The following is a 51,033-nucleotide window of genomic DNA, read 5'->3' as shown; positions in this document are numbered from 1 at the left end:
AGGGTGGGGGTCCCCTTCGCCCAAGCCGCGCGCCCCTCAAGTCCAACATTGCCCGCGAACCACGCCATGCAATCCGCTCTATGACACCCCCACCCTTACCCTCCCCACAAGGGGGAGGGAGTCACCCTCGTCGCTCCCTTGCCGTCAATCCCGGCGCTTCGCTGACAGAAATTTCACAACGCCGATGCCCTCCCTCCCCCTTGTGGGGAGGGATAAAGGGTGGGGGTCCCCTTCGCCCAAACGGTGCCGTCACGAAACTCACCCCCGCCGACGCGACACGCTCTGAAAAGAATGCGCTTCACTTCGCCCGAAAGGTGCCGTCATGAAAGCCATCGTCGCCCGTGATTACGGGCCCCTCGACCAGCTCGACTATGCCGACTGGCCGGAGCCCGAAATCGGCCCCAAGACCGTCGTCATCGATGCCGCGATGATCGGCGTCAACTATCCCGACGGCCTTCTCGTCCAGGGCCTCTACCAGATGAAACCCGAGACGCCCTTCGTGCCAGGCATGGAGGTGGCGGGCCGCGTCTCGGCCATCGGCGAAGGCGTGACGCGCTTCAAGGTCGGCGATCGGGTCGGCTCGGTTTCCGCGCTCGGCGCCTATGCCGAGAAGGTGGCAGCCGACGAGAGCGCCGTCATGCCTTTGCCGCACGGCCTCACCGACGAAGACGCATGCGCGCTGATGTGCGGTTTCGGCACCGCGCATCACGCCTTGAAACAACGCGGACAGTTGCAGCCCGGCGAGACGCTCTGCGTCCTCGGCGCGTCGGGCGCGACCGGTGTCGCTGCGGTCCAGATCGGCAAGGCGATGGGCGCCAAGGTCATCGCCGTCGCCTCGACCCCGGAGAAACAGAACGTCGCGAAACAGGCCGGCGCCGACGTCGTGCTCGGCTATGACAATCTCAAGGATGCGCTCAAGCAGGCGACCGGCGGCAAGGGCGTCGACGTCGCCTTCGACCCGGTCGGCGGCGAGGGCTTCGACGTCCTGTCGCGCTCGATGGGATGGGGCGGACGCCTGCTCGTCATCGGCTTCGCCTCGGGCACGATCCCCAAGCTCCCCGTCAATCTGACGCTGGTCAAGGGATACAGCGTCGTCGGCGTCTTCTGGGGCGCGTTCACCGCCAAGGAGCCGAAGGCAAATGCCGACAACATGAAGGAGCTGATCGGCTGGTATCTCGAAAGCAAGATCAAGCCGGTGATCGAAGGCATCTATCCGCTCTCGGAGGCGCCTGCCATCCTGAAGCGCGTGCTCGGTCGCGGTGCGACCGGCAAGATCGTCCTGAAGCCGTGAAGGAGACGAGATGACCCTCCCAAAGACGATGAATGCGCTGCTCCTCAAGAATGACGGCTATGCGCGCGAGCATTCCGGCACCGCGCTCGAAGCGATGGAGCCCTATGTCCAGGCCGGCACGATCGACGTGCCCGAACCCGGTCCGAGCCAGGTTCTCGTCAAGGTTGCGCTCGCCGCCATCAACCCGTCCGACGTCATGTTCCTGAAGGGCCTCTACGGCCAGCCGCGCAAGCAAGGCCGGCCTGCCGGCTTCGAGGGTGTGGGCGAGGTCGTCGCGGCTGGCGCCGAGGCGCAAGGCTTGATCGGCAAGCGCGTCGCCTTCGCCACCGGCCTCTCCAACTGGGGAAGCTGGGCCGAGTACGCGGTCGCCGAAACCGGTGCCGCGATCCCGATCATGGACGGCGTGCGCGACGAGGATGCGGCGGCGATGATCGTCAACCCGCTCACCGCGCTCGCCATGTTCGGCATCGTCAAGGAGGAGGGCGAGAAGGCGTTCGTCGTCACCGCCGGCGCGAGCCAGCTCTGCAAGCTGATGATCGCGGTCGCCAAGGACGAGGGCTACCGCCCCATCGCCATCGTGCGCCGGGACGACCAGATCGAGCCCTTGAAGGCGATCGGCGCGGCGCATGTGCTCAATGCCGAGAGCGCCGATTTCGATGCGAAACTTGCCGAGGTGCTGGGTCAGGAGAAGCCGCGCATCTTCCTCGACGCCGTCACCGGGCCGCTTGCCGCCAAGATATTCCACACGATGGGCAAGCGCGCGCGCTGGATCGTCTATGGCCGTCTCGACCCCGAGACGACGCCCATCATCGAGCCCGGCCAGATGATCTTCATGCACAAGAAGATCGAGGGGTTCTGGCTCACCGAATGGATGCGCTCGGCCGGCAACGACAAGCGCATGGCGGCCGTCATCGAGGCGCAGAAGCGCTTTGCCGACGGACGCTGGAAGACGGACGTGACCGCGATCGTGCCGCTCGCAGATGCAGTCGAGCGGGTGGCGGGCGAACTCGCCCGGCCGAACGGAAAGTTATTCATCAGGCCATGACGAAAAGGTGCGCGGGAGGAGCTTGCGCACCCGTTCTGGCAGCTTAAGGTTGAAGGACATCGCGGCGTCAGATCGCGTGTCATAAAGTGGAGGAGAACGTCCTTGGACGTGTTGCAGCTCATCGTCAGCGGCCTTGCGAATGGCTGCGTGTACGGCCTCATCGCCATGGGGTTCGTGCTGATCTACAAGGCGACCGAAGCGGTGAATTTCGCCCAGGGCGATTTCATGATGCTAGGCGCCTTCATCTGTCTCGGCCTCACCAATCCGCAATTCATGGGCCTGCCCTTCTGGGTGTCGGTGCCGATCGCCATCGCGATCATGGGCGCCTTCGGCTATGCGCTCGATCTGGTGGTGCTGCGGCGCATGTTCGGCCAGTCGCAGATCGCCATCGTCATCCTCACCATCGCGCTCGGCTTCGTCTTGCGCTTTGCCGCCGGCGTCATCTGGGGGCATGAGCCGATCTCGCTCGCCTCGCCCATCGCCGGCCGCGACGTGCGTTTCGGCGGCGTGGTGCTCGGGCTCGACGAGGTGATGGTCATCGCGGTGACAGGCATCCTGACGCTGCTCCTCTACCTCTACTTCAACCGCACCAAGCTCGGCGTCGCCATGCAGGCGTCCTCGCAGAACCAGCTGGCCGCCTACTACATGGGCATCCCGGTCAAGCGCATCCACTCGCTGATCTGGGCGCTGTCTGGCATGACGGCGGCGGTCGCGGGCATCCTATTCGCCTCCAAGGGCTCCATCGATCCGTCGATCGGGCTCCTCGGCATCAAGGCGTTCGCGGCGGCGGTCATCGGCGGGTTCGGCTCGCTGCCGGGCGCGCTTCTGGGCGGTATCATCGTCGGCCTGATCGAGCCCTTCTCGGGTCGCTACATGCCGTCCGGCTACTCGCAGATCATGCCCTATCTCCTGCTCTTCCTCATCCTGATTTTCCGACCGCACGGCATCCTTGCCCAGGTCCACGCGAAGAAGGTGTGAGGACATGAGAACTGTTTTCAAGACGTCCTACGACGCCGACATCAACCTCTTCCGCCACCCCCAGCAGATGGGCTGGTATCTGGCGCTGTTCGCGGTTGCCCTCGCGCTGCCGTTCCTCTTGTCCAACTTCGCGCTCGGCGAGGCGACGAACGTGCTGATCTGGGCCATCGCCTGCATGGGGCTGATGATCCTCGTCGGCCAGTCGGGACAGGCGAGCCTCGGCCACGCCGCGTTCCTCGCCATCGGCTGTTATGCGAACATCCTCCTGCAGACGCGGCTCGGCCTGCCCTTCCTGATCACCTTCCCGCTCGCGGGGCTGATCGCGGGCATCGCCGGCGCGCTGATCGCCATGCCGATGACCAAGCTGCACGGCATTTATCTCGCCATCGGCACCATCGCGGTCGTCATCCTGGTCGAGGATTTCATCGTCATCGCGACGCCGCTGACCAATGGCGTCATCGGCCTCATCGCGCCGCCAATCCAGATCTTCGGCCTCGTCATAGACCGCTATTCGACGCCGAACCTCCTCTATTACCTGACGCTCGCCATCACGCTTCTGGTCGTCCTGTTCTACCGCAATCTCCTGCGCTCGCCGCTCGGCCGCTCCTTCGCAGCGATCCGCGATTCGGAGATTTCGGCGCAGGCGATGGGCGTCAACGTGGCGCGCACCAAGACGGTCGCCTTCGGCATCTCCACCGGCATCACCGGTCTCGCCGGCGCTCTGATGGGCCACTATGCGGGCATCTTCAACAACGAGACCTTCAATCTCATCATCTCGATCCAGCTTCTTCTCGCCATCGTCATCGGCGGGTTGGGCTCGATCCACGGCGCGTTCTTCGGCGCGGCGGTGGTGGCGATGCTGCCGCAGTCCATCGCGGTCGCACGCGATTTCCTGACCCGCATGATCGGCGGCGGCTCGATCGCGATCCCCGGCATGGAAACGGCGATCTTCGGCCTGATCCTGATCCTGTTCATCCTGTTCGAGCCGATGGGCATCTACGGCCGGTGGGTGAAGATCCGAACCTATTTCGAGCTCTTCCCCTTCTACCGAAAGGACATGTTCCGCCGCCAGAAAGCCTATCTCAAGACGGAGCGGATGCGATGAGCTTGCTCGAACTCGACAACGTCACGCTGCGCTTCGGCGGCCTCACCGCCGTCAGCCAGGTTTCCTTCTCGGTGGAGGAGGGCGAGGTCTTCGCGCTGGTCGGCCCCAACGGCGCCGGCAAGTCGACGATCTTCAACCTGATCAGCCGCATCTACGATCCGGCCGAAGGCGACATCCGCTTCGACGGCAAGTCGATCCTCGACCGCAAGCCGCACGAGATCGCGCGGCTCGGCATCGCCCGCACCTTCCAGAACATCGAACTCTTCGATCATGCGACGGTGATGCAGAACCTGCTCGTCGGTCGCCACCGCCATCGCCACAGCCGCATGTGGTCCGAGCTTCTCTTCACGCCGTTCGTGCGGCGCGAGGAGCGCCGCCACCGCGAGGCGATCGAGAAGGTGATCGACTTCCTCGACCTGCAGGCCTATCGCGACAAATACATCGCCGGCCTTCCCTATGGCGTGCGCAAGGTCGTCGAAATGGGCCGCGCGCTCGCCATCGAGCCGCGCCTGCTCCTGCTCGACGAGCCGGCCTCGGGCCTTTCGGTCGAGGAGACGCAGGACGTCGCCTTCTGGGTCGAGGACATCAAGAAGCAGATGGGCGTCACCGTCCTGATGGTCGAGCACGACATGCACCTCGTCGCCTCGGTGTCGGACCGCGTGCTGGCGCTTGCCGACGGCAAGATGCTCGCCATGGGCACGCCGCACGAAGTGCAGAACCATCCCAGGGTGGTCGAGGCCTATATCGGCGTCGCCGACGAACACGAAAAGGTGCTGGCATGACCATGACCGCGCAGCCGACGCCCCCGCCGGCCGTCGAGGCCAAGACCATCCTGTCGATCAAGAACCTCGAAAGCTATTACGGGCCGATCATGGCCATCCGCGGCGCCAGCCTCGACGTGCGCGAGGGCCAGATCGTCACCGTCCTCGGCGCCAACGGGGCCGGCAAGACGACGCTGCTGAAGACCATTTCGGGCGTGATGGACCCCGAAAAGGGCCAGATCTTTTATGCCGGGCAGAACATCGCCGGTGCCAATCCGGACAAGGTGGTGCGCCTTGGCATGGTCCACGTGCCCGAAGGCCGCGAGGTGTTCCCTCTGCTCACCGTCGAGGAAAATCTGCGGATGGGCGCGTTCACGCGCTCGGACACGGACGGCATCGCTCGCGATGAAGAGATGGTCTACGGCTATTTCCCGATCCTCGCCGAGCGTCGACGTCAAGCCGCCGGCACGCTTTCGGGCGGCCAGCAGCAGATGCTGGCGATCGGCCGCGGCCTGATGGCCAAGCCCAAGATCATGCTCCTCGACGAACCCTCGCTCGGCCTGTCGCCGCTCCTGGTCAAGGAAATCTTCCAGATCGTGCGCCGGCTCAACAAGGAGCAGGGCGTCACCATCGTCCTCGTCGAGCAGAACGCCAAGGTCGCGCTCGAAGTCGCCGACTACGGCTACGTGATGGAACTCGGCCGTATCGTCATGGCCGACACCGCCGACCGTCTGTTGGCGTCGAAGGACATCCAGGAATTCTATCTCGGCGTCGTGGAAGAAACCCAGCGCGGCCAGAAGCGCTGGAAGCAGAAGAAGACGTGGCGATGAGGCAAAGGATATTGCATCGCGAGCGCCCCGCGCCCCCTCCGTCCCTTCGGGCCACCTCCCCCGTAAACGGGGGAGGATCGACCGCAGCGGCCGTCCGCGCCCTCGGATACTCCCCTGCGAAGCGGGGGAGGGGGACCACCGAAGGTGGTGGAGGGGGCGCAAGCAGCGCGCTTGCTTCTCCGCGTCGGCACCTATTCCGTGACCCAGCCAATGGGAGGAAACTGACATGACCATCGCAGAAAAACTGCCGCCCATGCAGACAGTGCGCGGCCATTCCTTCAATCAGGACCTTCAGCGCGCGCCCTTCTATTTCGATGGCTGCGACACGCTGGTGAAGCTCTTCCGCCAGCGCTGCCAGGAGCTTGGTCCGAAGATCGCGCATCGCGAGAAGGATTTCGGCATCTGGCTCGCCTATAGCTGGACCGATTTCTACGAGCATGCCCGCCTGATCGGCCTCGGCCTGATCGCGCTCGGGCTGAAGCGCGGCGAGGTCGTTTCCATCCTGTCGGAAGACAACAAGGAGTGGATCTACTCCGATCTCGGCATCCAGTCCGTCGGCGGCATCGCGTCGGGCGTCTACACGACCGATTCGGCCAAGCAGCTTCAATATCTCGTCACCGATTCCGACAGCCGCTTCCTGTTCGTCGAAAATGACGAGCAGCTCGACAAGTTCCTGTCCGTGCGCGACCAGATGCCGGGCCTGTCGAAGGTCGTCGTCTTCGACCGCGACGGGCTGCATGAATTCGCCGACGACCAGGTCATCTTCCTCGAAGACCTCTACCGGATCGGCCGCGAATTCCTGAAGGAGAACCCCAACCGGTTCGACGAGGAGATCGCCAAGTCGCAGCCGCAGGACACCGCGATCCTGGTGTACACTTCCGGCACGACCGGCCCGCCCAAGGGCGCGATGATCTCGCATTCCAACATCATCGCATCGGTCATCGGCTCGGCGCTGACGCTGCCCGTCACGCCCGACGACGACCAGGTCTGCTTCCTGCCGCTCTGCCACATCCTCGAGCGCCTGATAACCGTCTTCACGCCGATCGGGCTGAAGTCGACGGTCAATTTCGCCGAAAGCCCCGAAACGGTCTTCGACAATGTCCGCGAAGTCTCGCCGCACGTCTTCACCGGCGTCCCGCGCGTGTGGGAAAAAATCTACAGCCGCATCTCCATCATGGCGAACGATTCCACGCCGATCGGCCGCTGGGCCTATCGCCAGGCCGTCAAGACCGGCATGAAGCGCGCCGCCGCGCTGGAAGCGGGCGATCCGGTTCCGGCCGGAACCAAGCTCGCCTATGCGTTCTGGGACTTCATGGTGCTCGGCAATCTGCGCCGGATGCTCGGCTTCGACCGCCTGCGGCGTGGCACGACGGGCGCGGCACCGATCTCGCCGGATCTCTTGAAATGGTACAAGGCCGTCGGCATCACCGTCCTCGAAGGCTACGGCATGACCGAAAGCTCGGGCGTCATCTCGATCAACCTTCTGGAGGATTCGAAGAATGGCAGCGTCGGCAAGGTCGTGCCGGGGTCGCAGGTGCGGATCTCCCCGGAAGGCGAGATCCAGTACAAGGGCGCCAATGTCTTCAAGGGCTATTGGAACAAGCCCGACAAGACCGCCGAGACGATCAGCGAGGATGGCTGGCTGAAGACCGGCGATGTCGGGCGCATCGACAATCAAGGCTTCCTCTTCGTCACCGGCCGCGTCAAGGACATCATCATCACCGCCGGCGGCAAGAACATCACGCCGGCCGAGATCGAGAACCGGCTGAAGTTCTCGCCCTACATCTCGGATGCCGTCGTCATCGGCGACAAGCGCAAGTTCCTGTCCTGCCTGATCATGATCGACCAGGAAAACGTCGAAAAGTTCGCGCAGGATCGCAAGGTGCCGTTCAACAATTTCAAGTCACTATGCGCGGCACAGGAGGTGCGCGACCTGATCGGCTCCGTCGTCGACGAGACCAACCGCGAATTCGCCCGCGTGGAGCAGATCAAGGATTTCAGGCTCATCGACGTTCTCCTCACCGCCGAGGATGAGGAACTCACGGCGACGATGAAGCTGAAGAGAAGTTTCGTCGAGCAGAAGCACAAGCCTCTGATCGACGAGATGTACGGTTGAGGAGAACCGTGCAGCAACAATGCGGAACAACCCCAGGAGGAGTTTGAAAATGAGACTGTTGTTCGGAAAATCCATTCTCGCGCTCGGGCTTGCCGCCGGCATGTCCACCGCGGCTTTCGCCACGCAGGGCGTCACCGACACGGAAGTCGTGATCGGCTCGAACGGCGATTTGTCGGGCATCTTCGCCGCCTTCAATGTCGGCGCCATCAAGGCCGCGCAGAACCTCTTCGACGAGATCAACGCGGAAGGCGGCATCCACGGACGCCAGATCCGCTTCGTCGTCGAGGATCACGGCTACCAGGTGCCGCGCGCGGTCCAGAACTTCAACAAGCTGGTCAATTCCGACCAGGTCTTCGCGATGATCCTGAACCTCGGCACCCCGCACAACATCGCCGGCTTCCAGATCATGGAGCCCAAGCAGGTCGCCAATATCGGCCCGCTCACCTCGGCGCGTCAGATGCTCGAAGGCGACATCACCTACAAGTATTCGGGCTTTGCCGCGTACTATGACGGCCTGCGCGCCGGCATCAAGATGCTGGCCGAAGAGGGCGGCGACGAGGTCGCGAACATCTGCTCGATGTACCTGCCGTCCGATTTCGGCCTCGAAGTCCATGAAGCCGCCGTCGACGAGGCCGAGGCGCTCGGCCTGACCTTCGCCGGCGAGACGACCCACCGTCCCGACGAGCAGGATTTCGTCGGCGCCGTCACGCGCCTTCGCGAACTCAACTGCGACATCATCGCGACCGGCGTCGGCGTGCGCCAGACGATCATCGCGCTCGGCACCGCCAAGCGCCTCGGCTGGAACGACGTCAAGTTCATCGGCTCGTCGGCCGGCTTCAACACCGCCATCGCCAAGGTCGAAGGCGGCGTGACGGAAGGCTACTACGCCGCCGCCGGCTGGGCCGACCATGAGGACCGGATGGACAATCCGGAAGTGAAGGCCTGGGCCGACGGCTATGCCGAGAAGAACGGCGAGCCGGCCGGCACCGCCGCGATCCTCGGCCACGGCGCCGCAACCACGCTGGTCAAGGCGCTCGAGGCTGCAGGTCCCGACCTTACGGCCGAAAGCTTCAAGGACGCGATGGAAAGCCTCGAATACACCGACGTCATCTCCGGCGACATTCCGGTCAAGTACACGCCCGAAGACCACCAGGGCGGCGCGACGATCGTGATCTCGAAGATCGAGGGCGGCAAGTGGATCGAGGTCGGCCGCATCGACCCGACCGAGGAAGCCGCGATGGACGCCGCACCGGCCGCAACCGATGCAGCCCCGGCCGCGGCCGAGGAAGAGACCGACGCCGCCGACTAAGCTCGACTGCGATTGCCAAACGAAAAACGCCGCCCGGTCATCCGGGCGGCGTTTTTCTTGATCGTGATGCGGCTTTATTCGGCCGGCGCGAGCCGCGCTTCGGCAGCAGTCGCCTGCGCGAGTTCTCGTTCGAGCCGCGCCTCCTCCTCGACCTTGGGCGTCACCCAGCGGCCGAGAAGCAGATAGGCGACGGGCGTCAGATAGAGCGTGAAGAGCGTGGACAGACCGAGCCCGCCGACGATCACCCAGCCGAGCGCGATGCGCGCCTCCGCACCTGCGCCCGACGCCAGGATCAACGGCAGGCCGCCGACGATGGTGCACAGCATGGTCATCATCACCGGCCGCAGGCGCACGTTCGACGCCTCCTCGATCGCGTCGCGCACATTGCGGCCGCGGTCGCGGAGCTGGTTGGCGAATTCGACGATCAGGATGCCGTTCTTGGCCATGATGCCGACGAGCAGCACGAGGCCGATCTGCGAATAGACGTTGAGCGTCGTGCCGGTCATCAGCATCGCGAAGATCGCGCAGGCGAGCCCCAGCGGAACCGTGGCCATGATGATGACCGCGCTGGTGAAGCTCTCGAACTGCGCGGCCAGCACCAGAAGCACGATGACGAGCGCGAAGCCCATGATCGTGAACATGGCGCTCGAGGTCTCGCCCAGCGTCGCGGCTTCGGCGAGCGGCAGCACGCGCGCGCCGTCGGGCATATGGCGTTGCGCGATCTCGCTTGCCACCGTCAGTGCCTGGCCGAGCGGGAAGCCGTCGCTCAGCGCCGATGTGATCGCGACGGAGCGCAGCTGGTCCTCGCGGCGCAATTCCGGCGGCACGGCGATTTCCGCGATCGTGGCGATGGTCGCGACGGGCACGAAGCGGCCGTCGCCGGCGCGCAGGTAGATGTTTTCCAGATCGGTCGGGTCGTTGATCGGGTTGGTCGTCGAGACGAGCTTCACCATGAAGGCGCGATCCTCGATGAAGACCTCGCCGATCTCGCGCCCGTCCAGCAGCGATTGCAGCGCCTGGGCGAGGCCAGCAATCTCGATGCCGAGGTCGGATGCGCGCTCGCGGTCGATCGAGATCGCAAGCTGCGGCTGCGTCGATTCCGTCGACAGGCGCGCCTGCTGGAAGCGAGGGTCGTCCTGCATTTCGGTGACGATCGCCTGCGCGGACGCCTGCAGGTCGGCATAGTTGTTGCCGAGGATCGCGAACTGGAGGCCCGAGCCCGCGCCGCGAATGCCGAGGCTGTTGGGCTGCGAGGCGAAGGCGCGGATGCCGGGTACGTCCTCGACCAGCCTGTTGACCTCGTCCAGAATTTCCTGCTGCGAGCGCTCACGCTCGCTCCAGGGCGCAAGCGTCAGCGCGATGAAGCCCGAATTGGTCGATCCGCCCTGGCCGGCGAGCGAGAAGGTGCTCTCGATCTCGCCGGATTCGCGCAAGGGCAGAAGCAGGTTCTCGACCTGCGCCATCTGTTGCGCGAGATACTCGATCGACACGCCCTGCGGCGCGGAAATGCGCATGAAGGCCGACGAGCGATCCTCGGGCGGCGTCAGTTCGGATTCGAGCGCGCCGAAGATCGCCGCCGCACCGCCCGCGAAGATCAGCGACACCATCACCACGACGACCGGCGCGTTGAGGCAGGCGGCGAGCGTGCGCCGGTAGGCCTCGGCCAGAAACCCGCCGACATGATCCATCATTGTCTTGCGGCGGTCCGGATCGTCGTGCCCATGCGCTTCCTTCAGCAGCCGCGAGGCGACCATCGGGCACAGCGACAGCGAGACGATCGACGACAGGAACACGGAAATCGCCATGACGAAGCCGAATTCGCGGAACAGTCCGCCGGCCTGTCCGGGCAGGAAGGAGAGCGGCACGAAGACGGCGACGAGCGTCGCGGTCGTCGCCAGAATGGCGAAGAACACTTCGCGCGTGCCGAGGACGGCCGCCGCGCGCGGGCCCATACCCTGGTTGCGCCGCCGCACGATGTTTTCGAGCACGACGATCGCGTCGTCGACGACGAGGCCCGTCGCCAGCACCAGCGCCAGAAGCGTCAGGATGTTGAGCGAAAAGCCGAGCAGGTAGATCGCGGCGACCGTGCCGATCAGCGAGATCGGCATGGCCAGCGCGGGAATGATCGTTGCGCGCCAGTCGCGCAGGAACGCGAATATGATGAAGAGGACGGCGGTGACCGAAATGCCGAGCGCCAGCTCCACCTCGTGGATGGCGCCGTCGATGAAGGTCGCGTCGTCGCTGCGCACCGAAACGACCATGTCGTCGGGCAGGGTGCCCGCGACGTTCGCCACCGCAGCGCGCACGCCTTCGGAAATGTCGAGCGTGTTCGATTGCGCCTGCCGGATGATGCCGAGGCCGATGCCGGGAATGCCGTCGGAGCGCAGGATGGAATTGCCGATGTCGGGTCCGAGCGTGACGTTGGCGACGTCGCGCAGGCGCGCGCCTTGGCCGATCACGAGGTTCTCGAAGGCTTCGGGCGTGGTCACGGCCGCCGTTGCCCGCACCACCAAATCCTGCGTGTTCGACGACAGGCTGCCGGCGGGCGAATCGAAGGCAATGGTGGCCATGGCGGACTGGATGTCGGCCACAGTCAGGCCGAGGCTCGCCAGCCGGTCCTGATCGATGTCGACGCGGAAGATCTTTTCGCGGCCACCATAGACCTGAACGTCGGCGACGCCCGGGACCGAGGCGAACTGGTCGACGAGCTGGTCTTCGACGAACAGCGTCATGTCCTCGATGTTCATCGAGCCCGACGTCACCGAGAGCCGCATGATCGCCTGCGCATTGTCGTCCGCCTTGACGATCAGCGGCGCCTCGGCATTGTCCGGCAGGTTGTTCTGCACGCGGCTCACGGCATCGCGCATGTCGGAGGCGGCGGTGTCGAGATTGACGTCGTCGTTGAACTCGACCGTGACGCGCGACTGGCCGAAGGAGGACGAGGATGAGATCGAGTTGACGCCGGGAACGCGCGAGACGGCGCCTTCGAGGATCGACGTCAGTTCGCGGTCGATGGTTTCCGCCGCCGCGCCGATATATTCGGTGCGGATGGTGATGACGGGGCGGTCGACATCGGGCAGTTCGCGCACCTCGACGCCGAAGAAGGCGGCAAGGCCGGCCACCGCGATCAGGACGTTGACGACGAAGGCGAGCACGGCGCGGCGCACGAACAGCGCCGTCATGTCGTTCACGTTCTGGGTGGATTCGGCGCTGGTCGACATCCGGCGGCCCCCTTACGAGCCGCGGGCTTCGACGGCGGGCAGGCCTTCCGCCCCCTGGCCGCGACGCTGGGCGATCCGCACGTCGCCGCCTTCGCGCACGAGATGGATGCCTTCGGAGACGACCTGCATGCCCGGCTCGACCTCGGCCGCGATCAGGATGGAATCGGTGTTGCGCTGGACGACGCGGACGGGCGTGCGCCGGGCGACGCCGTCCTCCACGGTCCAGATGAACGCGCCGTCCGTGCCCCATTGCACGGTCAGCGGGTCGACCGCCGGATAGGTTTCGCCGGGAAAGGTCATGCGGACCTGAAAGGACATTCCGGCGCGCAGAGCGTCGCTCGGATTGTCGATCGTCGCCTCGACGCGCAGCGTGCGGCTTTGCGCATCCACGCGGTTGTCGATGGCGCTCACCTCGCCGCGAAACACTTCGTTCGGCCGCGCGATCAGCGAGGCCTCGATCTTGGCGCCGACTTCGATGGCGCCCGCGTAGCGCTCCGGTGCCCAGAAATCGATGAGGATCGACGTGCGGTCGTCGATCGACGCGATCTCGGTCGAACTCGTCACATAGTTGCCGACCGACACGGGAAGGATGCCGACGATGCCGGAAATCGGCGCCTCGATCTGGCGGCGGTCGAGCGCCAGTTCGGCGTCCGCGAGTTCGAGCCGCGCATTCTCGACGCCGAGCTGGGCTTCGGTCACCTGCACCTGCGAGGCCGTGTTCGAGGAGCGAAGCTGGTTGACGCGTTCCAGCCGGGCCTGCGCGTCGTCGAGCGCAAAGCGGGCGCGCTCCGCGCCGATCGTTTCCGCCTGCGAATCGAGCCGCGCGATGATGTCGCCGGCTTCCACCGTCGAACCGGAGCGCACCAGAATTTCCGTCAGCCGTCCCGAGGCGAAGGGCGTCACCGCAACCGTTTCGGCCGCGCGGCCGGTGCCGATCGCCTGAAGCCGGTCGTTGATCGTCGCGGTCGTGACCGGCGTGGTGATCACGCCGCCTCCGCCTCCGGCACCCGCTCCGCCGCGTCCCTGTCCGCCGCGTGCCGCCGGGGCGGCGGTCTCCGTAGCGGCCGGTGCCGAGCCGATGCCGAAGCTTGCCAGCGTCTCGCGCGATCCGGGCACGAAGAAAACCCACGCTGCGGCGCCGATGGCGAGCAAGGCGATGCAGACGATGAGCTGTTTCCAGATCGGCATGGGTGACTCCGGTTCAAATTCCGGCCGCAGCGCGCGAAGTCTCGAAGCCTCGGAGCGGATGCAGCAACATGCGAAGGTTACGGGCAAGGCGCACCGCTGGACGATTTATGCCAGCAGCCGGCGGTTCATGCACCAGTTTTGTTGTTAAATATCCGTAAGGAACGGCACATTGGATCATGCTTTGGCCCTTGAGGGCCGCACGAATGCGTGATCCAAATGACCGCTCGGGGCCGCTGGCGTCCCTGCTCGAACAACAAGGCACGCCACCTGGCGGCGCCGCACAGAGGGCCGCATGACCGGATCGCTTTCCTTCGACGCCTTGAAGAAAATGGTCGCAGCCGGCGACATCGATACCATCCTCGTCGCCGCCGCCGACATGCAGGGCCGCCTGATCGGCAAGCGCTTCACGGCGCGGCACTTCCTCGCCGGCGCCTATGAAGAAACCCATGGCTGCAACTACCTGCTCGCCAACGACATCGATATGGAGCCGGTCCCCGGCTACAAGGCGGCAAGCTGGCAGAAGGGTTACGGCGATTTCGTCATCAAGCCGGACCTGTCGACCATCCGCCTGACGCCGTGGCTGGAAAAGACCGCGCTCGTCCTCTCCGACCTTCTCGACCACCACAGCCACGAAGACCTCGCCCACTCGCCGCGCGCCATCCTCAAGCGCCAGGTCGACCGGCTGAAGGAGCGCGGCTATCTCGCCTATTTCGCTTCCGAACTCGAATTCTACCTGTTCGAGGAAAGCTACGAGAGCGCTCGCGGGCAAGGCTGGAAAGACCTGCGCACGGCTTCACCGCATATCGGCGACTACCTGATCCAGATCACGTCGAAGGAAGAGGAATACATGCGGGCGCTCCGCAACGGCCTCGAGGAGGCCGGCATTCCCGTCGAGAATTCCAAGGGCGAATGGGGACCGGGGCAGGAGGAGATCAACGTCTATTATTCCGACGCGCTCGAAATGGCCGACCGCCACGTCTTCCTGAAGAACGCCGCCAAGGAGATCGCGCATCTGCAGGGCAAGGCCGTCACCTTCATGGCCAAATACGACTATGCGCTCGCCGGAAATTCGAGCCACATCCACAATTCCATCTGGTCGGCCAACGGCAAGACACCGCTCTTCTTCGACAAGAAGGGCGAATACACGATGACCCCGCTGATGCGCTCATGGGTCGCCGGCCAGCTCAAATATGCCGCCGACTACACCTGGTTCCTTGCGCCTTACGTCAATTCCTACAAGCGCTTCCAGGCAGGCACCTTCGCGCCGACCAAGATGATCTGGAGCCGCGACAACCGCACGGCCGGCTTCCGGCTCTGCGGGGAGGGGACCAAGGGCATCCGCACCGAATGCCGCATCGGCGGCGCGGATCTGAACCCCTATCTCGCCTTCGCCGCGCTCATCGCCGCCGGCCTTGCCGGCATCGACGAAAAGCTCGACCTGCCCGCCCCGTTTGAGGGCGACGCCTACCAGGGCGCCGAATTGCCCGAAATCCCCAAGACCCTCCGCGCCGCCATCGCGACGCTGGAGCGCTCCGACATGCTGCGCAACGCGCTCGGCCACGACGTCGTCGAACACTATCTCCACACCGCGCGCTGGGAGCAGATGGAATACGACCGCCGCGTCACCGACTGGGAATTGCATCGCGGCTTCGAGCGGTATTGACATTTTCTCAACGTTGTCAGAGAATTTCGCAACACCATGCGAGGCAGTGTGATTGCGATGAATGTGGATCGGCGCTGGTTTGATGAACGCATGGCAGCGCAGGGCATTTCGTTGAGCGAGGTTGCGCGCCGCATGGAGATCGACAAGAGCGCCCTGTCGCGTGCTCTGTCGGGTAAGCGCGGCATGAAGGTGGCGGAGATTGCTAAAATCTCCACGATATTGAAGGCGTCCGAAATGGAAGTGTTCGCGCATCTGAAAGGCAAGGCCACGGCCGCCGCGACGAAACATGGCGCTGCCGAGCGGCCGGTCGGAGGCACCCATGATCATCCGGGCTTTGGCTTCATGAAAGGGCAGATCAAGATTGCGGAAGGCTTCGACATCACAAAACCTTTTGACGACGAACCGTGGGACGAAGGTTACCTCGGTTCGGAAGATGGGAAATGAGCGAAGGCACTTCGGCGCTTCTGCTTGATACCTGTGCCCTGATCTTCATCGCCAATGGGGATCGCATCGAGCCCGTGGCACGGCAAAGGATTTCCGAAGCGGCAGCCGACAACAGGCTTTATGTCTCTCCCATGTCCGCATGGGAAATCGGTGTCGGTGTCGCCAAAGGAAGGCTCAGCCTGCCGATTGCGCCGCTTGATTTTTTCCAGCGATTTCTGGAACGCATGGAAGCGCAACTGAGCGAGGTGTCGCCGTCGATACTCATCAACTCAGCAAATTTGCCCGGCCGTCCTCACAAGGACCCGATGGATCGCATATTGATGGCAAGCGCGCGCGTTCTCGACATGGTACTGGTGACGCGTGATGGCCCGATCCTGTCCTATGGTTCTGAAGGTCACGTCCGAACCCTTGCGTGTTGAGAAACTCATGGAAACCCTCAAACTCATCTCGCCGGTAGACGGCTCGGTCTGTGCCGAACGTCCCGTCGCGAGCGATGCCGAAATCAACGCGATCACCGAGCGCGCGAAGACCGCGCAGATCGCATGGGCCGAGACGCCGCTCGCCGAGCGCGGCCGTTATCTCCTCGCCTTCCTCGAAGCGCTCCTCGCCATGAACGAGGAGATCGTGCCCGAACTGGCCTGGCAGATGGGTCGGCCGGTCCGCTATGGCGGCGAGAAGGGCGGGGTCGAGGAGCGCACGCGCTACATGGTCGACCTTGCGGCCGCCGCGCTCGCCGACGTCATTCCGCATGACGCCAGGCCCGGTTTCCACCGTTACCTCCGCCGCGTGCCGCTCGGCACCGTGCTCGTCATCGCGCCGTGGAACTATCCCTATCTGACGGCCATCAACACCATCGTCCCGGCGCTGATGTCGGGCAATGCGGTGATCCTCAAGCACGCCGCGCAGACGCTGCTCGTCGGCGAGCGTTTCGCGAAAGCGTTCGAGGCCGCGGGCCTGCCGAAGGGCGTCTTCCAGAACATCGTCCTCGACCACGCCCAGACCGAAAAGCTGCTCGGCTCGGGCCGGATCGACCATTGCAACTTCACCGGTTCGGTCGCGGGCGGGCGCGCCATCGAGAAGGCGGCGGCCGGCACCTTCATGACGCTCGGCCTCGAACTCGGCGGCAAGGACCCGGCCTATGTCCTGCCCGACGTAAAGCTCGACCACGCGGTCGCCAACCTCGTCGACGGCGCGTTCTACAATTCGGGCCAGTGCTGCTGCGGCATCGAGCGCGTCTATGTGCATGAAGCGGTCTATGACGATTTCGTCGAGGGCTTCATCGCCGAGACGAAGAATTACGTCGTCGGCAATCCGCTCGACGAGGCGACCACGATGGGACCGATGGCGCAGCCGCGCTTTGCCGATTTCGTGCGCGAGCAGAAGGCCGAGGCGCTGCGCAAGGGCGCGGTCGCCCATGTCGGCATGAAGGTCGACAACGACCGCGAAGGCTCGCCCTATATCGCGCCGGAAGTGCTGACCAACGTCAACCACCAGATGAGCGTCATGCGCGAGGAATCGTTCGGCCCCATCGTCGGCATCATGAAGGTGCGCGACGACGACGAAGCGATCCAGCTCATGAACGACAGCCCCTACGGCCTCACCGCCTCGCTGTGGACCACCGATGCCGACCGCGCCGCCAGCCTCGGCGACCGGATCGAGACAGGCACGGTCTTCATGAACCGCTGCGACTATGTCGACCCCGGCCTCGTCTGGACCGGCGTCAAGGACACCGGCAAGGGCGGCGCCATGGGCCGCACCGGCTACGACAACCTCACCCGCCCCAAGGGCTATCATCTGCGCGAAGTCTGATGCGCATCGCTCGAACGCCCCCTCCGGCGCTTCGCGCCACCTCCCCCGTAAACAGGGGAGGATCAACCGTCGAGATCGGCCGCGACCTCAGTTCCTCCCCTGCGAAGCGGTGGGGTCCGAAGGACGGGCGAGACCCGCGGCTCGCCCCGACCATGCGCAGCATGGTGGAGGGGGCGCCTTCACATACCGAAAGCCAATGACATGACCCTCACCTCCAAGTGGAACTTCCCCACCACCGTCCTCTTCGGCCCCGGCCGGGTCAGTGAACTGCCCGCCGTGCTCAAATCCGCCGGCATCGCGCGCCCGCTCTTCGTCACCGATCCGGGCCTTGCGAAACTCCCCGTCGTCGCCGACACGCTCGCGATCCTCGACAAGGCCGGCGTCGAATACGGCGTCTTTTCCGACGTCCGGCCCAACCCCGTCGAATCCAACCTCGCCGCCGGCATTGCCGCCTTCAAGTCCGGCAACCATGATGGTGTCATCGCGTTCGGCGGCGGGTCGGCGCTCGACCTCGGCAAGCTCATCGCCTTCCAGGCCGGCCAGTCGCGCCCGATCTGGGATTTCGAGGATGTCGGCGACTGGTGGACCCGCGCCGACGCGTCCGCCATCGCCCCCGTCATCGCCGTGCCGACCACAGCCGGCACCGGCTCCGAAGTCGGCCGCGCGGGCGTTCTCACCAACGAGGCGACGCACACGAAGAAGGTCATCTTCCACCCGAAGATGCTGCCGGTCACGGTCATCGCCGATCCCGAGCTCACGGTCGGCATGCCCAAAATGATCACCGCCGGCACCGGCATGGATGCGCTCGCGCACTGCCTCGAAGCCTACTCGGCCCCCGGCTACCACCCGATGGCCGACGGCATCGCGCTCGAAGGCGTGCGCCTCGTCCTTGAAAACCTGCCGAAGGCCTATGACGACGGCACCGATATCGAGGCCCGCGCGCATATGATGTCGGCCGCCGCCATGGGCGCCACCGCGTTCCAGAAGGGCCTCGGCGCGATCCATTCGCTGTCGCACCCGATCGGCGCGCTCTACGACACCCATCACGGCATGACCAACGCGCTCTTCATGCCCTACGTCCTCGACTTCAACCGCCCCGCGATCGAGGCGCGCATCGAGCGCCTCGCCGCCTATTGCGGCATTTCCGGCGGTTTCGACGGCTTCCGCCGAAAGATCATGGACCTTCGCACCGAACTGTCTGTACCCTCCACCCTGCGCGACCTCATTCCGGGGCTCCGGATGGACGACGCGCGCCGCGACCTCATCGCCGAGATGGCGATCGTCGACCCGACGGCCGGCGGGAACCCGGTCGAACTGACCAAAGAAGCCGCGCTGGCGCTTCTTGAAAAGTCGATGTGAGGAAATTCGCGTGCGAAGAGGGGGTGACTAGGTCAGCAATCCTGTCCTAAATTGCCCCAAAGGGAGGAAGTTGAATGGTCGAGACTCGCAAAGGCGGACTGTTCGTGCCGGAGCCGGAGGTACGCCCTGGCGGCCAACCGGATTTCTCCAAGGTCAAGATCCCGCGCGCCGGCTCCGTCGAGCGCCCGCCCGTCGATGCCGATCCGGCGACGATCCGCGACATGGCCTTCTCGATCATCCGCGTCCTCAATCGCGACGGCGAGGCGGTCGGCCCCTGGGCCGGCACGCTCACCGACGAGGAACTTCTCGAAGGCCTCAAGCACATGATGACGCTGCGCGCCTTCGATGCGCGCATGCAGATGGCGCAGCGCCAGGGCAAGACGTCCTTCTACATGCAGCATATGGGCGAGGAGGCCGTCTCCTGCGCGTTTCGCCGGGCCATGGAGCCCGGCGACATGAACTTCCCGACCTATCGGCAGGCTGGCCTCCTCATCGCGGGCGACTATCCGATGGTCGAGATGATGAACCAGATCTATTCCAACGAGGCCGACCCGCTGAAGGGCCGGCAATTGCCGATCATGTATTCGGCCAAGGACCACGGCTTCTTCTCGATCTCGGGCAATCTCGGCACCCAGTTCATCCAGGCCGTCGGCTGGGCGATGGCCTCGGCGATCAAGAATGATACCCGCATCGCCGCCGGTTGGATCGGCGACGGTTCGACCGCCGAAAGCGATTTCCACGCCGCGCTCGTCTTCGCCTCCACGTACCGCGCGCCGGTCGTCCTCAACATCGTCAACAACCAGTGGGCGATCTCGACCTTCCAGGGCATCGCCCGCGGCGGCGCCGGCACCTTCGCCGCACGCGGCCTCGGCTTCGGGTTGCCCGCGCTGCGCGTCGACGGCAACGACTATCTCGCCGTCCACGCCGTCGCCAAATGGGCCGTCGAGCGCGCCCGCATGGGCCTCGGCGCAACGCTCGTCGAATACGTCACCTACCGCGTCGGCGCCCACTCCACCTCGGACGACCCGTCCGCCTACCGCCCCAAGACCGAGTCCGACAACTGGCCGCTCGGCGATCCGGTCATCCGCCTGAAGAACCATCTGATCCGCCGCGGCGTTTGGACCGACGACCGCCACAAGCAGGCCGAGGCCGAAGTGCTCGACATGGTCATCACCGCGCAGAAGGAAGCCGAAAAGCACGGCACCCTTCATGCGGGCGGGCGGCCGTCGGCGCGCGACATGTTCGAAGGCGTCTACGCCGAAATGCCGCCGCATCTGCGGCGGCAACGGCAACAGGCGGGGGTTTGACGATGATCGGCATGCGCCACGCGCCCCCTCCGTCGCTTCGCGCCACCTCCCCCGCTGCGCAGGGGAGGATCCACCGTCGAGGCCGTCCGCAAGCGCGGATCCTCCCCCGTTTACGGGGGAGGGGGACCATGCGCAGCATGGTGGAGGGGGCGTTTCGGTCGACGCTTTTCCAGCCTGGGTTCCTCGCCCCCTCTAAGGGGGAGAGGTGGTTTGCGCAGCAAACCGGAGAGGGGGTCTTCACCTCGCTGACCAGCATCACGGAGTCCACCCCATGCCCCGCATGACCATGATCGAGGCGATCCGCGACGCCATGGACGTCTCCATGGGCCGCGACGAAAACGTCGTCGTGTTCGGCGAGGATGTCGGCTATTTCGGCGGCGTCTTCCGCTGCACCGCCGGCCTCCAGCAGAAATACGGCTCGTCGCGCTGCTTCGACACGCCGATCTCCGAACTCGGTATCGTCGGCGTCGCGGTCGGCATGGCGGCCTACGGTCTTCGCCCCTGCGTCGAGATCCAGTTCGCCGACTACGTCTATCCGGCCTACGACCAGATCGTCTCGGAAGCCGCGCGCATCCGCTACCGCTCGGCCGGCCAGTTCACCTGCCCGATCGTCATCCGCATGCCGACCGGCGGCGGCATCTTCGGCGGCCAGACGCACAGCCAGAGCCCGGAAGCGCTGTTCACCCACGTTTCCGGCCTCAAGGTCGTCGTGCCGTCCAACCCGCAGGACGCCAAGGGTCTCCTGATCTCCGCCATCGAGGACCCGGACCCGGTCATCTTCCTCGAACCCAAGCGCCTCTATAACGGACCCTTCGACGGCCACCACGACCGGCCCGTCACGCCGTGGTCTAAGCACGACCTCGGCGACGTCGCGGCCGATCACGTCACCGTCCCGCTCGGCAAAGCCGTCACCCGGCGCGAAGGTTCGGCCGTCACCATTCTCGCCTACGGCACCATGGTCCATGTCGCGCTCGCCGCGGCCGAGGACGCCGGCGTCGACGCCGAGGTCATCGACCTGAGAACCCTCCTCCCGCTCGACCTCGACGCCATCACGGCCTCGGTCAAGAAGACCGGCCGCTGTGTCGTCGTCCACGAGGCGACCATGACCTCCGGCTTCGGTGCCGAACTCGTCGCGTTGGTGCAGGAACATTGCTTCTACCACCTCGAAGCTCCTGTTGCCCGCGTCGCCGGCTGGGACACGCCCTATCCGCACGCCCAGGAATGGGACTATTTTCCGGGCCCCGCCCGCGTCAGCGAAGCGCTCCGCGCCGTGATGGAGGCGTGAGATGAATCCGATTTTCGTCGCCGCACCCCCACCCTCTATCCCTCCCCACAAGGGGGAGGGAGGGCATCCACGCCGCGCCATTTCCGTCAAGCGCAACGCTGATCGCTTGTCCGCAACGCTCATGTCTCCCTCCCCCTTGTGGGGAGGGGTGAGGGGTGGGGGTATGCCTGCCTCGATGATGAAGAAAGGGCTCTGATCATGGCTGAACACACGATCAAGATGCCCGATGTCGGCGAAGGCGTGGCCGAGGCGGAACTCGTCGAATGGCACGTCAAGATCGGCGATCCGGTCCGCGAGGACATGGTGCTCGCCGCCGTGATGACCGACAAGGCGACGGTCGAAATCCCGTCGCCCGTCGAGGGCGAGATTTCGTGGCTCGGCGCCGAGATCGGCGACGTCGTCGCGGTCGGCGCGCCGCTGATCCGGATTAAAACGGCGGGCGAGGGGGATGCTTCGGGGGAAGAGTCTTCCGAAAAAGTGACCCCCACCCCTAACCCCTCCCCACAAGGGGGAGGGGAATCGGAGACGGCATCGCCAAAGCCAGCGAAGCCATCCACGGTCGATCCTGCTTCCCCGCAGCAGGAAAGCGCGAAAACGTCGGCGCCTCCCTCCCCCCTGTGGGGAGGGATAAAGGGTGGGGGTCGCTCCCTCTCCACCGGCGCCCCCCGCCCGGAAGGCGAAAAACCTCTGGCCTCCCCAGCCGTCCGCCTCCGTGCCAAGGAGGCCGGCATCGACCTGCGCCAGGTCGCCGGCTCCGGCCCCGCAGGCCGCATCGGCCACGAAGACCTCGACGCCTTCCTCTCCGCCGGCCGCTCGACCAGCGCACAGCGCGGCATGTCCCGCAACACCGAGATCACCGAGATCAAGATCGTCGGCCTTCGCCGCAAGATCGCGGAGAAGATGGCGCTCGCCAAGCGCTCGATCCCGCACATCACCTATGTCGAGGAGATCGACGTCACCGCGCTCGAAGAATTGCGCGGGGCGATGAACGCGGGGAAGAAGCCCGATCAGCCCAAGCTCACCATCCTGCCCTTCCTGATGCGCGCCATGGCGAAGGCGATCGGCGAGCAGCCGCAGATCAACGCGATCTTCGACGACGAGGCCGGCATCATCCGCCAGCATGGCGGCATCCATATCGGCATCGCCGCGCAGACGCCGACCGGGCTCGTCGTGCCCGTCGCGCGCCATGTCGAGGCGCGCGACATCTGGGATTGCGGAGCGGAAGTCGGCCGCCTCGCCGAAGCGGCGAAGTCCGGCACCGCCAGCCGCGAGGAACTTTCCGGTTCCACCATCACCATCACCTCGCTCGGCGCGATGGGCGGCATCGTCACCACCCCCGTCATCAACCACCCCGAAGTTGCCATCGTCGGGGTCAACAAGATGATGATGCGCCCGGTCTGGGACGGCACGCAGTTCATTCCGAGGAAGATGATGAATTTGTCGTCGTCCTTCGATCATCGCGTCATCGACGGCTGGGACGCGGCGCGGTTCATCCAGCGGGTGAAGGTGTTGCTTGAGACGCCGGCGCTGATTTTCGTCGATTGATATGATGGCTCACTTCAATTCACCCCCCTCTGTCCTGCCGGACATCTCCCCCTCAAGGGGGGAGATCANCCGACATTGAGGCAGGTGCCGCCGGGGCGCTTTTCCTCGACGATGACGGTGTCGATGCCAAGCTGCCCGGCGCGGATCGCGCAGACATAGCCGCCCGGCCCCGCACCGATGACGAGGAGCTTGCAGGAGATGTCCGGCAGGACAGAGGGGGGTGTTCAAGCTCAGGCGGCTACCGGGAGACCAAATCCATGAAAGACATCTCCTGCAAGCTCCTCGTCATCGGTGCGGGGCCGGGCGGCTATGTCTGCGCGATCCGCGCCGGGCAGCTTGGCATCGACACCGTCATCGTCGAGGAAAAGCGCCCCGGCGGCACCTGCCTCAATGTCGGCTGCATTCCCTCCAAGGCCATCATCCACGCGGCGGACGAGTTCCACATCGCCGCCGAGGCCTCCAGGAGCGCATCGCCCGTCGGCATCTCGCTGTCTGCTCCCGCGATCGACCTGAAGAAGACCATCGCCTGGAAGGACAACATCGTCGGCCGCCTGACGACCGGCGTATCCGGTCTTCTCAAGAAGGCGAAGGTCAAAAGCGTCGAGGGCCGGGCGCGGTTCCGGGATGGCAAGACGGTCGAGGTCGAGACGTCGACCGGCACGCAGATCATCCGCGCGGAGAACATCGTCATCGCGACCGGATCGCAACCGGTCGAACTGCCGAACCTGCCCTTCGGCGGCAAGGTCATGTCTTCCACCGAAGCGCTGGCGCTGACGAAGCTGCCGGAGAAGATCGCCGTCATCGGCGCCGGCTATATCGGGCTCGAACTCGGCACCGCCTTCGCCAAGCTCGGTGCCAAGGTCACCGTCGTCGAGGCGCTGGACCGCATCCTGCCGCTCTACGACGCCGAACTGGTGCGCCCGGTCGCCAAGCGGCTTGGCGAACTCGGCATCGACTTGTTGCTGTCCGCCAAGGCCAAGGGCCTGTCCGGCACCGGCGCGCTTCTGGTCGAAACCGCTGACGGCGCGGAGCAGAAGATCGAGGCCGACGCGATCCTCGTCACGGTCGGGCGCGAGCCGGCGACCGAGAACTGGGGGCGCGAGGAACTGGTGCTCGACATGGACGGCCGCTTCGTGCGCATCGATGACGAGTGCCGCACTTCCATGCGCGGCATCTTCGCCATCGGCGACGTGACCGGCGAGCCGATGCTGGCGCACCGCGCGATGGCGCAGGGCGAGATGGTCGCGGAGATCGTCGCGGGCCATAAACGGAGCTGGGACAAGGTCGCGATCGCGGCCGTCTGCTTCACCGATCCGGAGATCGTTTCGGTCGGATTGTCACCTGATCAGGCAAAGGCGGCAGGGCGCGAGATCAAGACGGCGCAATTCCCGTTTTCCGCCAATGGCCGCGCCATGTCGATGGCTGACGAGGCGGGGTTCGTCAGGGTCGTGGCGCGGGCGGACAACCATCTGGTGCTCGGCATCCAGGCGGTCGGACGGGGCGTGTCGGAACTGTCGGCGGCGTTCGGCCTCGCACTTGAAATGGGTGCTCGTCTGGAGGACATCGCCGGCACGATCCACGCCCATCCGACGCAGGGCGAAGCCTTGCAGGAAGCGGCTTTGCGCACGCTCGGCCACGCCTTGCACATCTAGGAAATCAGGGCTGGAGATTGCCCGCTTCCCGCGCGGCCATCTCCAGCGCCATGCGACCTTCGGAGAGCGAGCGGTGGCCGTCGCGGACCTTGAGGCAGATGTCCAGTGCCTCGTCGTGGCGCGGCCCGCGCTCCGGCCAGCCGGTGTCGGAGAGGGCGGCGATGGCGTCGTCGAGCGAGGCGAGGCTGCGGCCGTCGGTGAGCAGGACGGGGGTGTCGAAATGCTTGGTCATGGCGAGGGCTCCTTCGCCTTCCAGAACTCGCTCGGTGTGGACAGGTTTCCTGCGGACTTATCCACGCGTTGAAGATTTCGCCGCAAAGGCGTAACGAACGAGCTCAAAACCGGCCGGAACGGGCCGGAATTCTTTCAAACGGGGCCATCATGAACACAAAAGACATCGTCTTCATCGCGCTTTTCGCCGCTCTGACGGCAGCGCTCGGAGTTTTCCCCCCGTTCACGCTGCCGATCGTCGGCGTGCCGATCACGGCGCAGTCGATGGGCGCGATGCTGGCCGGTTCAGTCCTCGGCGCCAAGCGCGGTTCGCTCGCGCTCGCGCTCTTCCTCGTCCTCGTCGCAGCGGGCCTTCCGCTTCTGGCAGGCGGTCGCGGCGGCTTCGCGGTCTTCGCGGGACCGGGCGGCGGCTTCCTCGTTTCGTGGATTCTGGTGGCCTTCGTGGTCGGCCTCTTGTGCGAGCGTTTCTGGCGCAATCTCGGCTTCTTCCAGGCGCTCGGGATCAACATCCTCGGCGGCATCCTGGTGCTCTATCCGATCGGCATCGCCTGGATCAGCCTGACCACCGGGCTCTCCTATGTCGAAGCTGCGGCTGGTTCGCTGGGCTTCATTCCGGGCGATTTGATCAAGGCCGCGATCGCCGCGACGGTGGCGGTGACGGTGCGCAAATCCTATCCGCTGATCGAGGCGCCCCGCCGCGCATGATCCGCTTTTCCGGCGTCAGCCACCGCTTCGGCGAGCGAGAGGTCTTGAAGCCTTTCAGCCTCGAACTCGCCGAGCGGCGCATTGCCGTGATCGGCGCCAACGGCTCGGGAAAGAGCACGTTCGTGCGCCTGATCAACGGCTTGCTGGTGCCGACGTCGGGGAGCGTTTTCGTCGATGGGCTGGATACGAAATCGGACGGCAAGGGGGTCAGGGGGAAGGTCGGTTTCGTCTTCCAGAACCCGGACAACCAGATCGTTTATCCCGTCGTCGAGGAAGACCTCGCCTTCGGCCTGAAGAACCGCAAACTGTCGAAGGACGAGATTGCGCGCAGGGTCGAAACGGGGCTGGCGCGGTTCGGGCTTTCCCACCTCGCCAAGGAGCAGACGCACCGTCTTTCGGGGGGCGAGAAGCAGATGGTGGCGATTGCCGGCGTGACAATTCTGGAGCCTGAGATCATCATCTTCGACGAGCCGACGACGCTGCTCGACCTGCGCAACAAAAGGCGCGTCGCGCGAACGATTTCGGAACTCGAAGAAATGGCGATCGTGGTGACGCACGACCTCGATCTCGTCGCCGAGTTCGACCGCGCGCTGGTGTTCGACGAGGGCGGGCTCGTCTTCGACGGCAAGCCTTTCGATGCGATCCGCCACTATGAAGGCCTGATGGGATGATCTCCGCCTACCGGCCCGGAACGAGCCCGATCCACCGCCTTGCGGCTGGGCCGAAGATGGCCGCGCTCGCCCTTGCCGGAACCGGGCTCTTCTTCGTGACCGGACTGGCCGGGACGGCGCTCGCGCTCGCCGTCGCAATTGCACTGTATTTCGTGGCCGGGCTGACGCTTCGCGACATCTGGCAGGTGTTGCGGCCGCTGCTGATCGTCATGCTTCTCCTCGTGCTTGCGCATGCCTGGCTGAATGGCTGGGAAGCGGCGTTCGCGATGGGAATGCGGCTTGCCGCGCTCGTGCTCCTCGCCGGGCTGGTGACGCTGACGACCCCGTCATCGGCGATCATGGCCGCGATCGAAACGGGTTTGCAGCCGCTCGCAAAGCTCGGCGTCGATGTCGAGAAGATCAGCCTCGCACTGTCGCTGGCGCTCCGCTTCATTCCGCTGATCGCGTCCGTCGGCGCAGAGGTGCGCGAGGCGCAGCGGGCGCGGGGGCTGGATGGAAGCCTCGTCGCGCTTGCCGTGCCGCTGCTGGTCCGCACGCTCAAGATGGGCGAGGACATCGCCGACGCGATCGACGCGCGGGGTTTCGGCAGCACACGCAAATGAACTTTCGCAGCTTTGCGCTCTTCCGCGACGATTTTTCCGGGCGTGAACTTCTATTCGCCGAGCCGGATCGGCTGATCGTGGCGTGGGACGAACAAGAGTTCTTTCCGGCTTTGGGAGAAGCGCAGGCGGCGCGGGAAGCGGGCAAGTGGCTGGCCGGCTATGTCTCCTATGAAGCCGGCTATCTTCTGGAGCCGAAACTGCGGCCACTGCTGCCCGAAAACCGCCGCGCGCCGCTCATCTGCTTCGGCGTCTTCGACGGCCCGTTCGACGGCGATGCCATCCAGATTTTCCGGCCGCCTTCCAATGCCGAGCCGGCGATCCTCGATGCGCGGGCGACATGGTCCGCGGCGACCTACGCGGGGCGGTTCGCCAAGCTGCACGGCCATCTGCGGGCTGGCGACTGCTATCAGGGGAATTTGACCTTTCCGGTCCATGCGCGGTGGGAGGGCGATCCGCTGGCGATCTTCCGGCAGCTTGCCGCGCGCCAGCCGGTGCGCCACTCGGCGCTGGTCGAACTCGACGGGCCGGTCGTCGTCTCGCGCTCGCCGGAACTCTTCTTCGACGTTTCGCGCGACGGCTGGATCGAAACGCTGCCGATGAAAGGCACCGCGCCGCGCGGGGCGACGCCGCAGGACGATGCGCGCCAGCGCGATTTTCTTGCCGGCGATCCGAAGAACCAGGCCGAGAACCGGATGATCGTCGATCTTTTGCGCAACGACATTTCGCTGATCAGCGAGGTCGGGACGCTCGACGTGCCGGACCTCTTCAAGGTCGAGACCTATGCGACGGTGCACCAGATGGTGAGCCGGCTGCGTGCGAAGCTGCGACCCGGCCTCGCTATCGCCGACATATTCGCCGCGCTCTTTCCCTGCGGATCGATCACCGGTGCGCCGAAGATCCGTGCGATGGAGATCCTGCGCGAACTGGAGGATGGTCCGCGCGACGTCTATTGCGGTGCGGTCGGCTGGATCGCGCCCGGCCACCGGATGCGGTTCAACGTTGCGATCCGCACCCTCTCGCTCTATCCGTCGGGCGAGGCCGTCTACAATGTCGGCGGCGGTGTCGTCTTCGATTCCACGGCGGAAGGGGAATATGCCGAATGCCTCCTGAAAGCGCGCTTCGCGACGGGCAGCCCGCCAGCTACGCCCTGATCGAAACCATGCGCCGCGAGGCGGACGGCACGATCCTGCGCCGCGCACGGCATCTCGATCGCATGGCGCATTCGGCCGCCGCGCTGGGCTTTGCGTTTGACCGGCAGGATGCGGAAGACCTGCTCGATGGGATCGCAGGCCAAGGGGCGTTGCGGGTTCGGCTGGAGCTTTCCACGAATGGCCGGATCGGGCTGACGACGACACCGTTTGCGGCTCTGTCCCAAGGCACGGTCTGGCGGCTTGCCATCGCTGCGACGCGGCTCGATGCCGCCGATCCACTGCGCCGGCACAAGACCGACAGCCGCGCAATCTATGCACAGGCGCGGGGTGAGTTTCTGGCCGACGCGATCGACGAGGTGCTGCTTCTGAACGGCGAGGGCGCGCTTGCCGAGGGGACGATCACCAATCTGTTCCTCGACCTTGGCGACGGCGTTCTCGCGACGCCTCCAATGGAGGCAGGTGCGCTGCCGGGGGTGCTGCGGGCGGAGCTTCTGGACCAAGGCAAGGCGGTTGAAGCGCGGCTCGTGCCAAGCGACATTGGTCGGGCGCGGGCGGTCTTCGTCGGCAACTCGCTGCGCGGCTTGATCGCGGCGCGACTGGAGAGTGAGTGAATGCGATATACGCCCTTCGACGGGTCGTCCAAGCCCTTCACGATCGGCCTGAAGCCGATGGACCTCGCCACATGGCTGGAGGTCGACGACGCGCTGGAGCCGTATCTGGCTGAGAAGGACCGGCTTTATGCCGAACTGCCTGACAAGGTGTTCGTGGAGCGCGGCGACACGCGCGATGCGCAGCAGGAAGTGCTCGATCTGATCGTCGAGAACCTTGCCGAACGGCATGGCGCGACGCATGGCGTCGAGGGTTCGGATGTGCGTATCGGGGGGCGCATCGTGTCGCTTTCGGCTGACGTGCCGCCGCTGAAGATCGCGTCGCATCTGGTGCAGGAAGACCTCGTCCTGATGCGCAAGGATGTCGATGGCTGGCGGCTCGTCGCCGCTTCGCTGTGCTTTCCCTCGTCCTGGTCGCTGACCGAAAAATACGATCGGGCGCTGGAGGACATTCACCAGCCGGTGCCGCAATTCGGGCGCGGGACGCGGATGGCCGAACTGATCGCGCGCATGTTCGACAAGCTGCAGCCGGGCAATCCGGTCGAGCGGATGAACTGGTCGATGCAGGGCAATCCAGACCTCTACCACCCGCTGTCGCATGCGAGCCGGATCGACCGCGCGGGAGAGGGCATCCGCGAACTTTCCGCGCAGGAGGTGGCTGCGCGCGCGTTCATCCGCGTCGAGCGGCAGACGCTGCGCAAGCTGCCGCGGACGGGCGACATCCTCTTCACCATCCGCATCTACCTGAACCCGCTGGCGCGGATCGCGGCGCATGATGATCATATCCGGGTCGCCGACGGGTTCGCCGAACAGCTCTCGTCGATGGATCGCGACCAGCTTGCCTATAAGGGCCTGTTGCAGGATCGCGACAGGCTGGTTTCTGCGCTTCGCGCCATTTCACGCAACTGACATGGCGCTGCCGCATTGATGGCTATCGGCATAGCGCGATCTGTGGTTTAGCAAGTCATCATTCAACTGAAGAAGGAGACGTCCGGAAATGGCAGAACGCAATTGGCCCGTCCATGGTGAAATCACCGGACCGATCGTGCTGGTCGGGTTCGGCTCTATCGGACGCGGCGTGCTGCCGCTCATCGAACGTCACTTCAAATACGACAAGTCGCGCTTCGTGGTGATCGACCCGCGTGACGAAGACAAGGCGCTGCTCGACGAGCGCGGCATTCCCTTCATCCAGGAGCATGTGACGCGCGAGAATTATCGCGACCTCCTGACACCCTATCTGACCAAGGGCGACGGGCAGGGCTTCTGCATCAATTTGTCGGTCGACACCGGCTCGCTCGACATGATGAAGATGTGCCGCGAACTCGGCGTGCTCTACATCGACACCGTGGTCGAGCCCTGGCTCGGCTTCTATTTCGACATGAGCGCGTCCAATGCCGAGCGTACGAACTACGCGCTGCGCGAGAGCGTGCGGCGCGAGAAAGCGGCCAATCCGGGCGGCACGACGGCGGTTTCCTGCTGCGGGGCCAATCCGGGCATGGTGTCGTGGTTCGTCAAGAAGGCGTTGGTCGACCTCGCTTCGGAGATGAAGCTCGACTTCACCGAGCCTTCGGTCGAAGACCGCGAGGGCTGGGCGAAGCTGATGCAGCGCGTCGGCGTCAAGGGCATCCACATCGCCGAGCGCGACACGCAGCGCACCAAGAAGCCGAAGCCGATGGACGTGTTCTGGAACACGTGGTCGGTCGAAGGCTTCATCTCGGAAGGCCTGCAGCCGGCCGAACTCGGCTGGGGTACGCACGAGAAATGGAAGCCCGTTAATCTCAAGGAGCACGACCATGGCTGCAAGGCCGGTGTCTTCCTCGAGCAGCCCGGCGCAAACACGCGCGTGCGTTCCTGGTGCCCGACGCCCGGACCGCAATACGGCTTTCTCGTCACGCATAACGAGGCGATCTCGATCGCCGATTTCTTCACCGTGAAGGGCGCGGACGGGACGGCTGAGTTCCGGCCGACCTGCCACTATGCCTATCACCCGTGCAACGACGCGGTGCTTTCGATGCACGAGATGTTCGGCGCGGCGGGCAAGGCGCAGACGGTTCAGCACGTGCTCGACGAGGACGAATTGACCGACGGCATCGACGAGCTCGGCGTGCTGCTCTACGGGCACCGCAAGAACGCCTACTGGTATGGCTCGCAGCTTTCGCTCGACGAAACGCGCGAACTTGCGCCCTACCAGAACGCGACGGGCTTGCAGGTGACCTCGGCGGTGCTAGCCGGCATGGTCTGGGCGCTGGAAAATCCGCAGGCCGGTATCGTCGAGACCGACGAGATCGACTATCGCCGCTGCCTCGAGATCCAGATGCCCTATCTCGGCCCGGTGAAGGGCTACTACACCGACTGGACACCGCTCGACCGGCGGCCGGGGCTCTTTCCCGAGGACATCGACGAAAACGATCCCTGGCAGTTTCGCAACATTTTGGTCCACTGAGCATTAAAGGGGCGGGGGCGGCACGGCGACACGCCGTGCGACGCCTTGCTTTTGCCGCCGAAAGCGGTGACTTTAGGCTCGGGGACGAGGAGAATTTCCAAGATGACCAAGACACGAATTTGGGGTGCGGCCGGAACCGCGGCTCTCATGCTGGCGCTCGCCGGCTGCCAGGGAATGGGGCCCGGACCCGGCCAGATGGCCTCGCGGCCGATGATCCAGGCGCCGCAGATGGCCGCTTCGCAGGTCGACGGCGAATGGGCGAGCACGGACGGCGTCGCCATCTCGCGCTTCTCGAACGGCCAGTTCGAGACGGTCGCGACCGATACGGGCAACCGGCTCGCGGAGGGCAGCTATGTCGATCGCGGCCAGGGCTCGGTCGAGATCACGCTGACCTCGCTGATCCGCCAGACGACCTCGCGCGTCAACTGCCAGATGGCAGGCGCGGGTCAGCTCAACTGCACCGGCGAGGCGGGCAACCAGTTCTCGCTGATCCGCAGCCAAGGCGTGTCGTAGGCCACCGTCACCGGCTGGAAGATCGACGAGGGCCGTCCCGCGGGGCGGCCCTTTTTCGTGGCCGTTAACCACGGGCGCGCCGAAGGGGCCAAACTGTCCCGGCGTCAGGGACGAAAGCGCTTGCGCGGGCGGAATTGAGGTGTGAACATGTTCACCAACGATGCCGTAGCACGATCGTCATGGTCGTGTGTCAGGTGTCGATGGGTTCACTCCGGGAGCGTCAAACAAGATGAAGAAACTCACCCTCGTCGCGGCCATGTCGGTGTCGACGCTGGCCCTTTCGGCCAGCCAGTCCTTTGCCGACTACACATTGTCCATCCTCCACATCAACGACCTGCATTCGCGCATCCAGTCGATCAACTCCTCGGATGCGACGTGCTCCGACGAGGACGAGACGGCGGGCGAGTGCTTCGGCGGGATCGCGCGCGTGGCGACCAAGATCAACGAACGCCGCGACGCGCTGACGGGCGAGGATCGCAATGTGATCGTGCTCGACGCGGGCGACCAGTTCCAGGGCTCGCTGTTCTACACGACCTACAAGGGCGAGGACACGGTCGAGTTCATGAACATGATCGGCTTCGACGCGATGGCCGTCGGCAATCATGAATTCGACGACGGTCCGCAGGTGCTGGCCGACTTCATCGACGCGGCCGAATTCCCGGTGATCTCGGGCAATACGGTCGTCGCGGACGCCGAGACGAGCCTTGCCGGCAAGATCGAGGAATGGACGGTCGTCGAAAAGGGCGGCGAGCGCATCGGCATCCTCTCGGTGCTGGCGACCGACACGGACGTCACCTCGGCCGGCGGTCCGAACGTGACCTTCGACGACGAGATCGAATATCTCAACGACGCCGTGACGCGCATGGAAGGCGAGGGCATCAACAAGATCGTGCTCGTCAGCCATGTCGGCTTCGCGCGCGACCAGGAGATCGCGGCGGCGGTCGACGGCATCGACGTGATCGTCGGCGGGCACAGCCACACGCGCTTCTCGAACACCGAAGAGGGCGCCGAAGCCTATCCGACGATGGTCGCCAACCCGTCGGGCCGCGACGTTCCGATCGTCCACGCCTATGCCAACTCGAAATATGTCGGCGAACTCGAAGTGACCTTCGACGACGAGGGCAACGTCACGGCGGCTGCCGGCGACACGATCCTGCTCGACGCGTCGGTGGAGCCGAACGCCGAGATCGCTGCGCGGGTGGAAGAACTCGCCGCGCCGATCGAGGAACTGATGTTGCAGCCGGTCTCCGAGACGACGGCGGCGATCGACGGCAGCCGCGAGACCTGCCGCGCGCAGGAATGCACGATGGGCAACCTCGTCTCCGATGCGATGCTCGACCGCACGTCGGAACAGGGCGTTCGCATCGTCATCCAGAATGGCGGCGGCCTGCGCTCGTCCATCGATGCGGGCGAAATCACGATGGGCGAAGTGCTTGCCGTGCTGCCGTTCCAGAACACGCTGGCGACGTTCGAACTGTCGGGCGCGGACATCATCGCCTCGCTCGAACACGGCGTCTCCGGCATCGAAGAGGGCGCCGGACGCTTCCCGCAGGTCGCGGGCATCCGCTATTCCTTCGACCCGAGCCAGCCGGCCAATGGCGGGCGCATCCAGTCGGTCGAGATCGAGGAAAACGGCGAATGGGTCGCGCTCGACGAGGCGGCGACCTATGGCGTTGCCACCAACAACTTCATGCGCGGCGGCGGCGACGGCTACGCGCTGTTCGGCTCCAACGCGCAGAACGCCTATGATTTCGGTCCCGGCCTCGAAATGGTCGTCGCCGACTATCTGCGCGACAACGGCCCCTACGAGCCGATGCTCGACGGCCGCATCACCAATGTCGCCCAGGCCGAGCCGACCGAACCGGTCGTGGACGAGGCGGCGCCGAGTGATGCTTCGGAAGAACCGGCGCCTTCGGCCGAGGAACTGACGACGCCGCAGCCCGAGGCCGCTCCGGCCGAGGAAGCTGCGCCTGCCGAGGACGAAGCCGCTCCGATCGAGGCGGCACCGGCCGAGGAAGCTGCGCCGGCATCGCCGGAAGCCGCGCCGGCCGAAGAAGCTGCACCGGCCGAAGAAGCCGCACCGATGACCGAAGAAGCCGCTCCGATGGAGGACGAGGCCGATCCGATCGAGGCGGCGCCGGCCGAGGAAGCTGCGCCGGCAGCGCCGGAAGCCGTTCCTGCTGAGGACGCGGCACCGGCCGAGGAAGCCGCACCGACGACCGAGGAAGCCGCTCCGATCGAGGAGGAGGCCGATCCGATCGAAGCGGCACCGGCCATGGATGGCGGCGCGCGGACCCATACGGTCGTCGCGGGCGACAATCTGTGGGAACTCGCCGAGCAGTATCTGGGCGATGGCGAGCGCTACATGGAGATCGCCGAGGCGAACCCCGAACTGCGCAATCCCAACCGGCTGCATGTCGGCATGGAACTCGTCATTCCGGCCAACTGATCGGCTGCCGGACCCAATCTGCGGGCCGCCTTCGGGCGGCCCGTTTCGTTTGACGGGCGAGGACAGTGTGTCTGCGGCCACGCGCCATATTGATCGACGCGCGCGAACGCCTAACTTCCGGCCACGAAATCCGAACAGGCGGGCAGGCGACGCGCGAGCGGCGCCGCGCGAAGGAGACGGCGATGACGCTGCAAACGAAGATCGACGGTGAGGCTGCGCGGGCGATCGGTCCGCTGCCCGAGGGACATCCGCGGGTTGCCGCGAAGAAGGTCGGCGTTCTTCTGGCCAATCTGGGCACGCCCGACGGCACCGACTATTCCTCGATGCGGCGCTACCTGAAGGAATTCCTGTCCGATCCGCGCGTCATCGAGCTCAACAAGGCGATCTGGTATCCGATCCTCTATGGCGCGGTGCTGACGACAAGGCCGTCGAAATCGGGCGCGAATTACCGCAAGATCTGGAACACGGAAAGGGACGAGTCGCCGCTGCGCACCATCACCCGCGCGCAGGCCGAAAAGCTCGCCGCCGCGCTCTCCGTCGACGATCGCATCGTCGTCGACTGGGGAATGCGCTACGGTCAGCCCTCGATCGCCAGCGCGGTCGACAATCTGATGAAGGCGGGCTGCGATCGCATCGTGATGTTCCCGCTCTATCCGCAGTTTTCCGCGACGACGACGGCGACGGCGAACGACCAGCTCTACCGCGCGCTGATGAAGATCCGGCATATGCCGACCGTCCGCTCGGTGCCGCCCTATCATGACGAGCCCGTCTATATCGAGGCGCTGGCACGCTCGCTGGAAAAGCATCTGGCCGCGCTCGATTTCGAGCCGGAAATCGTGCTCGCCTCCTATCACGGCATCCCGAAGGCCTATTTCGAGCGCGGCGACCCCTATCACTGCCACTGCCAGAAGACGACGCGCCTTCTGCGCGAGCGACTGGGGTGGGAGAAGGACCGGCTGATGACGACCTTCCAGTCCCGCTTCGGCGCGCAGGAATGGCTGCAGCCCTATACGGACAAGACCGTCGAGAAGCTCGCCAAGGACGGCGTGAAGCGGATCGCCATCGTCAATCCGGGGTTCTCCGCCGACTGCATCGAGACGCTGGAGGAAATCGACGGAGAGGTGCGGGAGATTTTCGAGCATGCCGGCGGGGAGAAGTTCGCGCACATCCCGTGTTTGAACGATTCGGAGGAGGGGATGGCGGTGATCGAGACGATCGTGCGGCGGGAAATGCAGGGGTGGGTGTAGAGGGCACGGCTGCGGTTTAAGCGGGGGCTTTGCCGAGTCGGGCGAGGGGGACCCCCACCCTTTATCCCTCCCCACAAGGGGGAGGGAGGCGTCGGCGTCCTGCCATCCCTTCGAGTCGGGTGATGCAATGAAGGGCATGTGCGAGGCGGACGAACTCCCTCCCCCTTGTGGGAGGGATACAGGGTGGGGGTCAATTCAGGAAAAACCTGGCTGAGCCTTCTGTGTCCGAACGCGCTTCCTACGGGGAGGGAAGGCTGCCGTCGAACAATCAACGTCGATACCCAGATTGAGGTGGAACGGCGGCGACAAGGGGATTGGCGAGAACCGCTATTGGCGCGGATGGTGCCGGGAGTCGGGCGAAGGGGACCCCCACCCTTTATCCCTCCCCACAAGGGGGAGGGAGGGCGTTGGCGTCCTGCCATCCCTTCGAGCCGGGTGATGCATTGAAGGGCATGTGCGAGGCGGATGAACTCCCTCCCCCTTGTGGGGAGGGATACAGGGTGGGGGTCAATTCAGGAAAAACACCTGAACTTTCGCCGCGTTACCTTTGCGCCCGAAGCCCCACGAACACGCTCGTCGTGTCGCTTTCGCGGCCGGGATCGCTGCTGGTTACGGTTTCGTAGCGGGCGCGGCCGGTCAGGCCGAGGTAGCGGTTGAGCCACCAGGTGAGGGCGAGCTGGCCGGTCCAGGTCATGTCGTAGGCGGACGAGTTGGCGTAGTCGCGGTAGTCGAGGCCTATTCCGGCCGTGCCGGTGAGGTTTGCGCGCAGTTCGCGGGTGACCGAGAGGTTGCCGGCGTAGAGGAGCGAGCCGCTCTGGCCGGGGGAGGTGGTGCCTTCGACTGTCGTCAGCGCGTTGAGGTCGACGATCGTGCCGCGCAGGGGCGACCAGGCGAGGTTGCCGCCGATCTCGAGACCCGAGACCGAATCGAGTGCGTCGTCGTCGGGGTCTTCCGAAAGCCAGCCGGCATAGGCCTCGCCGCGCCATTTCTCGGCGATGTCGATGCCGATGCCGGCGCGCAGCGCCAGCCGGTCGGCCGAGCGCGCGAAGCCGGCGGAATCGATTTCGTTGTCGTAGATGCGCCGGCCGATCTCGACCTCGGCGAAGGGTATGAGGGCGGGTGAAATCTCGTAGCCTGTGCGCAGGCGGAGACTCGCCAGCGTGGAGTTCCGGTCCTCCTGGCTGAGCACCGTCCCGTCGGGAAGCCATGCGTCGGAGAACATGTCGCGCGTGACGTTGCCGGTGAGGCCAAGCCGCAGCCGCGCCACCTCGCGCCCGATGCCGAGTTCGCCGGCGAGCGTGTCGCGGTCGGGCCGGGAGGCGCCGGTCGTCAGTTCGACCGGCGAGGAGGCGGTTTCGGGCCGGTGCAGATAGTTGAAGGCGGCGCGACCCTCGTAGCCGCCGGCAAGGTCGAGCAGCAGTTCGCCGTCGAGGGCAGCTTCCGTGTCGCGGATTTCGGCGCCCGAAAGCTCGCGCCGCAGGACGCCGAACCCGTTCAGCCGCGCCTCGTGGCGCGACCAGTCGGAGCGCAGTTCGAACCGCGCGGTGGTTTCCGAAAAGACCGCGCTTTGCGCATCGGCGCTGCCGTTTGCGTTGGTCGTCGCGCCGATGCCCTGTTCGATCGAAGGGAAGAGCTCGAAGGTGCCGACGCGCAGGCCGATCGGCGCGTAGGGATTGTCGTCCGGCAGGCGCCGCGTCGTCTCGATCGAATTGACCCGCGACGCGTCGGAGCCGATCCGCAAATTGCGTTCGAGATCGAGCGAATCGACGGCGGCGAGCGGGACCGTTGCCGTCACCGTGTCATCGACCTGGCCTTCGGCGAGCGCACGCGCCGCGCCGCGGTCCGGTTCGTTCTCGCGGCCCTCGCGAAGCTGCGGCCGGGCGAGATCGATCGCGGGCTGGCCGGCGAAGGGGTCGATGACCGCATCGGTTTCGGGCGCATCGGTGCGCCGGCGCACGCCCGCAAGCGGCTCGCCTTGCGAGAGCGCACCGTCGCTGAAGGGGCGATACGCCTCCTGCGCGCGCGTCGCCTCTTCTTCGAGCACGCTGCGCTCAGCGAGCGAGGGACGGGTGAGGAGATTTCGCGCGGGGTCGTCGCGCAGATCGCCGCGCAGCGGCAGTTGCGGCTGCTGCGCGAGCACCTGATGGCCGGCGAAAAGGGCCGCCGCCGCGCACGCGACACCGAGCGCGGCGGCAAGCCTGCGAAGCCGGAAACTCGTGTCTGCCATCGGGCCCGCGCCGCTTTCAGGTGAGGAAAATCATGCTTACGAAACCGTAAAGCGGCTTGGTTAACCAAGTGTTGAAATCGCGCCTGCCCGCCGCGGTGAATGGACATGGGCGCGAAGGAGCGCTAAGCGCATCCCATGCTGCGCCAGAAAACGAACAAAGCTCCTGATCGCGACCAGATCGTCCAGTCGGCCGCCCGCACGCTGGCGACGGAGGCCGCGGGGCTCGCACGCCTCGCCGAATCCTTCGAAAACGGACTTGCCGCGCCCTTTGCCGACGCCGTCGAGGCGCTGGAGGGGATCACCGGCCGGGTGATCGTGACGGGCGTCGGCAAGAGCGGGCATATCGGCTCCAAGATCGCCGCGACGCTCGCCTCGACCGGCACGCCGGCCTTCTTCGTCCATCCGGCCGAAGCCAATCACGGCGATCTCGGCATGATTGCTGAGGACGACGCGATCCTCGCCATCTCCTGGTCCGGCGAGACGAGCGAACTGACCGGGATCATCGCCTATGCGCGGCGCTTTTCGATCCCCCTCATCGCCATCACCTCGGGCACGCAGTCCGCGCTGGCGCGCGAGGCGAGCGTGGTGCTCGCGCTGCCCAAGGTGGCAGAGGCCTGCCCGCACGGGCTGGCGCCGACGACGTCGACGCTGATGCAACTCGTCATGGGCGACGCGCTGGCCGTTGCGCTGCTCGAGGCGCGGGGCTTCACGCCCGATCATTTCAAGACCTTCCACCCCGGCGGCAAGCTGGGGGCGAGCCTGACGCATGTGCGCGACCTGATGCATTCGGGCGACGAGGTGCCGCTGGTGCCGCTCGGCACGGCGATGACCGACGCGGTTCACGTCCTGTCGAAGAAGCGCTTCGGCTGCGTGTGCGTGGTCGACGATCAGGGCCGGCTCGCGGGCATCGTCACCGATGGCGACCTGGCGCGAAACCTCCACCGCAACCTGGCGGCGCTCTCCGTCGACGAGGTGATGACGCGCACGCCGAAGACGGTCGCACCCGACATGCTGGCCGCCACCGCCACCGGCATCATCAACGAAAAGGGCATCTCCGCCCTCGTCGTCTGCGAGGACGAGCGGCCGGTGGGCATCGTCCATTTCCACGATCTGTTGCGGGTCGGGGCGGCTTAACTATCGCCGCAGCGCTCCCGTAATCCCTGCGTCGAACGGCTCGGGTGCCGGGCGTTCGCGCATGAAATTGTCGGCGCGGCCGGTGGGGGTACCCTCGGGCTCATCCTCCGTCTCGACCCTTGGGGCGGGCGTTGCGCTGCGCGCCGGGCGCACGATGTTGCGGCCGAGCAATTCGCCGCCGGCGCCGGGAGTTGCGAACAGCGCGACGGGCTGGGTGCGGTCGATGCGGGGCGCTTCGCGCGGGCCGGCGACGAAGCCCGGGGGCAGGTCGGGGCCGAAGAAGACGAGTTCGGGCGCGGGCGCGGCGCCGAGCGCCTGCTGCAGCGGCTTTTCGACGAAGAAGGCGATCTTGCGCTTGCCGGCGCGGGTCACGTTGATGCCGTCATCGGCGCGAAGCTGGGTCGGCTGGCCGTTCATGTCGGGGCCGCTGGCGACGAAGGCGCCGTTCTCGTCGACGAAGCCGTCCCAGACGTCGACGAACTGGCCGCCGGCCGCTTCGGCGACCTTGCGGTAGATGTCGTTGAAGGCGAGCATGTCGGCCGACATGGTGGAGGGGCGGAAGGGGATCATGCCGACCCAGACGAGCGGGATGTCCTTTGCCGTCACCGCCTCGGCCATGAGGCTCGCGCGGCGCTCGTATTCCTTCAGCCAGGCGTCGCTGCGCGCCGCCTCCGACGTGCCGGCGACCGACATGGCCTGCCGGTCGTTCGAGCCGAGCATGACGATTACGATGGCGGGGTCGAGTTCGTCGAGCATGGTGGCGAGGTTGCCGGGCCAGTCGTAATAATCGTCGCGCACGAGGCCAGAGGACCCGTTCGCACGGGCGACGATCTCGACCGAGGCGTCCGCCTCCACGGCGGCTTCGAGGCCCTCGGCCAATCCGCCGGCGACGAAGTCACCGACCACGAGCACCTTGCGCGCGTCGTCCGCCTTGGCGACGGCGACGGCTGCTGCGGGCGCGGCGGCCTGTCCCGGCGATGACGAGCGCTGGCGGCGCTGCGCCTGTCCGCCGGCGCCTTGCTGCTGCCGGCGGGGCTGAGCGCGCTGGCGTTGCGGCTGGCGCTGGGGGGCTTCATAGACCTGTGGCGCCGGCTGGTTGCGCTGGAAGAGAAAGCGCAGAAGACCGCCGCCCTGTTGCTGCTGTTGCTGCGCGGCGGCGGGCGAAACGGCGAAAGGCGCGCCTTGCGGCACGCCTCCGAAAGCCAGGATCATCGCCAGACAGAAGAATGCCGCTTTGCGCAGACCTCGCGATGCCAAATCGTGCTCCGTTCCTACTGCCCCCGGATGCGGGACAGAACTTCCTTCGAGGGGTGGCCGTCGGCGCTCATTCCCATGCGCGACTGGAAGGCCTTGATCGCATCGCGCGAGGCGGGTCCGATCTTGCCGTCGATATTGCCGTCATAATAGCCGCGCGTCAAAAGATGCTGTTGCAACTCCTGCGTCTCGTCGAACGACAGGCGCGTGAAGGGACGGTTCCAATCGCGCGCAAGCTGCGGCTGGCCGGCGATCTGGTCGGCGAGAAGGCCGACGGCGATCGCGTAGCGGTCGGCATTGTTGTAGCGCTTGAGCATGTTGAAATTGTGCAGGACGAGGAAGGCCGGGCCTTCGCGGCCGTCCGGCACCTTCAGTTCGGCGCTGTCGCCGGGACGCGGATAGGCCTGGCCGTTGGCGCGCACGACGCCGATCGACTGCCACTGCTGGAGCGACATCGTGCCGCCGGGGAACTTGCGGCCCGCCGGCAGTTTCACCTCGTAGCCCCAGGCATGGCCGGCCCGCCAGCCATTGCTGGACAAAAGGTTTGCGGCCGTGGCGAGCGCGTCGGGCACCGAATTCCAGATGTCGCGGCGGCCATTGCCGTCGAAATCGACCGCATAGGCCTTGTAGCTCGTCGGGATGAACTGGGTGTGGCCCATCGCGCCGGCCCATGAGCCGGTCAGGTGGTGGACGTCGATGTCGCCGCGCTGGAGGATTTCGAGCGCCGCGATCAATTGCTGGCGCGCGAAGCGCTGGCGGCGCTCGTCGGCATAGGCGAGCGTGGAGAGCGAGCGGATGACGTTGCGCATCACCCGGTCGTTGGTGAGAATCGCGCCATAGTTCGATTCCATCGACCAGATGGCGAGGAGGATGTTGCGATCGACGCCGAACCGGCTCTCGATCTGGCCGAGCAGGCGATTGTATTCATTGGCCTTCTGGCGGCCGATGCCGATCGAGTTCTCGTTGATCCGGTTGTCGAAATAGTCCCAGACCGGCGCGACGAATTCGGGCTGGTAGCGGGCTTTTTCGAGCACTTCGGGGTCGGGCGCGGTCACGCCCTGGAACGCGCGGTCGAATGTGGCGTTGGATATGCCGCTCTGCGCCGCCGTCGCGCGGAACTGCGCGACCCACCTTTGGAACCCGGCATCGGCCTGCGCCGGCTGGGAGATGACAGAAAGGCCGATCGTCATGCCCGTCACGGCCAGAACCGCGCCCAGCGACCGCGCACCGGCGACGAGCGATCCCACGAATGTCTTCAAGCTCATGAATTCCTCCTTGATTCAGGATTTGAAGCGATTCTGCACCGATCGGGTTAGGAAAGCGTTTACCATGCCGTCCGGAGCCGCCCCTGGCTCAACCTTTCCGTGCGGCAAATCAGCCATTTTCGTTCAAGACAGATCAACATTGACATGAAAATGTCCGCGACGGAACGTACGCGGCCGCGCCGATCACGAAGTCGCGATCATCGATGAAACTCAGAATGGACCGTCAGATGAAGAAAGTCAGAAAGGCCGTTTTCCCCGTCGCAGGACTTGGAACCCGCTTCCTGCCCGCCACGAAGACGGTGCCCAAGGAAATGCTGACCGTCGTCGACCGTCCGGTGATTCAGTATGTCGTCGACGAGGCGCGCGAGGCGGGGATCGAGCATTTCATCTTCGTCACGGGCCGCAACAAGGGCAATATCGAGGACTATTTCGACCTTCAGTTCGAACTGAACGAGACGCTCTCGCGCCGCGGCAAGACGGTGCAGATCGAGCTCTTGCAGTCGATGCAGCCGGCCGCCGGCACGACGAGCTTCACGCGCCAGCAGGAACCGCTCGGGCTTGGCCATGCGGTCTGGTGCGCGCGCGACCTCGTCGGCGACGAGCCCTTCGCGCTGCTTTTGCCCGACATGATCATGCGCTCGGACAAGAGCTGCATGCGCGGCATGGTCGAGCTCTACGGGGAAACGGGCTCGAACGTCATCGCGGTTGCCGAATGCGACCCGGCCGAAACGCATAAATACGGTATCGTCGGCGCAGGTGCGAAGGCCGGCGCGGGCTTCGAGATCACCGGCATGGTGGAAAAGCCGAAGCCGGCGGACGCCCCGTCCAACCTCTACATCAACGGCCGCTACATCCTGCAGCCGGAGATCTTCGATCTTCTCGCCACGCAGGAGCGCGGCGCCGGAAACGAGATCCAGCTCACCGACGCCATGCTGCGCCTCGGCGACAGCCAGAAGCTCTACGGCTACCACTATCGCGGCGAAACCTATGATTGCGGCTCGCCGGAAGGCTTCGTCGAGGCGAACCTCGCCTTCGCGCTCGGCCGCGCGGATCTGCGCCCGCAGATCGAGGCGATCGTAAAGCGTCTGGCCGGCTGAGGAACCTAGTGGTCCGAGCCCCGTTGGAGAGCGCAATCCAACGGGGCGACGATCTTCATGCGTAAACTCGATCTGCGAACCGGCACGCCGGTCTGGATGGCCTATCGCGCGCCCTCGGTGCCGACGCAGACGCTGACCCGCGACATCAAATGCGAAGTCCTCGTCGTCGGCATGGGAATTTCCGGCGCGATGATGGCTGAGGCGCTGACCGGCGCCGGCCACGAGGTCGTCATGATCGACCGACGGGGGCCGCTGCTCGGTTCGACGCCGGCGACGACGGCACTCGTCCAGTACGAGATCGATACGCCGCTTTCCAAACTCAAGCTCAAGATCGGCCGCACCGATGCCGAGCGCGCGTGGCGCCGCTCGCGCCTCGCTGTCATGAACCTGAAAGCGCATATCGAGGCGCTGGGAATCCCCTGCGATCTTGCCACGCGGCCCACGCTCTATCTCGCCGGCAACGAATTGACGGGCCGCGCGCTGGAAGAGGAGGCCGAAACGCGGACCGATGCCGGGCTCCTGTCGCGCTACCTGACCGCCAAGCCGTTGAAGGACGAATTCGGCCTCGATCGCGACGGTGCGATCCTTTCCCACGACAATCTGGCGCTCGACCCGCGCAAGCTGACGGCCGGCCTTCTCAACACCGCACGCTCGCGCGGCGCGCGGTTCTACAAGAATGTCGAGGCGACGGCGTTTGAGCACGCGAAGGACAGCGTCGAGGTCGCGACCGCTGACGGCCCTGTCATCTCCGCTTCCCATGTCGTCCTTTGCACCGGCTACGAACTGATGCCCTTCGTGCCGGCCGACAACCATCAGGTGATCTCCACCTGGGCCATCGCCACGCGGCCGCAAAAGCAGAATCTGTGGCCGCAGGAAGCCTTCATCTGGGAGGCGTCGGACCCTTATCTCTACATGCGCGCGACCAAGGACGGGCGCGTCGTCTGCGGCGGCGAGGACGAGGAATTCCAGGACGAGGAGCGGCGCGACGCGCTGATCCCCGCAAAGACCGCCGCCATCGTCGCCAAGCTCAAGAAACTGATGCCGAAGCTCGACACGAGCCCGCAATTCGTGTGGGCCGGCGCCTTCGGTTCGACCTCGACGGGACTGCCAATCATCGGCGCCGTGCCGAAAAAGCCGCGCATCCACGCCGTGATGGGCTATGGCGGCAACGGCATCACCTATTCGCGGATCGCGAGCGAGATCGTGTCGGCGGCGATCGCAGGGCGCTCGGACAGCGAGGCGGACCTCTTCGCCTTCGGCTGATTTGCCTCGCGCGGCTTGTCTCCCTAAGTTCGCTGCATAGGCAACGCATTTTGGGAGTTACCATGTTCTTGTCCGGTTTCGAGATCGCGATCCTCGTTTTCGCGGTTCTTGTGCTCCTCGTCATTTTCGCCGGCGTGAAGACCGTGCCGCAGGGCAGCAACTATACGGTCGAGCGCTTTGGGCGGTATACGCGTTCGCTGTCGCCGGGCCTCAATCTGATCGTACCCTTCGTCGAGCGGATCGGCGCGCGCATGAACATGATGGAACAGGTGCTCGATGTTCCCACGCAGGAGGTCATCACGCGCGACAACGCGATCGTCGCCGTCGACGGCGTCGCCTTCTACCAGGTGCTGAACGCGGCGCAGGCCGCCTATCAGGTTTCCGGCCTGCAGAACGCGATCCTCAATCTGACGATGACCAACATCCGCTCCGTCATGGGCTCGATGGATCTCGACGAGCTTTTGTCGAACCGCGACCAGATCAACGATCGGCTGCTCCACATCGTCGACAATGCCACCAGCCCCTGGGGCATCAAGATGACGCGCGTCGAGATCAAGGACATCAACCCGCCGGCCAATATGGTGGATTCGATGGCCCGCCAGATGATGGCCGAGCGCAACAAGCGCGCGCAGATTCTGGAGGCGGAGGGCCTGAAGCAGGCGCAGGTGTTGGAAGCCGAGGGCCGGCGCGAGGCCGCCTTCCGCGACGCGGAGGCGCGCGAGCGTTCGGCCGAGGCCGAGGCACGGGCAACGCAGGTCGTCTCCGAGGCGATCGCGGCCGGCGACATCCAGGCGGTGAACTATTTCGTCGCGCAGAAATACACCGAGGCGATGGCGAAGATCGGCTCGGCGCCGAACTCCAAGGTCGTGCTGATGCCGATGGAAGCGTCCGCGCTGGTCGGCTCGCTCGGCGGGATCGGCCAGATCGCCAGGGAAGTGTTCGGCGACGAGAGCCGGCAGCAGCAACCGCCGCGTCGCGGCGCGCGCCTGCCATCGGTGCCGGCGCATAGCGTCGCGACGACAAGCACCGACGCCGACACGCAGGACGCGCGATGAGCGAATTCCTCTCCGGTCTCGGTGCATGGAACTGGATCGTCCTCGGGGCGGTCCTGCTCGGCCTCGAAGTCTTCGCGCCGGGCGTCTACCTCCTGTGGATCGGCATCGCCGCGCTTTTGACCGGCGCGCTCTCGTTCCAGATCGGCGATGCCGCCTGGTGGGGCTGGCCTGCGCAGGTCATCGTCTTCCTGGTGCTGAGCCTTGCCAGCGTCATCGTCGGCCGCTTCGCGTTCGGTTCGGACAAGGGCGAGAGCGACCAGCCGCTTTTGAACCAGCGCGAGCGGCAGTTGATCGGGCAGATCTCGACGCTGGAAGAGGATTTGCGCGACGGGCATGGGCGTATTCGGCTCGGGGATACGCTGTGGCTTGCGACGGGGCCGGATATGGCGGCAGGGACGCGCGTGCGCGTGGTCGGGGCGGAGGGTACGACGCTGAGGGTGGAGGCGGTTTAAGGGGCTTCGGCGTTGCCAGAGTTGGGCGAAGGGGACCCCCACCCTTTATCCCTCCCCACAAGGGGGAGGGAATTCGTCAGCGTCGTGTTTTTCCCGTCAATGCAAGTGCCAAGTTGAAGGTGAAGCGCAGCGTGGATGCCCTCCCTCCCCCTTGTGGGGAGGGATAGAGGGTGGGGGTTAAATCGTGGAACACCCGCCGTCAGGCGGACCGATCCAGCGCTTCCAACTCGTCGATCAGGCCTTCGATGACCGACAGGCCCGTTTTCCAGAAATCGGGATCGGTCGCGTCCAGCCCGAACGGGGCCAGAAGTTCGGCGTGGTGCTTGGTGCCGCCGGCCTTCAGCAGCGCGAAATATTTCTCCTGGAAGCCGGGCGCGGCGGACTGGTAGACGCCATAGAGCGAGTTCACCAGGCAGTCGCCGAACGCGTAGGCGTAGACGTAGAAGGGCGAGTGGATGAAGTGGGGGACGTAGGCCCAGAAGGTCTCGTAGCCCTCGCGGATGCGGATTGCGGGGCCGAGGCTTTCGGCCTGCACTTCGAGCCAGAACTGGCCGAGCTGGTCGGGCGTCAGTTCGCCGTTCCGGCGCTCGGTATGCACCTTGCGTTCGAACTCGTAGAAGGCGATCTGGCGGACGACCGTGTTGATCATGTCCTCGACCTTCTGCGCCAGCATCGCCTTGCGCTCGGCCTTGTCGGTGGTGCGGTCGAGGAGGGAGCGGAAGGTCAGCATCTCGCCGAAGACGGAGGCGGTTTCGGCCAGCGTCAGCGGGGTCGAGGCCATCAGCGCGCCCTGGTCGGCGGCGAGCACCTGATGGACGCCGTGGCCGAGTTCGTGGGCGAGCGTCATCACGTCGCGCGGCTTGCCCATGTAGTTCATCATCACATAGGGGTGCACCGACGGCACGGTCGGGTGCGCGAAGGCGCCGGGGGACTTGCCGGGGCGCACGGCCGCGTCGATCCAGTTGCGATCGAAGAAGCGGCCGGCGATCTCGGCCATCTGGGGGTCGAAGCCCTCGTATGCGGAGAGGATCGTGCGGCGCGCGTCCTCCCACGAGATGATCGCCTTCGGCGTCTCGGGCAGCGGGGCGTTGCGGTCCCAGTGGTTCATCTGGTCCATGCCGAGCCACTTCGCCTTCATCGCGTAGTAGCGGTGCGACAGGCGCGGATAGGCCTCGCGCACGGCGGAGGCGAGCGCGTCGACGACCTCGCGCTCGACGCGGTTCGCCAGATGGCGCGAGTCCGCGATGTCCTCGAAGCCGCGCCAGCGGTCGGAGATTTCCTTATCCTTGGCAAGCGTGTTGGTGATCAGCGTGAAGGTGCGCAGATTGTCCTTGAACACCTTCGCCAGCGCATGGGCCACTTCCTCGCGGGCAGCGGGGTCGGCGTCCTGCAGCTTGTTCAGCGTCGGTTCGAGCGGCAGCGTCTCGCCGCTTACCTCGAAGCGCAGCGACGTCATCGTCTCGTCGAATAGGCGGTTCCAGGCGCCGCGGCCGGTGACGGACTTTTCGTGGAAGAGCTGCTCGATGCGGTCTTCGAGCTGGTAGGGCTTGTCGAGGCGCAGATCGACGATCCAGGGGCGGTAGCGGCCGAAGGACGGATCGGCGGCGAGTGCGGCGTCGATGATGGCGTCGTCGAGGCGGTTGAGTTCAAGCGTGAAGAAGAGAAGGTGCGAGGAGGCGTCGGTGAGCTTTTCCTGCACGTCGCCATAGAGCTTGGCGCGCTTCGGGTCCTGCGTGTCGCCGGTGTAGAGGAGGGCGGCGTAGGAGGCGATCTTGCCGATCAGCTCTTCGAGCGCTTCGTATTCGGCCATGGCGCGGCCAAGGCCCCCGGCCGCGCTCTTTTCGGCCTCATCCTTCAGCTTGCCTTTCCATTTGGCCTCGAAGGCTTCCGCGTCGGTGCGGGCGCGGGCGAGGTCGGCCTTGAGCTCGGCTGAGTCCATCGAGGCGTAGAGGTCGGCGAGGTTCCACTCGGGCAGGTTGCCGAACTCGCTCTCGGCGCGGGCGGCGGAGGCCGGGGCGCGGACGGGCGCGAGCGGCGATGTCGAAGATGTCATTGAATTTCCTCGTGGAGCGAGCTGGTTTTCGGCGCGGCCGGTAAGGGTTCGTTCACCGGTCTTCTTGAGCGCCTGTTCATGGAGTTGTGCCAGTGTGGAGCAACTAAAGCGGGATAGGCAACGCAAAAATCGCGTGGGCGGCATGGCAGGCAGCATTCTCATCATCGACGACGATCCGGTCCAGCGCCGGCTGGTGGAAGCCGTCGTCACGCGCCTTGGCCATTCGGCGCTGACGGCGGAGAACGGGCGGATCGGGCTCGACAGGCTGCAGGCAGCGCGCCCCGGCGAGATCGAGGCCGTCGTGCTCGACCTCGCCATGCCCGAAATGACCGGCCTCGAAGTCCTCGAGGCGATGGGCCGGGCGGGGATTTCGACGCCCGTCATCGTCCAGACCGGGCAGGGCACGATCGACACCGCTGTCTCGGCGATGCGGCTCGGCGCGTTCGACTTCGTGGTCAAGCCGGTGGCACCGGAACGGCTCAAGGCGGCGCTGGAGGGCGCGCTGAAATTCGGCGCGCTTGCCGGCAAGGCAAAGGCGCGCAGGGCGGCCCGCGGCGCCGAGGGGCAGATCGGGCTCGGCGATCTCGGTGCTTCACCGGCGATGGCGCGCACCGCCGCGCTCGCCCGCAAGGCCGCGGCGACCGACATGCCGATCCTGATCGATGGCGAAACCGGCGTCGGCAAGGAAATCGTCGCACGGGCGATCCGGGCGGGGGGGCCGCGAGCCGGCAAGCCGTTCGTCACCGTCAATTGCGGCGCGATCCCGGAAAACCTCGTCGAGAGCATCCTCTTCGGCCACGAGAAAGGCGCCTTCACCGGCGCGACCGAGAAGCATCTCGGCAAGTTCCTCGAAGCCGATGGCGGCACCCTCTTTCTCGACGAGGTCGGGGAACTGCCGCCCGAGGCGCAGGTGAAGCTTCTGCGCGCGATCCAGGAGGGCGAGGTCGACCCGGTCGGCGCGCGCCACACGATCAAGGTCGACGTGCGGCTGATCTCGGCGACCAATCGCGATCTTTCGAAGCGAATGGCCGAGGGGCTGTTTCGCGAGGATCTTTATTACCGGCTGAACGTGCTCGCCATTCCGGTGCCGCCGCTGCGCGAGCGGGCCAGTGAAATCGCGGCTCTGGCAGGACTTTTCCTCGACCAGGCAAGATCAGCCGCACCGATCAGCGTGGCGGGATTGTCAAAAGACGTAGTAAACCTGCTCTCAGCCTATGATTGGCCTGGAAATATCAGGCAGTTGCAAAATGTGATCTTCCGCGCGGCGGTGCTGGCCGAGGGCGAGCGGCTGGAAGTGCATGATTTTGCGCAGATTGCCTCTGAAATCGGCACGATCCGTCCGGTTGAGACGCGCCGGGCCGACATGCCGTCTCCAGTAGCCGAAAAATCTCCGCAAGATCTTGAAACAACTGACGAAATGACGCTTCCGCTGCTCGATTCACGTGGCGAGATGCGCTCGCTGGCCGAACTGGAGCGGCAGACGATCCAGGCGGCGATCGACCATTATGACGGCCGGCTTTCCGAAGTCGCGCGCCGGCTCGGCATCGGTCGCTCGACGCTCTACCGCAAGCTCAAAGAGATGGGGATCGACGCCGACGAGGGACGCCTCGGCCGGCTCGCGTCTTGACGGTGCCCCAGGGTTAGCGATAGCCATTTTGCCAGCAGTCGACCACAGTTTCGCCATCCGCGTCGCCTCCAGTCGCGACGCCCGCCAAATGTGAACGACTGCACTAAGTGCTGATTAACCATTAGCGCTGATATTTGGACGACAATTGCCGTCCGGAATCGGTCCGGGGACACTCAACAAGCCGACAAGGCGAGATGTTTTGATCAGTATCGCTGGAATGCCCAACACTTGGCAGATCATGAGCGGCGGGCTTGCCCGCCGGGCCGTCACGGCCCTGATGGTCGCCTTCGCCTTTTCCTTCTGCGCCATGGCGAATGCTGATGCGCAGACGCGCACGCTGAAGCTCTACAACATCCACACCAAGGAACGCGCGGACATCACGTTCAAGCGTGGCAACCGGTTCGACCAGAACGGGCTGACGCAGGTGAACCGGTTCCTGCGCGACTGGCGCCAGAACGAGCCGACCAAGATGGACCCGCAGGTGATCGACCTGTTGTGGGAAGTCTATCAGCAGGTGGGCGGGCGCGAGCCGATCCACGTCGTCTCGGCCTATCGCTCGCCGAAGACCAACGGCATGCTGCGTTCGCGCTCCTCCGGCGTTGCGGAGAAGAGCCAGCACACGCTCGGCAAGGCGATCGATTTCTACATTCCGGGCGTCAAACTTTCCTCGCTGCGCGCGGCCGGCCTGAAGATGGAAGGCGGCGGCGTCGGCTATTATCCGACATCCGGCGCACCCTTCGTCCATCTCGACGTCGGCAATGTGCGCCATTGGCCGCGCATGCGCCGCAACGATCTGATGGCGGTATTCCCCGACGGCAAGACCATTCACGTGCCGACCGACGGCAAGCCGCTGCCCGGCTACAAGCAGGCACTGGCTTCCTATGAATCGCGCAAGCGCTCCGGCGGCTTTGCAGTTGCAAGCGCCGGCGGCAGCGGCGGCGGCTCCGGCAGGGGCCTGCTCGCGACGCTGTTTGGCGGTGGCGGCGGTGCGGATGACGAGGAAGACGTCGCGGTTGCCGCCGCGCCGGCTCAGGCCGCGCCGCAGCAGCGCCAGGCACCTGTTCCGGCCGCCCCGGTCGCGCAGTCGCCCGAAACCATCATCGCGGCGCTTCCGGCCCGCGCCATCCCGGTGCCGCTCGCCGCGCCGCGCCCGCAGGTCGAAGTCGCCGCCGCACCGGCTGCNCGCCGCCGCGATGGCCGACGGGTTCGACGCCGCCGCAGGCGCCCCGGTAGAGGCCGAGGCCACGGCGACCGAAGTCGCGCTCAACATTCCGCTGCCCACGCGCCGTCCGGACTACAAGCCCGCGCCCGCGGAAGCGGCCGACGCGCTGGTCGCCTCCATCAAGACGCCTGAGACGGGCGTGCCGGTTGCCGCACTCCTGGCCGAACGGCCGAGCCGCGGCGGATCGGATGCGATCACCCAGCTCCTGACGGACGCGCCGAAGCCGGCCAGCGGCGGAACGCAGGTCGTTTCGGCCGAACCGGCAGTCGGCGACGGGCGGACGGCAGGCGAAATCTTCGCACTCGCGGCGCTTCCCGATGCCGTGACTGCCAAGCCGTTCGACCTCGATGCCTCGCGCAGCGCCAACGGCATCAATGCCGAGGAAGCCGCGCAGGCGATCAAGCAGCAGCAGGTCGCGGCGCTCGAATCCTCGCCGCGCGCAGCACTGATCGCCCGCACCGAAGGCACATCGCCCATGCATGCGATCGAATCGGGCGTGCGCACGACGGCCAAGCTCGGCAAGCCGACGGCGACCGACGCACGCCAGCAGCGCCGCGCGCGCGCTGTCGACGCCACGCCCGAAATGGCGCGCTGGGCGCTCGAGCCGGGCCGCGTCGAACAGGTCCAGACAGGCACGACCGCGCCGTCCTTCGCCTACAACATCGTTCGCACGCCCCCGGCGCTGATCTACACGGCCGGCTTCCAGCGCAGCGACGCCCAGCCGGATGCCAGCCGGTTCTCGGGCAAGGCGGTGGAGTTCATGTCGGTGGCGCGGTTCAATTAAGCCAGCCGCGTTTACGTTGCTTCAATATGGAAACGGCAGCCCGGTGGCTGCCGTTTTTGTTTTTGCATGAAG

The 51,033-nt window shown here is 65.6% G+C and carries 41 protein-coding genes and 2 pseudogenes; 35 read left to right on the top strand and 8 right to left on the bottom strand.

The window, feature by feature from the left end; all coding sequences use genetic code 11:
• The first annotated feature begins 322 nt into the window (after nt 1–322).
• From ALII_RS0113220 to ALII_RS0113185, 8 genes are all read left to right on the top strand, one after another.
• Nucleotides 323–1,291 carry an NADPH:quinone oxidoreductase family protein gene (locus ALII_RS0113220; protein ID WP_024587784.1) on the top strand — a complete coding sequence of 323 codons (969 nt, stop codon included), beginning with the start codon at nt 323–325 and terminating at the stop codon, nt 1,289–1,291.
• Nucleotides 1,292–1,301: 10 nt separating this feature from the next.
• Complete coding sequence (locus ALII_RS0113215) at nt 1,302–2,336, top strand: zinc-binding dehydrogenase (protein WP_024587783.1); 1,035 nt, start codon at nt 1,302–1,304, stop codon at nt 2,334–2,336.
• A 108-nt stretch (nt 2,337–2,444) separates the two neighbouring features.
• The gene (locus ALII_RS0113210) at nt 2,445–3,314 is read left to right on the top strand and encodes a branched-chain amino acid ABC transporter permease (protein WP_244437434.1); all 870 of its coding nucleotides are present in this window, start codon (nt 2,445–2,447) and stop codon (nt 3,312–3,314) included.
• Nucleotides 3,315–3,318: 4 nt separating this feature from the next.
• Complete coding sequence (locus ALII_RS0113205; protein WP_024587781.1) at nt 3,319–4,419, top strand: branched-chain amino acid ABC transporter permease; 1,101 nt, start codon at nt 3,319–3,321, stop codon at nt 4,417–4,419.
• Nucleotides 4,416–5,201, top strand: a complete 786-nt coding sequence (locus ALII_RS0113200) for an ABC transporter ATP-binding protein (protein ID WP_024587780.1) — start codon at nt 4,416–4,418, stop codon at nt 5,199–5,201. The genes ALII_RS0113205 and ALII_RS0113200 overlap by 4 nt, the downstream gene beginning before the upstream one ends.
• Nucleotides 5,198–6,010 carry an ABC transporter ATP-binding protein gene (locus ALII_RS0113195; protein WP_024587779.1) on the top strand — a complete coding sequence of 271 codons (813 nt, stop codon included), beginning with the start codon at nt 5,198–5,200 and terminating at the stop codon, nt 6,008–6,010. Before ALII_RS0113200 ends, ALII_RS0113195 begins: the two co-directional genes overlap by 4 nt.
• A 226-nt stretch (nt 6,011–6,236) precedes the next feature.
• Nucleotides 6,237–8,126, top strand: coding sequence for a long-chain fatty acid--CoA ligase (locus ALII_RS0113190; protein ID WP_051375883.1), 1,890 nt, complete (start codon nt 6,237–6,239; stop codon nt 8,124–8,126).
• Between the two features lie 49 nt (nt 8,127–8,175).
• Complete coding sequence (locus tag ALII_RS0113185) at nt 8,176–9,435, top strand: ABC transporter substrate-binding protein (protein ID WP_024587777.1); 1,260 nt, start codon at nt 8,176–8,178, stop codon at nt 9,433–9,435.
• 74 nt (nt 9,436–9,509) lie between these two features.
• Here ALII_RS0113185 and ALII_RS0113180 read toward each other — a convergent pair whose 3' ends face one another.
• Both ALII_RS0113180 and ALII_RS0113175 read right to left on the bottom strand, forming a co-directional pair.
• Nucleotides 9,510–12,656, bottom strand: a complete 3,147-nt coding sequence (locus ALII_RS0113180) for an efflux RND transporter permease subunit (RefSeq protein ID WP_024587776.1) — start codon at nt 12,654–12,656, stop codon at nt 9,510–9,512.
• Nucleotides 12,657–12,668: 12 nt separating this feature from the next.
• Nucleotides 12,669–13,844 carry an efflux RND transporter periplasmic adaptor subunit gene (locus ALII_RS0113175; RefSeq protein ID WP_024587775.1) on the bottom strand — a complete coding sequence of 392 codons (1,176 nt, stop codon included), beginning with the start codon at nt 13,842–13,844 and terminating at the stop codon, nt 12,669–12,671.
• A gap of 292 nt (nt 13,845–14,136) precedes the next feature.
• On the opposite strand from ALII_RS0113175, the gene ALII_RS0113170 reads away from it, so the two are divergent.
• The 8 genes from ALII_RS0113170 to ALII_RS0113130 all read left to right on the top strand — a co-directional run bounded on the left by ALII_RS0113170 (nt 14,137) and on the right by ALII_RS0113130 (nt 23,256).
• Nucleotides 14,137–15,507 carry a glutamine synthetase family protein gene (locus ALII_RS0113170; protein WP_024587774.1) on the top strand — a complete coding sequence of 457 codons (1,371 nt, stop codon included), beginning with the start codon at nt 14,137–14,139 and terminating at the stop codon, nt 15,505–15,507.
• 57 nt (nt 15,508–15,564) lie between these two features.
• The gene (locus ALII_RS21685) at nt 15,565–15,951 is read left to right on the top strand and encodes a helix-turn-helix transcriptional regulator (protein ID WP_024587773.1); all 387 of its coding nucleotides are present in this window, start codon (nt 15,565–15,567) and stop codon (nt 15,949–15,951) included.
• Nucleotides 15,948–16,370, top strand: coding sequence for a type II toxin-antitoxin system VapC family toxin (locus ALII_RS0113160; RefSeq protein ID WP_024587772.1), 423 nt, complete (start codon nt 15,948–15,950; stop codon nt 16,368–16,370). Before ALII_RS21685 ends, ALII_RS0113160 begins: the two co-directional genes overlap by 4 nt.
• Nucleotides 16,371–16,377: 7 nt before the next feature.
• Nucleotides 16,378–17,760, top strand: a complete 1,383-nt coding sequence (locus ALII_RS0113155; protein ID WP_024587771.1) for an aldehyde dehydrogenase family protein — start codon at nt 16,378–16,380, stop codon at nt 17,758–17,760.
• Nucleotides 17,761–17,961: 201 nt separating this feature from the next.
• A complete protein-coding gene (locus tag ALII_RS0113150; protein WP_029660507.1) occupies nt 17,962–19,119 on the top strand; it encodes an iron-containing alcohol dehydrogenase in 1,158 nt (385 codons plus the stop codon).
• 74 nt (nt 19,120–19,193) lie between these two features.
• Nucleotides 19,194–20,426, top strand: coding sequence for a thiamine pyrophosphate-dependent enzyme (locus ALII_RS0113145; protein WP_024587770.1), 1,233 nt, complete (start codon nt 19,194–19,196; stop codon nt 20,424–20,426).
• 271 nt (nt 20,427–20,697) lie between these two features.
• Nucleotides 20,698–21,711 (top strand): alpha-ketoacid dehydrogenase subunit beta, encoded by a 1,014-nt coding sequence (locus tag ALII_RS0113135; RefSeq protein ID WP_024587768.1) that lies wholly within the window; start codon nt 20,698–20,700, stop codon nt 21,709–21,711.
• Between the two features lie 198 nt (nt 21,712–21,909).
• Complete coding sequence (locus ALII_RS0113130) at nt 21,910–23,256, top strand: dihydrolipoamide acetyltransferase family protein (RefSeq protein ID WP_024587767.1); 1,347 nt, start codon at nt 21,910–21,912, stop codon at nt 23,254–23,256.
• A gap of 69 nt (nt 23,257–23,325) precedes the next feature.
• Here ALII_RS0113130 and ALII_RS22025 read toward each other — a convergent pair.
• Nucleotides 23,326–23,465, bottom strand: a pseudogene (locus ALII_RS22025) (FAD-dependent oxidoreductase); the annotation flags it as partial.
• Between the two features lie 48 nt (nt 23,466–23,513).
• Here ALII_RS22025 and lpdA point away from each other — a divergent pair.
• Nucleotides 23,514–24,908 carry a dihydrolipoyl dehydrogenase gene (gene lpdA, locus ALII_RS0113125; RefSeq protein ID WP_024587766.1) on the top strand — a complete coding sequence of 465 codons (1,395 nt, stop codon included), beginning with the start codon at nt 23,514–23,516 and terminating at the stop codon, nt 24,906–24,908.
• 4 nt (nt 24,909–24,912) lie between these two features.
• Here the strand turns inward: lpdA and ALII_RS0113120 are convergent, their stop codons facing one another.
• On the bottom strand, nt 24,913–25,140 hold the full coding sequence (locus tag ALII_RS0113120; protein ID WP_024587765.1) for a DUF982 domain-containing protein: 228 nt from the start codon (nt 25,138–25,140) through the stop codon (nt 24,913–24,915).
• A 149-nt stretch (nt 25,141–25,289) separates the two neighbouring features.
• Between ALII_RS0113120 and ALII_RS0113115 the strand changes: the two genes are divergently transcribed.
• The 10 genes from ALII_RS0113115 (at nt 25,290) to hemH (ending at nt 35,528) form a co-directional block, all read left to right on the top strand.
• Entirely contained in the window at nt 25,290–25,844 is a 555-nt protein-coding gene (locus ALII_RS0113115; RefSeq protein ID WP_024587764.1) for a biotin transporter BioY, read from the top strand.
• Nucleotides 25,841–26,515 (top strand): ATP-binding cassette domain-containing protein, encoded by a 675-nt coding sequence (locus ALII_RS0113110; protein ID WP_024587763.1) that lies wholly within the window; start codon nt 25,841–25,843, stop codon nt 26,513–26,515. Before ALII_RS0113115 ends, ALII_RS0113110 begins: the two co-directional genes overlap by 4 nt.
• Nucleotides 26,512–27,117, top strand: a complete 606-nt coding sequence (locus tag ALII_RS0113105; protein ID WP_024587762.1) for an energy-coupling factor transporter transmembrane protein EcfT — start codon at nt 26,512–26,514, stop codon at nt 27,115–27,117. The genes ALII_RS0113110 and ALII_RS0113105 overlap by 4 nt, the downstream gene beginning before the upstream one ends.
• On the top strand, nt 27,114–28,268 hold the full coding sequence (locus ALII_RS0113100; RefSeq protein ID WP_024587761.1) for an aminodeoxychorismate synthase component I: 1,155 nt from the start codon (nt 27,114–27,116) through the stop codon (nt 28,266–28,268). The genes ALII_RS0113105 and ALII_RS0113100 overlap by 4 nt, the downstream gene beginning before the upstream one ends.
• Nucleotides 28,217–28,879 (top strand): aminotransferase class IV family protein, encoded by a 663-nt coding sequence (locus ALII_RS0113095; protein ID WP_024587760.1) that lies wholly within the window; start codon nt 28,217–28,219, stop codon nt 28,877–28,879. The genes ALII_RS0113100 and ALII_RS0113095 overlap by 52 nt, the downstream gene beginning before the upstream one ends.
• Nucleotides 28,880–29,785: a DUF3445 domain-containing protein gene (locus tag ALII_RS0113090; protein ID WP_024587759.1), complete on the top strand. Its 906-nt coding sequence runs from the start codon at nt 28,880–28,882 to the stop codon at nt 29,783–29,785.
• A gap of 88 nt (nt 29,786–29,873) precedes the next feature.
• A complete protein-coding gene (locus tag ALII_RS0113085) occupies nt 29,874–31,319 on the top strand; it encodes a homospermidine synthase (protein ID WP_024587758.1) in 1,446 nt (481 codons plus the stop codon).
• 102 nt (nt 31,320–31,421) lie between these two features.
• Entirely contained in the window at nt 31,422–31,832 is a 411-nt protein-coding gene (locus ALII_RS0113080; RefSeq protein WP_024587757.1) for a hypothetical protein, read from the top strand.
• 229 nt (nt 31,833–32,061) lie between these two features.
• Entirely contained in the window at nt 32,062–34,281 is a 2,220-nt protein-coding gene (locus ALII_RS0113075) for a 5'-nucleotidase C-terminal domain-containing protein (protein WP_024587756.1), read from the top strand.
• Nucleotides 34,282–34,463: 182 nt separating this feature from the next.
• On the top strand, nt 34,464–35,528 hold the full coding sequence (gene hemH / locus ALII_RS0113070; protein WP_024587755.1) for a ferrochelatase: 1,065 nt from the start codon (nt 34,464–34,466) through the stop codon (nt 35,526–35,528).
• A gap of 541 nt (nt 35,529–36,069) precedes the next feature.
• On the opposite strand, the gene ALII_RS0113065 is transcribed toward hemH, so the two are convergent.
• Nucleotides 36,070–37,755, bottom strand: coding sequence for an outer membrane beta-barrel protein (locus ALII_RS0113065; RefSeq protein WP_024587754.1), 1,686 nt, complete (start codon nt 37,753–37,755; stop codon nt 36,070–36,072).
• Nucleotides 37,756–37,890: 135 nt separating this feature from the next.
• Between ALII_RS0113065 and ALII_RS0113060 the strand changes: the two genes are divergently transcribed.
• The gene (locus tag ALII_RS0113060) at nt 37,891–38,889 is read left to right on the top strand and encodes a KpsF/GutQ family sugar-phosphate isomerase (RefSeq protein ID WP_024587753.1); all 999 of its coding nucleotides are present in this window, start codon (nt 37,891–37,893) and stop codon (nt 38,887–38,889) included.
• Here the strand turns inward: ALII_RS0113060 and ALII_RS0113055 are convergent, their stop codons facing one another.
• Together ALII_RS0113055 and ALII_RS0113050 are read right to left on the bottom strand one after the other, a co-directional pair.
• Entirely contained in the window at nt 38,890–40,146 is a 1,257-nt protein-coding gene (locus ALII_RS0113055; protein ID WP_244437433.1) for an SGNH family hydrolase, read from the bottom strand.
• Between the two features lie 14 nt (nt 40,147–40,160).
• Nucleotides 40,161–41,333 (bottom strand): lytic murein transglycosylase, encoded by a 1,173-nt coding sequence (locus tag ALII_RS0113050; RefSeq protein WP_051375885.1) that lies wholly within the window; start codon nt 41,331–41,333, stop codon nt 40,161–40,163.
• Between the two features lie 302 nt (nt 41,334–41,635).
• On the opposite strand from ALII_RS0113050, the gene galU reads away from it, so the two are divergent.
• From galU to ALII_RS0113030, 4 genes are all read left to right on the top strand, one after another.
• Nucleotides 41,636–42,505: a UTP--glucose-1-phosphate uridylyltransferase GalU gene (galU, locus tag ALII_RS0113045; protein ID WP_024587750.1), complete on the top strand. Its 870-nt coding sequence runs from the start codon at nt 41,636–41,638 to the stop codon at nt 42,503–42,505.
• A gap of 57 nt (nt 42,506–42,562) precedes the next feature.
• Nucleotides 42,563–43,768 (top strand): FAD-binding oxidoreductase, encoded by a 1,206-nt coding sequence (locus ALII_RS0113040; RefSeq protein ID WP_024587749.1) that lies wholly within the window; start codon nt 42,563–42,565, stop codon nt 43,766–43,768.
• A gap of 62 nt (nt 43,769–43,830) precedes the next feature.
• On the top strand, nt 43,831–44,823 hold the full coding sequence (locus ALII_RS0113035) for an SPFH domain-containing protein (RefSeq protein ID WP_024587748.1): 993 nt from the start codon (nt 43,831–43,833) through the stop codon (nt 44,821–44,823).
• Nucleotides 44,820–45,275 (top strand): NfeD family protein, encoded by a 456-nt coding sequence (locus tag ALII_RS0113030; protein WP_024587747.1) that lies wholly within the window; start codon nt 44,820–44,822, stop codon nt 45,273–45,275. Before ALII_RS0113035 ends, ALII_RS0113030 begins: the two co-directional genes overlap by 4 nt.
• 199 nt (nt 45,276–45,474) lie before the next feature.
• On the opposite strand, the gene ALII_RS0113025 is transcribed toward ALII_RS0113030, so the two are convergent.
• Entirely contained in the window at nt 45,475–47,328 is a 1,854-nt protein-coding gene (locus tag ALII_RS0113025; RefSeq protein ID WP_024587746.1) for a M3 family oligoendopeptidase, read from the bottom strand.
• A 142-nt stretch (nt 47,329–47,470) separates the two neighbouring features.
• Between ALII_RS0113025 and ALII_RS0113020 the strand changes: the two genes are divergently transcribed.
• The 3 genes and pseudogenes from ALII_RS0113020 (at nt 47,471) to ALII_RS22715 (ending at nt 50,961) form a co-directional block, all read left to right on the top strand.
• A complete protein-coding gene (locus ALII_RS0113020; protein WP_024587745.1) occupies nt 47,471–48,955 on the top strand; it encodes a sigma-54 dependent transcriptional regulator in 1,485 nt (494 codons plus the stop codon).
• Between the two features lie 277 nt (nt 48,956–49,232).
• Nucleotides 49,233–50,108 (top strand): annotated as a pseudogene (locus tag ALII_RS21680) (DUF882 domain-containing protein); the annotation flags it as partial.
• Nucleotides 50,109–50,148: 40 nt separating this feature from the next.
• Nucleotides 50,149–50,961 (top strand): hypothetical protein, encoded by an 813-nt coding sequence (locus tag ALII_RS22715; RefSeq protein WP_244437435.1) that lies wholly within the window; start codon nt 50,149–50,151, stop codon nt 50,959–50,961.
• Nucleotides 50,962–51,033 lie beyond the last annotated feature (72 nt).

Origin of the sequence: Aliihoeflea sp. 2WW, from assembly GCF_000497755.1 — a bacterium.
Classification (GTDB): domain Bacteria; phylum Pseudomonadota; class Alphaproteobacteria; order Rhizobiales; family Rhizobiaceae; genus Aliihoeflea.
This window is presented reverse-complemented; position numbering and strand designations above follow the sequence as displayed.

What these genes read in the sequence shown, in the direction of transcription:
- ALII_RS0113220 (WP_024587784.1), top strand. Translation starts at nt 323, where the DNA reads ATGAAAGCCATCGTCGCCCGTGATTACGGGCCCCTCGACCAGCTCGAC.
- ALII_RS0113215 (WP_024587783.1), top strand. Translation starts at nt 1,302, where the DNA reads ATGACCCTCCCAAAGACGATGAATGCGCTGCTCCTCAAGAATGACGGC.
- ALII_RS0113205 (WP_024587781.1), top strand. Translation starts at nt 3,319, where the DNA reads ATGAGAACTGTTTTCAAGACGTCCTACGACGCCGACATCAACCTCTTC.
- ALII_RS0113200 (WP_024587780.1), top strand. Translation starts at nt 4,416, where the DNA reads ATGAGCTTGCTCGAACTCGACAACGTCACGCTGCGCTTCGGCGGCCTC.
- ALII_RS0113195 (WP_024587779.1), top strand. Translation starts at nt 5,198, where the DNA reads ATGACCATGACCGCGCAGCCGACGCCCCCGCCGGCCGTCGAGGCCAAG.
- ALII_RS0113190 (WP_051375883.1), top strand. Translation starts at nt 6,237, where the DNA reads ATGACCATCGCAGAAAAACTGCCGCCCATGCAGACAGTGCGCGGCCAT.
- ALII_RS0113185 (WP_024587777.1), top strand. Translation starts at nt 8,176, where the DNA reads ATGAGACTGTTGTTCGGAAAATCCATTCTCGCGCTCGGGCTTGCCGCC.
- ALII_RS0113180 (WP_024587776.1), bottom strand. Translation starts at nt 12,656, where the DNA reads ATGTCGACCAGCGCCGAATCCACCCAGAACGTGAACGACATGACGGCG.
- ALII_RS0113175 (WP_024587775.1), bottom strand. Translation starts at nt 13,844, where the DNA reads ATGCCGATCTGGAAACAGCTCATCGTCTGCATCGCCTTGCTCGCCATC.
- ALII_RS0113170 (WP_024587774.1), top strand. Translation starts at nt 14,137, where the DNA reads ATGACCGGATCGCTTTCCTTCGACGCCTTGAAGAAAATGGTCGCAGCC.
- ALII_RS21685 (WP_024587773.1), top strand. Translation starts at nt 15,565, where the DNA reads ATGAATGTGGATCGGCGCTGGTTTGATGAACGCATGGCAGCGCAGGGC.
- ALII_RS0113160 (WP_024587772.1), top strand. Translation starts at nt 15,948, where the DNA reads ATGAGCGAAGGCACTTCGGCGCTTCTGCTTGATACCTGTGCCCTGATC.
- ALII_RS0113155 (WP_024587771.1), top strand. Translation starts at nt 16,378, where the DNA reads ATGGAAACCCTCAAACTCATCTCGCCGGTAGACGGCTCGGTCTGTGCC.
- ALII_RS0113150 (WP_029660507.1), top strand. Translation starts at nt 17,962, where the DNA reads ATGACCCTCACCTCCAAGTGGAACTTCCCCACCACCGTCCTCTTCGGC.
- ALII_RS0113145 (WP_024587770.1), top strand. Translation starts at nt 19,194, where the DNA reads ATGGTCGAGACTCGCAAAGGCGGACTGTTCGTGCCGGAGCCGGAGGTA.
- ALII_RS0113135 (WP_024587768.1), top strand. Translation starts at nt 20,698, where the DNA reads ATGCCCCGCATGACCATGATCGAGGCGATCCGCGACGCCATGGACGTC.
- ALII_RS0113130 (WP_024587767.1), top strand. Translation starts at nt 21,910, where the DNA reads ATGGCTGAACACACGATCAAGATGCCCGATGTCGGCGAAGGCGTGGCC.
- lpdA (WP_024587766.1), top strand. Translation starts at nt 23,514, where the DNA reads ATGAAAGACATCTCCTGCAAGCTCCTCGTCATCGGTGCGGGGCCGGGC.
- ALII_RS0113120 (WP_024587765.1), bottom strand. Translation starts at nt 25,140, where the DNA reads ATGACCAAGCATTTCGACACCCCCGTCCTGCTCACCGACGGCCGCAGC.
- ALII_RS0113115 (WP_024587764.1), top strand. Translation starts at nt 25,290, where the DNA reads ATGAACACAAAAGACATCGTCTTCATCGCGCTTTTCGCCGCTCTGACG.
- ALII_RS0113110 (WP_024587763.1), top strand. Translation starts at nt 25,841, where the DNA reads ATGATCCGCTTTTCCGGCGTCAGCCACCGCTTCGGCGAGCGAGAGGTC.
- ALII_RS0113105 (WP_024587762.1), top strand. Translation starts at nt 26,512, where the DNA reads ATGATCTCCGCCTACCGGCCCGGAACGAGCCCGATCCACCGCCTTGCG.
- ALII_RS0113100 (WP_024587761.1), top strand. Translation starts at nt 27,114, where the DNA reads ATGAACTTTCGCAGCTTTGCGCTCTTCCGCGACGATTTTTCCGGGCGT.
- ALII_RS0113095 (WP_024587760.1), top strand. Translation starts at nt 28,217, where the DNA reads ATGCCTCCTGAAAGCGCGCTTCGCGACGGGCAGCCCGCCAGCTACGCC.
- ALII_RS0113090 (WP_024587759.1), top strand. Translation starts at nt 28,880, where the DNA reads ATGCGATATACGCCCTTCGACGGGTCGTCCAAGCCCTTCACGATCGGC.
- ALII_RS0113085 (WP_024587758.1), top strand. Translation starts at nt 29,874, where the DNA reads ATGGCAGAACGCAATTGGCCCGTCCATGGTGAAATCACCGGACCGATC.
- ALII_RS0113080 (WP_024587757.1), top strand. Translation starts at nt 31,422, where the DNA reads ATGACCAAGACACGAATTTGGGGTGCGGCCGGAACCGCGGCTCTCATG.
- ALII_RS0113075 (WP_024587756.1), top strand. Translation starts at nt 32,062, where the DNA reads ATGAAGAAACTCACCCTCGTCGCGGCCATGTCGGTGTCGACGCTGGCC.
- hemH (WP_024587755.1), top strand. Translation starts at nt 34,464, where the DNA reads ATGACGCTGCAAACGAAGATCGACGGTGAGGCTGCGCGGGCGATCGGT.
- ALII_RS0113065 (WP_024587754.1), bottom strand. Translation starts at nt 37,755, where the DNA reads ATGGCAGACACGAGTTTCCGGCTTCGCAGGCTTGCCGCCGCGCTCGGT.
- ALII_RS0113060 (WP_024587753.1), top strand. Translation starts at nt 37,891, where the DNA reads ATGCTGCGCCAGAAAACGAACAAAGCTCCTGATCGCGACCAGATCGTC.
- ALII_RS0113050 (WP_051375885.1), bottom strand. Translation starts at nt 41,333, where the DNA reads ATGACGATCGGCCTTTCTGTCATCTCCCAGCCGGCGCAGGCCGATGCC.
- galU (WP_024587750.1), top strand. Translation starts at nt 41,636, where the DNA reads ATGAAGAAAGTCAGAAAGGCCGTTTTCCCCGTCGCAGGACTTGGAACC.
- ALII_RS0113040 (WP_024587749.1), top strand. Translation starts at nt 42,563, where the DNA reads ATGCGTAAACTCGATCTGCGAACCGGCACGCCGGTCTGGATGGCCTAT.
- ALII_RS0113035 (WP_024587748.1), top strand. Translation starts at nt 43,831, where the DNA reads ATGTTCTTGTCCGGTTTCGAGATCGCGATCCTCGTTTTCGCGGTTCTT.
- ALII_RS0113030 (WP_024587747.1), top strand. Translation starts at nt 44,820, where the DNA reads ATGAGCGAATTCCTCTCCGGTCTCGGTGCATGGAACTGGATCGTCCTC.
- ALII_RS0113025 (WP_024587746.1), bottom strand. Translation starts at nt 47,328, where the DNA reads ATGACATCTTCGACATCGCCGCTCGCGCCCGTCCGCGCCCCGGCCTCC.
- ALII_RS0113020 (WP_024587745.1), top strand. Translation starts at nt 47,471, where the DNA reads ATGGCAGGCAGCATTCTCATCATCGACGACGATCCGGTCCAGCGCCGG.
- ALII_RS22715 (WP_244437435.1), top strand. Translation starts at nt 50,149, where the DNA reads ATGGCCGACGGGTTCGACGCCGCCGCAGGCGCCCCGGTAGAGGCCGAG.